46 protein-coding genes and 1 tRNA gene (1 of these 47 running past the window's edge) are annotated in these 57671 nt (G+C 66.1%); 21 read left to right on the forward strand and 26 right to left on the reverse strand.

All coding sequences use genetic code 11. From position 1 onward, the window contains the following. Nucleotides 1-41: 41 nt before the first annotated feature. Complete coding sequence (locus tag C9424_RS06725) at nt 42-221, reverse strand: hypothetical protein (protein ID WP_116766134.1); 180 nt, start codon at nt 219-221, stop codon at nt 42-44. Nucleotides 222-417: 196 nt separating this feature from the next. On the opposite strand from C9424_RS06725, the gene C9424_RS06730 reads away from it, so the two are divergent. Next, nucleotides 418-1134 (forward strand): SOS response-associated peptidase, encoded by a 717-nt coding sequence (locus C9424_RS06730; protein WP_116766135.1) that lies wholly within the window; start codon nt 418-420, stop codon nt 1132-1134. Between the two features lie 253 nt (nt 1135-1387). Here C9424_RS06730 and C9424_RS06735 read toward each other — a convergent pair whose 3' ends face one another. Then, a complete protein-coding gene (locus tag C9424_RS06735) occupies nt 1388-3037 on the reverse strand; it encodes a hypothetical protein (RefSeq protein WP_116766136.1) in 1650 nt (549 codons plus the stop codon). Between the two features lie 695 nt (nt 3038-3732). Then, on the reverse strand, nt 3733-5175 hold the full coding sequence (locus tag C9424_RS06740; RefSeq protein WP_133247486.1) for a DUF559 domain-containing protein: 1443 nt from the start codon (nt 5173-5175) through the stop codon (nt 3733-3735). 191 nt (nt 5176-5366) lie between these two features. Between C9424_RS06740 and C9424_RS06745 the strand changes: the two genes are divergently transcribed. Both C9424_RS06745 and C9424_RS06750 read left to right on the forward strand, forming a co-directional pair. Next, nucleotides 5367-5975 carry a hypothetical protein gene (locus C9424_RS06745; RefSeq protein WP_237563334.1) on the forward strand — a complete coding sequence of 203 codons (609 nt, stop codon included), beginning with the start codon at nt 5367-5369 and terminating at the stop codon, nt 5973-5975. 159 nt (nt 5976-6134) lie between these two features. Beyond that, the gene (locus tag C9424_RS06750) at nt 6135-6971 is read left to right on the forward strand and encodes a hypothetical protein (RefSeq protein WP_116766139.1); all 837 of its coding nucleotides are present in this window, start codon (nt 6135-6137) and stop codon (nt 6969-6971) included. 447 nt (nt 6972-7418) lie between these two features. On the opposite strand, the gene C9424_RS06755 is transcribed toward C9424_RS06750, so the two are convergent. The 3 genes from C9424_RS06755 to C9424_RS06765 all read right to left on the reverse strand — a co-directional run bounded on the left by C9424_RS06755 (nt 7419) and on the right by C9424_RS06765 (nt 14798). After that, entirely contained in the window at nt 7419-7829 is a 411-nt protein-coding gene (locus C9424_RS06755; RefSeq protein ID WP_116766140.1) for a hypothetical protein, read from the reverse strand. A gap of 286 nt (nt 7830-8115) precedes the next feature. Next, nucleotides 8116-14217, reverse strand: coding sequence for a hypothetical protein (locus C9424_RS06760; RefSeq protein ID WP_133247487.1), 6102 nt, complete (start codon nt 14215-14217; stop codon nt 8116-8118). Nucleotides 14218-14372: 155 nt separating this feature from the next. Beyond that, nucleotides 14373-14798, reverse strand: coding sequence for a DUF1016 N-terminal domain-containing protein (locus tag C9424_RS06765; protein ID WP_161958202.1), 426 nt, complete (start codon nt 14796-14798; stop codon nt 14373-14375). Between the two features lie 304 nt (nt 14799-15102). On the opposite strand from C9424_RS06765, the gene C9424_RS06770 reads away from it, so the two are divergent. Continuing rightward, nucleotides 15103-15357 carry a hypothetical protein gene (locus C9424_RS06770; protein ID WP_116766143.1) on the forward strand — a complete coding sequence of 85 codons (255 nt, stop codon included), beginning with the start codon at nt 15103-15105 and terminating at the stop codon, nt 15355-15357. A gap of 646 nt (nt 15358-16003) precedes the next feature. Here the strand turns inward: C9424_RS06770 and C9424_RS21635 are convergent. The 5 genes from C9424_RS21635 to ssd form a co-directional block, all read right to left on the reverse strand. After that, a complete protein-coding gene (locus C9424_RS21635) occupies nt 16004-17710 on the reverse strand; it encodes a hypothetical protein (protein ID WP_202615797.1) in 1707 nt (568 codons plus the stop codon). 355 nt (nt 17711-18065) lie between these two features. Further along, nucleotides 18066-18668: a type II secretion system F family protein gene (locus C9424_RS06785; protein WP_237563335.1), complete on the reverse strand. Its 603-nt coding sequence runs from the start codon at nt 18666-18668 to the stop codon at nt 18066-18068. A gap of 13 nt (nt 18669-18681) precedes the next feature. Next, on the reverse strand, nt 18682-19395 hold the full coding sequence (locus C9424_RS06790) for a type II secretion system F family protein (RefSeq protein WP_116766291.1): 714 nt from the start codon (nt 19393-19395) through the stop codon (nt 18682-18684). Between the two features lie 245 nt (nt 19396-19640). Then, on the reverse strand, nt 19641-20978 hold the full coding sequence (locus tag C9424_RS06795) for a TadA family conjugal transfer-associated ATPase (protein ID WP_116766144.1): 1338 nt from the start codon (nt 20976-20978) through the stop codon (nt 19641-19643). Further along, nucleotides 20978-22084, reverse strand: coding sequence for a septum site-determining protein Ssd (gene ssd, locus C9424_RS06800; RefSeq protein ID WP_116766145.1), 1107 nt, complete (start codon nt 22082-22084; stop codon nt 20978-20980). The genes C9424_RS06795 and ssd overlap by 1 nt, the downstream gene beginning before the upstream one ends. Nucleotides 22085-22218: 134 nt before the next feature. Between ssd and C9424_RS06805 the strand changes: the two genes are divergently transcribed. Continuing rightward, entirely contained in the window at nt 22219-23973 is a 1755-nt protein-coding gene (locus C9424_RS06805) for a bifunctional 3'-5' exonuclease/DNA polymerase (RefSeq protein WP_116766146.1), read from the forward strand. A 150-nt stretch (nt 23974-24123) separates the two neighbouring features. After that, the gene (locus C9424_RS06810; protein ID WP_116766147.1) at nt 24124-24372 is read left to right on the forward strand and encodes a YegP family protein; all 249 of its coding nucleotides are present in this window, start codon (nt 24124-24126) and stop codon (nt 24370-24372) included. A 69-nt stretch (nt 24373-24441) separates the two neighbouring features. Here C9424_RS06810 and C9424_RS06815 read toward each other — a convergent pair whose 3' ends face one another. From C9424_RS06815 to C9424_RS06825, 3 genes are all read right to left on the reverse strand, one after another. After that, nucleotides 24442-25122 (reverse strand): NUDIX hydrolase, encoded by a 681-nt coding sequence (locus C9424_RS06815; RefSeq protein ID WP_116766148.1) that lies wholly within the window; start codon nt 25120-25122, stop codon nt 24442-24444. Then, nucleotides 25119-25886, reverse strand: coding sequence for an endonuclease III (gene nth / locus C9424_RS06820; protein ID WP_116766292.1), 768 nt, complete (start codon nt 25884-25886; stop codon nt 25119-25121). The genes C9424_RS06815 and nth overlap by 4 nt, the downstream gene beginning before the upstream one ends. 108 nt (nt 25887-25994) lie before the next feature. Further along, nucleotides 25995-27428 carry a hypothetical protein gene (locus C9424_RS06825; protein WP_116766149.1) on the reverse strand — a complete coding sequence of 478 codons (1434 nt, stop codon included), beginning with the start codon at nt 27426-27428 and terminating at the stop codon, nt 25995-25997. A 445-nt stretch (nt 27429-27873) separates the two neighbouring features. Between C9424_RS06825 and acs the strand changes: the two genes are divergently transcribed. The 3 genes from acs to C9424_RS06840 all read left to right on the forward strand — a co-directional run bounded on the left by acs (nt 27874) and on the right by C9424_RS06840 (nt 30901). Beyond that, a complete protein-coding gene (acs, locus tag C9424_RS06830; RefSeq protein WP_116766293.1) occupies nt 27874-29880 on the forward strand; it encodes an acetate--CoA ligase in 2007 nt (668 codons plus the stop codon). A 196-nt stretch (nt 29881-30076) separates the two neighbouring features. Then, nucleotides 30077-30553, forward strand: coding sequence for a type II 3-dehydroquinate dehydratase (gene aroQ, locus C9424_RS06835; RefSeq protein WP_091256046.1), 477 nt, complete (start codon nt 30077-30079; stop codon nt 30551-30553). A 72-nt stretch (nt 30554-30625) separates the two neighbouring features. Next, nucleotides 30626-30901, forward strand: a complete 276-nt coding sequence (locus C9424_RS06840) for a DUF2332 family protein (RefSeq protein WP_237563336.1) — start codon at nt 30626-30628, stop codon at nt 30899-30901. A gap of 8 nt (nt 30902-30909) precedes the next feature. Here C9424_RS06840 and C9424_RS06845 read toward each other — a convergent pair whose 3' ends face one another. After that, on the reverse strand, nt 30910-32094 hold the full coding sequence (locus tag C9424_RS06845) for a MarP family serine protease (RefSeq protein WP_116766151.1): 1185 nt from the start codon (nt 32092-32094) through the stop codon (nt 30910-30912). Between the two features lie 220 nt (nt 32095-32314). On the opposite strand from C9424_RS06845, the gene C9424_RS06850 reads away from it, so the two are divergent. Next, complete coding sequence (locus C9424_RS06850) at nt 32315-32992, forward strand: Crp/Fnr family transcriptional regulator (RefSeq protein WP_011693220.1); 678 nt, start codon at nt 32315-32317, stop codon at nt 32990-32992. 272 nt (nt 32993-33264) lie between these two features. Here C9424_RS06850 and C9424_RS06855 read toward each other — a convergent pair whose 3' ends face one another. Genes C9424_RS06855 through C9424_RS06865 form a run of 3 tightly spaced genes read right to left on the reverse strand, consistent with a single transcriptional unit; the run spans nt 33265 to nt 34953 of the window. Continuing rightward, the gene (locus C9424_RS06855) at nt 33265-34176 is read right to left on the reverse strand and encodes an NUDIX hydrolase (protein WP_116766152.1); all 912 of its coding nucleotides are present in this window, start codon (nt 34174-34176) and stop codon (nt 33265-33267) included. Between the two features lie 16 nt (nt 34177-34192). Continuing rightward, on the reverse strand, nt 34193-34795 hold the full coding sequence (locus tag C9424_RS06860; protein WP_116766153.1) for a RidA family protein: 603 nt from the start codon (nt 34793-34795) through the stop codon (nt 34193-34195). 2 nt (nt 34796-34797) lie between these two features. Next, nucleotides 34798-34953, reverse strand: coding sequence for a DUF4177 domain-containing protein (locus C9424_RS06865; RefSeq protein WP_009359196.1), 156 nt, complete (start codon nt 34951-34953; stop codon nt 34798-34800). 37 nt (nt 34954-34990) lie between these two features. On the opposite strand from C9424_RS06865, the gene C9424_RS06870 reads away from it, so the two are divergent. The 5 genes from C9424_RS06870 (at nt 34991) to C9424_RS06890 (ending at nt 42840) form a co-directional block, all read left to right on the forward strand. Further along, on the forward strand, nt 34991-37285 hold the full coding sequence (locus C9424_RS06870) for a transglycosylase domain-containing protein (RefSeq protein WP_116766154.1): 2295 nt from the start codon (nt 34991-34993) through the stop codon (nt 37283-37285). 3 nt (nt 37286-37288) lie between these two features. Further along, nucleotides 37289-38236: a metallophosphoesterase gene (locus C9424_RS06875; RefSeq protein WP_116766155.1), complete on the forward strand. Its 948-nt coding sequence runs from the start codon at nt 37289-37291 to the stop codon at nt 38234-38236. 666 nt (nt 38237-38902) lie between these two features. Continuing rightward, nucleotides 38903-40726: an ABC transporter ATP-binding protein gene (locus tag C9424_RS06880; protein WP_116766156.1), complete on the forward strand. Its 1824-nt coding sequence runs from the start codon at nt 38903-38905 to the stop codon at nt 40724-40726. Next, nucleotides 40723-42588: an ABC transporter ATP-binding protein gene (locus C9424_RS06885; RefSeq protein ID WP_116766157.1), complete on the forward strand. Its 1866-nt coding sequence runs from the start codon at nt 40723-40725 to the stop codon at nt 42586-42588. Before C9424_RS06880 ends, C9424_RS06885 begins: the two co-directional genes overlap by 4 nt. Nucleotides 42589-42763: 175 nt before the next feature. Continuing rightward, nucleotides 42764-42840, forward strand: a tRNA-Pro gene (locus tag C9424_RS06890). Between the two features lie 213 nt (nt 42841-43053). Here C9424_RS06890 and C9424_RS06895 read toward each other — a convergent pair. Next, the gene (locus C9424_RS06895) at nt 43054-43272 is read right to left on the reverse strand and encodes a hypothetical protein (protein WP_116766158.1); all 219 of its coding nucleotides are present in this window, start codon (nt 43270-43272) and stop codon (nt 43054-43056) included. 130 nt (nt 43273-43402) lie between these two features. Here C9424_RS06895 and C9424_RS06900 point away from each other — a divergent pair, with 130 nt between their 5' ends. After that, nucleotides 43403-44668 (forward strand): helix-turn-helix domain-containing protein, encoded by a 1266-nt coding sequence (locus C9424_RS06900; RefSeq protein ID WP_116766294.1) that lies wholly within the window; start codon nt 43403-43405, stop codon nt 44666-44668. Between the two features lie 70 nt (nt 44669-44738). Here the strand turns inward: C9424_RS06900 and C9424_RS06905 are convergent, their stop codons facing one another. Together C9424_RS06905 and purD are read right to left on the reverse strand one after the other, a co-directional pair. Next, entirely contained in the window at nt 44739-45749 is a 1011-nt protein-coding gene (locus C9424_RS06905; RefSeq protein ID WP_116766159.1) for a phosphoribosylaminoimidazolesuccinocarboxamide synthase, read from the reverse strand. Next, on the reverse strand, nt 45746-47056 hold the full coding sequence (gene purD / locus C9424_RS06910) for a phosphoribosylamine--glycine ligase (protein WP_116766160.1): 1311 nt from the start codon (nt 47054-47056) through the stop codon (nt 45746-45748). Before purD ends, C9424_RS06905 begins: the two co-directional genes overlap by 4 nt. Nucleotides 47057-47814: 758 nt before the next feature. Between purD and C9424_RS06915 the strand changes: the two genes are divergently transcribed. From C9424_RS06915 to C9424_RS06925, 3 genes are all read left to right on the forward strand, one after another. After that, nucleotides 47815-49404: a molybdopterin-dependent oxidoreductase gene (locus C9424_RS06915; protein ID WP_116766161.1), complete on the forward strand. Its 1590-nt coding sequence runs from the start codon at nt 47815-47817 to the stop codon at nt 49402-49404. Nucleotides 49405-49440: 36 nt separating this feature from the next. Beyond that, complete coding sequence (locus C9424_RS06920; protein ID WP_116766162.1) at nt 49441-50457, forward strand: asparaginase; 1017 nt, start codon at nt 49441-49443, stop codon at nt 50455-50457. Between the two features lie 199 nt (nt 50458-50656). After that, nucleotides 50657-51076, forward strand: a complete 420-nt coding sequence (locus C9424_RS06925) for a sterol carrier family protein (protein WP_116766163.1) — start codon at nt 50657-50659, stop codon at nt 51074-51076. 17 nt (nt 51077-51093) lie between these two features. Here C9424_RS06925 and C9424_RS06930 read toward each other — a convergent pair whose 3' ends face one another. The 3 genes from C9424_RS06930 to C9424_RS06940 form a co-directional block, all read right to left on the reverse strand. Then, nucleotides 51094-51717: a dihydrofolate reductase family protein gene (locus C9424_RS06930; protein ID WP_116766164.1), complete on the reverse strand. Its 624-nt coding sequence runs from the start codon at nt 51715-51717 to the stop codon at nt 51094-51096. A 127-nt stretch (nt 51718-51844) separates the two neighbouring features. Then, complete coding sequence (locus C9424_RS06935) at nt 51845-52606, reverse strand: SDR family oxidoreductase (RefSeq protein ID WP_116766165.1); 762 nt, start codon at nt 52604-52606, stop codon at nt 51845-51847. A gap of 132 nt (nt 52607-52738) precedes the next feature. Then, on the reverse strand, nt 52739-53086 hold the full coding sequence (locus tag C9424_RS06940; RefSeq protein WP_116766166.1) for a hypothetical protein: 348 nt from the start codon (nt 53084-53086) through the stop codon (nt 52739-52741). A gap of 63 nt (nt 53087-53149) precedes the next feature. Here C9424_RS06940 and C9424_RS06945 point away from each other — a divergent pair, with 63 nt between their 5' ends. Further along, nucleotides 53150-54067, forward strand: a complete 918-nt coding sequence (locus C9424_RS06945; protein WP_116766167.1) for a CHAD domain-containing protein — start codon at nt 53150-53152, stop codon at nt 54065-54067. Between the two features lie 82 nt (nt 54068-54149). Here the strand turns inward: C9424_RS06945 and C9424_RS06950 are convergent, their stop codons facing one another. Further along, nucleotides 54150-54458 carry a hypothetical protein gene (locus C9424_RS06950; protein ID WP_116766168.1) on the reverse strand — a complete coding sequence of 103 codons (309 nt, stop codon included), beginning with the start codon at nt 54456-54458 and terminating at the stop codon, nt 54150-54152. 257 nt (nt 54459-54715) lie between these two features. Beyond that, complete coding sequence (locus tag C9424_RS06955) at nt 54716-56587, reverse strand: glycoside hydrolase family 15 protein (protein WP_237563337.1); 1872 nt, start codon at nt 56585-56587, stop codon at nt 54716-54718. A 220-nt stretch (nt 56588-56807) separates the two neighbouring features. On the opposite strand from C9424_RS06955, the gene C9424_RS06960 reads away from it, so the two are divergent. Continuing rightward, nucleotides 56808-57671, forward strand: partial view of an aldo/keto reductase gene (locus C9424_RS06960; protein ID WP_116766169.1) — the 5' portion only. 18 nt of this gene lie beyond the right edge of the window; only the first 864 of its 882 coding nucleotides appear in the window; the start codon lies at nt 56808-56810; its stop codon lies off the right edge, out of view.

A 57671-nucleotide genomic window follows, 5' to 3' on the forward strand; every position in this document is an offset into this window, starting at 1 on the left:
GCGCCTGCGGGAAGCAGGCGCCGCCGCGGTTTCTAGCCCGGCTAGAGAGCGTTCAGCAGGGCGACCAGACCGCCCACCAAGAGCGCTCCGGCGGTACCCGCAGAGGCGCAGGCGATCAGCCCACCCGGCGAGGTGATGCTCAGACCGAAGCGGTGAATCAGAGGAACGATGACCCACCAGAGTCCGAGCGCAGCGAGGATGAGGACCCCAGCAATTACCATGGCATTCCGCCTTTCTAACCTGCGGGCGGGACACCCATAGGTTGAATCGAGTAGACGTCCCGGACGGGGCATCCGCCCTCCTGTGTGCGGCCGACGTCCAGGTCGAGCAGAATGCCTGCCCGGTAGCGGTCGAACCGAGCCCAGAATGTCAAGGGCGGGTCCCATGCCGCGCTGGCTTGTCAGGCAGAATGAGGCCATGTGCGGTAGATATGTCATGTCCAAAGCAACAGGCGATCTCTTGAGTTACTTTGACGCCAAGGAGGTGGAGGGAAATCCGCCGCCGCCCAGCTGGAACGTGGCGCCCACTCAAGATGTCCCCATCATCGCTGAGCGCTTGGATGAAGGCGTCGTCGAACGTAACCTGCTCATTGCTCGCTGGGGCCTGGTGCCGTCCTGGGCGAAAGACATCAAGATCGGCTCCAAGCTGATCAACGCCCGCAGCGAGACCATCCTGGAGAAGCCGTCTTTCCGAAAAGCTGCGGTCAAACGGCGGGCGATCCTTCCCGCGGAAGGCTACTACGAGTGGCAGAAGACCGAAGACGGAAAGAAGATCCCCTATCACCTGTACTCGGAGAGCGAGCCCGTACTGGGATTCGCCGGGCTGTACGAATGGTGGGCGGATCCGTCTGTACCCGAAGATGACACCGCACGGTGGATGCTCAGCTGCACTGTGCTGACCACGACCGCCCAGGACGCGCTGGGGCATGCCCATGACAGGTCACCGGTCATCATCCCCACGGACAGATTCGCTGAATGGCTCGACCCGGACCTGACCGATAAGAACGACATCCAGCACCTGCTGGATTCCCTGCCCGAGCCGATCCTGACACCACGGATCGTCAGCACGAGGGTAAACAGTGTCCGGAACAACGGTCCTGAACTCATAGAGCCCCCCGCTTCAGTGGCCGAATAACCTCGGCCACTGCCGGAGACAACAAACCGTTACTGATCTGTGCGGATCACCAGAAGCTTGTGTCCCTCCGCCAGCAGCCTGTTTGCCTGCTCCGGTCCCATACCACCACTTTAGAACATAGGTTCGAATAGACGCGGCAAAGGAAAGCAGAAACCCGTCGGATTGCACCGCCCAACGCGCTTCAGTCTGGGGAAGGGGTCGGACAATGAGCGAGCCTAGCGGTCGCCTTCTTCCAGGTTCGGGGCCGGCGGAACTACTGTTCTTGGGTGGCCTGCACATAGTTGGGGAGCTTGAGTGCGAGATACGAGCCGATCGAAGCTGGAGTCACCACTGACTGACTCGTGAACTCCATGGCGTTCGCCTTTCGCTGGATGGCATCCGTAAGAGCCCGGGTCGAATCGCTGGTGGTAGATGTAAGTGCAGCCGCAACGAAGTCCTCAACTACGAAATCTGGGCGGGCATTCAGGTAACCCTTCGTGGAACGGTTATAGGTGCCGAGGATCGACGTGAGTTGCTTTTCATAGATCCCCGACCTGCCTTGGCCTCGGCCCCAGAAGTCGTTAAGCATTGGCCGTGCCGGCGCGACATCCACGAGCCAGCGGTCGACGAGCGTTTTGATGTCTTCGGCGTACTTTCTTCTTGTCGTGGCCCGAGACGTTTGTCCGAGTGGGTTCTGAATTACGTTGAGCATGGCACTGGTAAGGGCAAAGGCGTTAACCGACCAGTTGGTGGAATTTGCATCCAGGGGATCAGCCGCGAGGAGAGCAGCAACAAAGGGTTCACCAAGAGCAACGACACGAAGTTGCCATTCGGATTCCAGTAGTCCAGCTGCTCGTTTAGAGAGGCCGCACTTAGAACCCCAGTCGGAGTCGAATGAATAGCTTGCGGCCCACTCATGCTGGGCCTCTACCCTGCACGTAGAAGTCAACTCGTAGTTAGCAGGGTCAATCGACGCCGCCTGAGAAAAGCACACAAGGGTGAGGAGATTTTTCCTACCGGGACGGCCCGGCCGGGCTGTCTCAGTACCAAATTTGAGGGCCTGATCTACAGCGTCGAAAGTGTCAGGGAACGTCGTGGCGTCCACGAGCCGTGAGCGGACAATTTTGCGTTGTTTGTCCCCACCCTTGTCCAGGCAGTACCAGTAGCTGACATCGTTGAGTCGATTCACGTTGACCCGGACCGCTCGCTCCTTCTGATCCGCGGTAGGAAGGGGGAGGTCCATAATCTCCATCATGCCTTTGTGCTGAGCGTCGACTTTCTTCTTAAAGTTCTCTAGAAAGGTTCGATCATTACTGAGCATGATCAGAAGCATCCCCGTAAGTCCTTGCACGTCAGCGGTGTCCTCACGGCGCGCGTGCTTGACAAGGTTGCCCGCCGCCGCTTCCAGGTAGGCGTCGTTCGTCCGAGTGGCGTCGGGGTATCTGTCACCAACCAAACCTCGGAGGAAATACTCGGTCTCAGAGTTGTCAGCTACGGCTATAAGTGACGTCCCCGACTGCGCCCCGCGCCACTTTTTGATTGCGTAAACCCAATTCACATCGTCCGGGACCTTTCGGCTGACAGTTCCCTGCGTTGCCTCCCTGATGGCTTCGGCTGTCGACCCTGCACCTGCTGCGATGCGTTGCCACAGGTTCTCGGAGGATGGGGTGTCTGCCGAAGTTTTCTTAAGCGACTCATGATCCTCAAGCAATTGGGTGCTGAAGAGCGTCTTGCCGGAGCCTTGCTCACCGTAGATGGCGAGAATCTTGGTCTGCCCTCGAAGCCGAAGGACTCGAAACTGCTCAGCCAGATGGTCAGTCAGCGGCTGCCAAAAATCGACGAAGACCTTGTAGTCCGCGTACCTACCGACCCCCTCGGCCCTATCCGGATAAACGATTCCAACGCCCGAGCCCCCAGTAGTCATGGGTTAAATGTATCGGTTCGCGCGATCGCTTTGTGACGCGACATACCTCCTTGATGAGCTCACGACCAAAGGGGAAATTCAGCATCGTCGGAACCATCCACCACCCAAAAGATCCGTTCGAACGACTGTGGGCCCGTCGACTTTGGTGCCCGCTGGGAGGGCCAGAACTGAAGACCGCATCCACGGAATCCAAGGACAGAACTGAACGCTCGAAGCTCCGCAGCGAACTGCAAACGGCCGAGTCGAGCTTTGAGACGCTCCTGGCAGTGCCTCCGCTGAGCGTGGACGATATGTGCTCCGAATGCGCACGGCCGGCATCACACCACGGCTGGGTCTCACCACCCTACGACGGTCCCTGCCCTGCACGGCCAGGTTGGGCGGAACGGATGCGACAAGCTCCTGAGCTTCTTTTCGCCGCAACCGAACGCACAAAGGCGAAGGAGCCACCGGATCAGCCGAAGCCGCGTCCCCTCGCTGTCCTGCGGGGCTTCCGATCACCGAAGTATTCACCAAGCTCAGCGAGCTGCGTAACGAGCATCCGGACGCGATCGTTAAGCGGGGCCGAGCGAACAAGTGGGAGATTTGGCCCGCCGACGCCTGACCTCCTCGGCGCCTTATGGCGGTTGTCGACCGACCGCATGCCACCGGTCCACGACGGTTCCTGGGCTTTCTGTCCAGTTAGTCTTCGAGCGCAGTCACTCTGTCTCTACCGGAGGCCGGCGCAAGAGCTGTATCTCCTGGTAGGGGCCATACCGTCCGGTTCTCAGCTGGACATTGGCGATCCGCCAGCCCCGATCAACCGCTTCAGGGTGCAACTCGGTCAGAACTTCGCTTCCGGCACACAGGGCCACCTCCGTAAATGCATCTGCACCATCGACGTTGGCGGTCAGGCCCCATGAAGTGGCGCCCAGGTTGAACTTTGGAGAGATTCCGACCGCTTCAGCTTGCAGCCCGATGAACAGTTCGTCTCCCCAAGGAAACGTCGAAGCCGGGACAAAATCCGAATCTGACATGTCTTGCAAAATACCTTCTACAGCGCCGCGCCACTGTTGACGGGGAACCTTGTCCAAGCCGAGCACACAGATGAATCGTGGGGCTTCCGACCGCTCGGCGATGGCCAGGTAGCGGCCGGAGTCCATCGCCACCATCCGCTGCACGGCGCCGGAATTCAACGTCCAGGAGATGTAGAAGGCGTTTTCGTAGTACTTATGCTCGGCAATCGGTCCCAACCGTGGTTTCTTCCTGACTATCGATGTTTCCTTCTTCTTAATCGTTCGGATGGTTCCGGGACGGCCAGCTACTGCGTCGGACACGGCCAAGACCAGTGCGTCCATCACTTCCCTAGTGACGCTCTCAGATTCTGCCAGGACGTCGTATTCACCGATGGGTCCCAGGCCGCCGAGCCGCAACCGCACGACCTGCCATCCGACGCCGGCGAGGAGGCCGTTGCGCGTTTTGTCTTTTTCTTCGTCGCCAGTGTGGGTATAGGCCGGGTCGACTTCGATGCATACCTTTGTCTTGGAGATAAGGATGTCCGGGGTCAGAATCGGAAAGTTGTTGCGATGTGGTTCATGACCACACTGAATTGCGCTGCGGCCCTTGTGGACAGCAAACCCTGCAGCGACAAGCTTGTCTCTCACCTCCTGCTCCGTCTGTGAGGTAGAGAGATTACGAGATTGGATGACCGTGCCTGCGGGATATTTCGAAACCGAAGTCTTCGTTGTTCGCACAAAACTGCTCGGTTGCCAGCATGCGCGGCACTTCGCGAGGCTCTCGACGCCGGGCCGGGCAATCACGTCGTGGCCACAGTCGAGGGTCACCCGGCCGTACAACCGTTCTCCCACACAGCTCAGGCAGGCCAGCGATCCGCCGGCCGCCTGACGCCACCCCGATGCAGCACCGCACTGAACGACAGCGGACTCAAGGAACCTGTGCCCCGCGGAACAAATCCACCGGACCTTTACCGGGGACGTGGCTGCAATGTCTTGGGGCCCGAACGGATTTTCTTCATCCCACATGTCCAGCACTTCTTTGTGCCTCGCCGCCACAGTGACTTCGGGTTTGGGCGCACGCCGGGCAAGACCTAACCGGGAACGATCGTCCGGCGTAAGTATCGGCCAGTCTTCAAGTGCTTTCACAGTCCCCCATCTCAGGATTCGAACGCGCAAACCTCTCTTTCAGACCGATGCTAGACCAGGGCACCGACGGAATGACCGCGACGCCCGGAGACCTCACAGTGAGTGCCGAGCGAGACTATGTGAGGTCCGGCCATAGACGACACTGTTCGGGAACCGGCCGGCGATGGGCGAAGCTATGGCATCCTCAAAACATGAACGCACCGGACCAAACAGCCCAAGTCCTCGGTCTGCAGGCGTGGGAGACACTTCGAGGATCCCACGCCGCCTACATGTCAGGCACATCGCCGACATACGACGAGGTCCTCACAGAGGTCGCCGACCGAATCCGCGCGACGGCCAGCATCGGAAAGGCCGACATCGGGGCTTTACTGTTCTGGAAGCGCCTCCGTGCGGATACACCCTGGGTCCGCGAACTGATGGTCAAGCCCGAAACGGAAGTCAGGGAGATAACGGAGAAGGCCGTGTCTGCCGTCACCGATATGTCACTACCCGTGCCCAAGGCCGCTTCTGCTGGCCGGGCGGCGCTCTCACCGCTTCCTGGCTTCAAAACGGGAGACGCACTCGCTTCAGCCCTTCTGCTGGCCGCCGCTCCCGAACGAATGGCGGTATACGACGAGCGCGCCCAAACCGGACTGGAGGCCCTAGGTCTCTCACTCTCCCCTGCGCGCGGGAGGTACGGACGCTACATGGAGCTGGTCGAAGAAATGCGGTCAACGGCAGGCCGATACGGGCACACTTGGTCCGCGAGGGATGTCGATACCGCACTCTTCTGGCTCGGCGGTCCGAAATCACAGCCATAAAGCGTGCCGGGGGCACTCCAGTCCAGCACCGCAGCGCGCCAGTTCCATGGGTCAAAAATTAGACCGATATGCTGGCTTGACACAGCGTGGCACAGATAGTCGGCAGCGTTTTCCCATAAAGAGTCGCCCTGGGCTCGCGAGTCAAGGAGAGTCGGAGACGTGGCCGAAAAGTCTTGGGTTGATTTTGCCCAGTTCACCCTTAACCTTTTCCTTGCAATAGTCACTGTCTCCTTGTTCATCCAAGGAACGAGAGACAGGCGACGGATAGCTGAGGACCGCAGACGCGAACAAGCGTCCAAGATCAGCGTCCACCGGTTTGACCGAACGGAGCAGACGAGGCCTGATTCCTGGCGCGTGCTCGGCACGCGTGTCGAGATCCGCAATGACTCGGATGCTTCCATTTCGAGAGTCCACGCCGTCCACCTGACCTTGCCTTGGTGGCACGACTACGTGAACGCTCGCGGTAAGGTTGGCGTCGACCCCCACCAAAGGCAAGCCATACGCTTCGCCGGCCATGCCGAGCCCGGAGTCAACGACATTTCGATCCCTCCGGGGCAGAACGTTCACTATGACGATGCCCCTCTTTCCGGCCAAACCATCTTGCTGTACTTCACTGACGGGGCAGGTATTCAGTGGGTCAAGCGAGACGGCCAACTTTGGAGATTCACCACTGACACACACTGGCTAAGTCGCCTGTACCAGTGGATGTATTACAAACGGGGAACGCAATGGCTTGTTGGCTGGCTACTTCCCTACGCGCGCCGGCGGTTCAACAATTTGGCACCGACTGTCCCGTTGTCGGCCCGGGTGGCCACGTTTCTTCTGGGCACGACGCCTGTCCCAGGCGGCGCGAGTGAGCCATGGCTGATGCCGCTCAGGGCTCCGAAGAAGGACTGGCCGTACCAGGAGTGGATCAACGGAATTTACCTCGACCGGGCAGGCAACACAGATGCCGCTGCCGAACACGCCAACGCTGGCGAAACGCCTCAACCCTGAGGCGGTGCAATCGCTGTAGTCGGCGAATGGTTCTCCGAGCTGGACCGCCAGCGAACCGGGCTCCTGCCGAACAACGCTCAGCATCTGGCGCGGACGGCAGAACGGCTTATAGAGGATCTGATGAAGGCTGCGCCAAGGGATTTCAGCGGCGACGAGATCGAGCGCTTCGTGAAGTCCGTGGCCTCCCTACGCCGAATCGACGACATCTCAATTTCGAAGCTGCGCCATCCCGGGAACGCCCTTCGTTGGGCAAGGCCCGACGGCGCGGGAGCCGCTCCCGAATAGCCAAGCCTAGCCCCTAGTCGGCCACCGGCGACGGCCCCGAGATGGAGTGCGTGCATGACCACCACGGGCAGCCAGGCCCGATAATTCACCCACCCCATCACACAAACCAGCACCCAGACCGGCAACCAGCCACACACCCTCAACCCATCGGTGGATCGAGGCTTAGGGCTCCCGACCCTCGTCATCGCCATCTATCGATGCCTCTTCGGGGAAGCTCCTTGCGATTCTCTCAAAGTGCGCCATCCCTTTCGGCTGAAGGATCTCTCCCGCTGCCTGGCAATCCTTGGCCGCTCTCTTGGCGACTTCGACCGCTGAGGTGAGACGATCCTCTTGAGATAGCGACTCGTCTTTTCGTTGTTCGTCGGGCTCCAGGCCGTACTGCTCCAGCAAGGACCTCAGGAACTGACTCTCATCATCCGTGATGTGACTGGCCGCAGTGAACCACCCCGCTTCGTTTTCGGTTGTCAGGGAGACAGCTTTCTGGATCAGGATTCGTGTTGTACGGGCAGCCTCGCGTTCAAGCTCCAAGGCTGCTGTGAGGAGGGCCTTGACGTCGCCCGTCGCGGCGTCCATCGTTGGCTCCGCATCGCCGAAGTTTCGGAAAAATGACCATTCTGGTTGCTCGGGATCGAGTCTTTCCAGGGCCCGACGAATAGGTTCGAATCCTTCGAATGGACGCTTGCTACCCGGGTACTCGCGGCGGTGAGCCCAGAGGTTTAGGATCTCTCGGGCACAGCGCTCTTGCGCCTCTCGTTTACATGAACTTTCGGCTGCCTCAGCCCCCGCTATCAGTTCCGCCACATAGTAAGCCATCCATCGGCCGAGAGTGTCGGTACTTTCGAGTTCCGCGGCAAGCTTCTTACCAAGCGCGACTGTTTGGACATAATTCGGTCCATCCGAAGCGGGGTCGGTAGACAAATATCTTGAAGTACTCATCCAGATAGCCCAATCCTCGGTCGACGACATCGGTTCGTCTCCCAGAATAATCGAATGCTTTTCGATCAATGGTGACTTCGGCGACGAGATCCATCTTAAGCTCGTCGAGCAAGGCATCGAGGGACTCCGAATTTATTTGAACACGAATTCCTTGACTCCCTATGCTGCGTCCGCGCCCCTGCGGGAGCAGATCGTCCCAAGCCGACACAGCGAACACGGGCTCGCTCAGTGCGGCTGACGGGAGCCAAAACCTCATATCAGGATCGGGTGTCAGATTGAGTACTGCCTGGACCTTCGCCGATGGTCGCGGTGGTGGATACCGCATTCCCGAGCCAAAAGGATCCCCCTCATCCATTCCATTCCTTCCTGAGTCGGCTACGATCCACCCCCGGAGCATGTAGCCCGCCACGTCAATCTCGAGCTCATCCCCAGCATCCGGAATTCTGAAGTCAGTGGGGCTGCTTGCTGTCTGAAGAGCAGCCATAAGAGCAAACGAGCGACTAGGGTCGACCAGTGCGGTCCTGACCGTAGCTTCCTGCCGCCGGCGACTGTCATCCCGGGATGAGTCCTCCCAGACCGTGAAGAATCCGCTCTCGTCCGGAGTGACAATGCGGAAGAAATCGCTAGGAGCCACCTTCCACCGCCAAATCGGATCGTCGGTTTCTGGCAAATCGAGGTGAGCTATCTTGGGCTCCGGATCGCGGCGGTCCGAAAGCCACCGACCGTCAGTTCTGGTCAGCGTGCTTGGTTCAAGCCACAAGGAAAATTCGTCGCGGTCATTTGACGGATCCTGGTACGACGGCCTGCTCGTAGCAAGCACGCCCGCTACCTCAAATAGCGAGTGAAAGGAGAGGTATGCATTGAGGTCCTTAATCTTGGGACGCTGCCCTCTGTAGGTGTGAGTCTCGTCTGGCTTGAAAATTTTCCGCGTCCAACGTTCGTCTTCCTCATGGGTTCCATGGAACTGTCCCTCCCACTGCTCCCGGATTATTGCAGCGGCCTCTTTTTCGACGTCGAGTGCGTCAAGACCAAAGCAGTCTGCAAGTGGCGCCATCCAGTTGTCTCGGAAGTCAAAGTCAAAATCGTAGCCGACATCATTCTGCTCGTACCGCGATCTCTTGAAGCGGGTCCGCTCGTGGTATTCGAGGACTAGTGGATCCGGTCTGAGGGTCCCTATCCGTGCGAAGCGTTGCGCGTCCTGCTCGCCAAAAGCCGACAGCTGCTCTGCGTGCAGCTTCTTGACGATGGAGTCGACTCGGTCTCGTATCAGGATGTGTCGTGTCGCGCTTTCGATGAGGTTGGACAGTAACGGCACGAAGTCCATCACTCGGCTAGCATCCGCAGTCGCCGCACGGTCGAGAGCGATCAGGAGCCAGAGAAGTGCGTCGTTGGCGTAGAAGACGAGACCATTGTCTACGAACGCACCGGCTTTCTCTGATGTCGCAAATTTTGCAAGGGCATTGAGTTCGCTATGCGCTTGCACCTCACAGAGCATTCGGACAACGTGCGCGGCCCGCCAGCGCATATCTTCGTCGGGATCGCCTAGCGCCGCCCAGACATAGCCCGCTATACATTCACTGAGTGAAGTTGGAGGGGTCAGGCCTGCAGTCCATGGACCGTCAGCTGTCTGGGGCTCCACCAGATACTGGATGTGATCAATCGCGTCGTCCAGAACTAGGGTTGAATCCTCCTTCGATAATTGGCGAACAAGCTTGGCCAGCAGCGCGAAACAGGCGGACGAATCGAGAAAGTCCCCTCTGGAGCCCAGCTCCTTGAAGGCCAAATTCAGCAGGTCAGATTGCGCCACTCCAGCGACACTTTCAATCGACTCCCAGGGGAGCTCCTGCCATCCTCGTGTGGCTATTTCTTCACTAAACCGGACGACAGAATGCCTTGCAAGATCGCCGCAAGCGTTGAGGAAGCCGGCGGGTGGCGACGCCAGCCTTGCCGCGAATTCAAAGAAGGACACGTAGTCAGAGATGCCAAAGCCGACACACTCACCAAACGCTTTGGCGATCCTGGACCAATCTCGACGAGGCTGTTTGAAGGCCACGCGAAGCAGGGCACCTCGCTGGTCGTAGGGTCCGGACCGCTCTTTCTGCCGGCCGATCTCCATGTGTTCGACCAAGGTGAAGTCTAGGTTAGCCAAAGAGACTTCAATAGACTCGGAACTTGCAGGGTCTATGCGAGGTCCACCAAACCAGTCCCCGGAGCGGCGCTCGGATTGCGACTGGAACTTTGGGGGTTCATATATTCCACAAGGAAACCCGTTCCTCTTCGCCACAGCAACGAGTTGCTCGCTTTGTTCAGGGCGATTTCCTTGCATTCTGCAGAGGTCAAACGCAACGCGAAGAATCGTTTCGGTCGACTCCTTTTGAGAGAGGACTGCGCGCTCGACCAGAGGCTCGATTGTAATTCGATCGTGAAAGGGACCGAACGCGAGAGATGGCAGGGGCGCTTGCCTAAGCCCACCGACTTCTGGATCAAGAAGCCCCCTAATAACTTCCGAGAACACGCCAAAATGTCGGTCTCGCCACCGCGACGCAATGGCGATCGACGAGCGGGCGCTGAGTGCAGCCACGGCTTTGATTGTTTCTTGATAGCCGAAACCATCACCCATGTAGGGCTCGACTGCTTCAGCGAGCTGCGCGACTTTGTACGCCCGTTCGTCATCGTCTCCCCCTGGACCTGCTTGATGAGCTACGGCCAACATCGCGTCCCAGCGGTCTCTAATTTCATCCCCTACCTTGTCGGCAAGTGCCAACGCTGCATCAAAGTAGTGCTGCGACTCTTCTGGGCTTATGGAATGAAGTGCCCGGGTTAGCTGGATCAATGAGTCAGTTCGGTCTTGAGTATCCTCCCGAGTCGCCACAATTTGCTCATAGGCTGAGTGCCCCAGCGAGAACGCAACTTGATCCATCTCGGGGATCGAAGCCATTAGACGGATCAAGGCATTAGTGGTCGACCACCAAAGCTCCGTGGCAACGGTCTCGTACCAGGCACGGAGCGTCTCATGGCTGTCATCTGAATTCGTTGTCAGGCCGAGAAGCCAGGCACATAACTTGGCTGCCTCATTCAGGAAAACCTTGGGCTCTTCGTCATCCCTCCTTTGTGGTTTGGGCAGCATTCCTAGGAGCTGCTGAAGTTCGGCATCGGCGTTGGCTGCAGGGTCGCAGGATACTCGCGCCCAGGCCAGCATCCAAGGGACCAAAGGAGCTATATTCTGTCGATATCCGCGCCCTTCCTGTGTGGAGGCGTGGGTCTTTCCTTTCAGTTCCTCAAGGAGTTCGGGACCCGCAAGCTGGGCATCTGTCAGATCTCCTCCAGTCAGGTACGTCCTGATTGCCCACGCCTTGAGTACGGTAGCTGAGGTGTGATGATGAAACCGCGAACCGAGCGCCTTGGGTGGACCGGCTGGCAGGTATTTGGACAAAATTGCAGATGCTCTGTCCTTTGAAATCAGGCCGTGCCTGAGGCAGGTAGCAATGGCTCCACAGATGGCAGCGAGCCCGTCGTCTTCCTGATCCAACCGCGATGTCTGGCTGAGCTCGATCTTGTTCCGGTGGTGGCGGAGAGTTTTCATAACCACCAGGGACGCATCCCTATCGAGTTGTGCATTCTGGCGAGTGGCCTGGGCTGTGATCGCCAACTGCAGATACTTGCTGGAACCCGAAGCTTTAAGTAAATCGTTGAGTCGTACGATTTCACCTCGGGCGATGAGTCGGCTCGCGATCAATGTGCCCACGTCAAAGGCCGTAGTGGGTGGACGCCATCGGCTCAGGAATTCGGCGCAGGCCTCAGGACCATCGACGTTTAATCGCCCCATAGCCAGTTCGGCGATGTCTTCATGGCCAACCCTATGGTCTCGCTGTCTGTCAGATGGGAGCCGGATCCATCCATACATCCATTCGAAAGCACTTCTTAGCCTGTTGCGGGCGTCGAGACGGCTGGACTCAGATACCGACATGAGAGCGCCCTCATATGCCAGATTGGATCCCGGCCAGTCTGAGCCGAGCGATCGGCTGGCCACCAGGTCCTCGATGGTTTGCGGATCTAGGAACTCTCCTGCGAGATCTGTGTTCTCCCTGATCAGCTTGAGACGGCGGGAATGGCCTGCTGCCAGGGTCCCGGCTTTGAGTGCGAGTCTGGATGCCTCTAGAGTCCGTTCCGTTCGAAGGGCGGCCTTCAGGGCAAACTGCACGCGTTGCTGCTGGATCTCTTGGCGTTCTACGTCATTCGACTTCGGCAGGGCCTCCTCCGAGAGAGCTAGATGGACGAGTTCGTCGAAGCTTCCCGCCTCCCATAGCAGTTGGGGAAGGGAAGTCGCGGCGTAAGCGTTCTGTTCAGCCAGCAAGCGGAGCCCTGCGACTAGTGAGGTGAGTGCTTCGCCTGTCGCCCTGAAGTTGTTGCGGAACCACGTTTCAGTTGGTTCATCTCTGAATTGCACAGCATCGCCCAGTAGCAATAGCGGCCGACCTATGTCGCTGACAAAGCTCGAGACGAGCGATGAGGAGGCCCCGCTGAGAGCAGCAATTACCGGCGTCGGTATGCGCGGGCGCAGAGTCGCAAGGACCCGGGACATCAGGTCTAAGGTTCCCGCGTCCTGCCCGGCGTCGTCACGAATGTGGGCGAACCACTTGTCGAGCAGGCTTTCGAAAGCGGACTCGGGTGATAGGTAACGCTCGCCAAGGATCGACAGTGAGTCTGTGACGGTTTGCGCGTCGCTCAGGACTTGGGCCTGCACTCTGGGGTTTCCCGACGTCCGTTTGTGGAATTCCCGGGCGTCGGCCTCCGGTACAGGGCCAAACTTCAATTCGACGTGGTTTTTGGACTCCTCTTCATTCAGGCCAGATATGGGCAGCTGGATTGTGGTGGACGGAGAATTCAGCAGATGGATCCGTTCCGTCCTGCACAGCATGACCAGCCGCACGTTTGGCGGCAGGTCTTCCCGCAGGAGATCGACTGGAAACGGGTGTCCTGAGTTGAAATCCTCCGCGGCCATCACTGCGTTATCGGCGGCGTCGACAACCAGTACGAGTAGACCGGATGGGGTTGTCTTAGCTAAAAGGGTTGCGGCTGTGCCGACGCGCGCCAGAAACGCACGAGAGTAATCGCTCGCGGTTGCTCTGGCACTTTGGAACAGAGGCTGGCAGAGGCCGAGAGTTGCCAGTTCGTTAGCCATCTGGACTAGCCCCTGGCGATGCTCGTGACGTGGCTCACTGGACTTGCGGTAGGCTCCCAGTCCGTAGCAGTCGTAGGTGATTTTGACTGAGCCGCTGGGAAGATAATTACCGAGCTGTTGCGCAAAGACAGACTTCCCGACCCCGCCGGAAGCATGGACTATGACGGGTTGCGGAGCCTCGCTGATCCTTTCGGCCAACTCGGAGTACTGCGCCCTGCTGAAGATCGTCGCGGGAGTTACCAGCCGCGAAGGTGCTGGAAGAAAGCCATCCTCGGTCGTTCCTAGAGCGACGAGTACGTCGGCCCTGGTGATGGTGGACTTATCCAAGGTTGTGGCGCGCTTGGTGATGGCTTCTTTTAGTTTGAGGACGGCCTCGGGGTCGCTTCCGGGCAAATATGACGCAACATCATGTTCGAACTCTGCAACCAGCGGTAGTAGGGAAGGGGCGGTGGTGTCGACCACGAATGCGCTACAGAACTGTGCCTCTAGGTCGGCGTCTTCCAAGGCCAGGTATCTACGAAGGAGTGCGACTTCGTCGCGGTCATCAGGATGTACAGTTCTTGACGCGACGTCGCTGAGCGCCTGCAATACTCGCGTATGTACGCTCCGGTTAGAGACGAATTCAAATCTTGCCGACGTGGCCTGCGACGGTTGAAGCTCGTGGAGTTTCTTAAAGCGAGCCGCGAAGCCTTTGAGGGTTTTGCTGAGACCGTACATGGTCCAAGGCTCGTCCTGCTGAGCGGTCGAATGTTTCAGTTGTCGATAGACAACACGTCCGCCTGCCATTAGATCTTCCGAAATCAAGTACTCCGCGACGTCCACGACGTGCTCTCCGGCGGTCAACGTGCTCTGACCTTCAAGCTCATGTCTGGAAGGGCCCTCTATCGCTATTGACACGATGTTGGTGCCGGGACTCAGGAGCTCCAAACAGCGCCGTGCGGCCCAGTAGTAGTGGAATTGGTCCCCGTCCCTGCTAGTTCGAACGACGTCTGGGGTTGTCATGCTTGCTCCACCCAGTCCAGTACGTTGGTGAGTCGCTCGGCATTTGGAGGGTCGCTGCGGACGTCGGCTTGCAAGGCGTCGTAGGTGTAGCAAGCGACAAGTTGCGAAACAACCCTTTGCGCAGATGGGTTTCCCACCCAAGCCCGGGCGAACGTGGCCATGTAATGGACGTTGCGCGCGGAGAATCCGCGCACTTTCGGGAACTCGTTTCGCGGGCCATCAGCCAGTCTCCTGATGACGCCGCTCCACCATCCTGGGCGTTCCTGCCGGGTAGCGACGTCGTGCCCGGCGGACCAGAACAGGTCGACGGGCTGCGTGTCAACTGTCCGACGTGTCGTGCGGGCGGCAAGGACGCGGTTCTTGGACTCGCCGGTGAGGGTGGTGTGGTGCGTGCGGAAGGCGAGCTCGCGAACAGCTGTCATGCGTTCGATCCTATCCATCGGAGCCGGGCCCGTACGGTATGACGCCGCGCCCCTGACCACCGCGATCCTGCAGTCCTAGTCCCAGCGGGTGGAAATGTTGGCGGGAAGCGAACATGCGCTAGCTGAGGGTCGGCCGCGAACAATAGGTCTTCGGCTACGGCATCGCAGAAGCCGGCTTCCTCCCTGCCCCACCTCGACTGAGGCATGTGGAGGCGTGGGCGGCTGACACCTCATTCGAACCCCCATCTCCCGTGGACGTCCGGGCTGGCTGCGCCGAGGCCCGGAGCGCCGCACACAGGGGTGTATGACCAATTCTCGTGGCGGCACCCGGCTCCGCATTCTCGCATCCTCGTTCCAGAGCTTCCTCATCAAGACTCTGCTCTACGGCTTCGCCAAGGTGAACCCCCAAGCAGCCGATTCCAACGAACGGAACCCCCCTCGCCTAGTCCAATTCCTGGGCGTCCTTCGGTCCAGCGTCACATCCTACGTCTCGTCGGATCAGATGGCGCGTGACGTCATCCACGTCGCCATTGACCTCATAATTGCCCTGATTCATTGATTCTGTCGTGTGCGCCAGACCGGGGCCGAGGGTGCCTCGGCCAACACGCGTCCCTTACGTTTTGATTCTGCACACTTGGGCTCCGCCCGCATTCCGTCGCAGGTTTTGAGACACCAAGGGTGCAGACACGCCGTTTGCAAGAACAATCATCGTTGCCATTCCTGCCTGCGCCGAGAGCGGCCTCCTGCGTCCGTTCGGCTGAACGGGAACAACCAAACTGGCGCCGGGATAGATTTCGTACACCTCGGCAACCCCATCTTCCCCGCTGTCTATGCGTTTCGCAGCGGGAGTGTCCTGATTGACTGACATCTGCTTTCCTTCCACGGGACACCGGCAGGATCGCCGGCTGATTCGACTCTCCCGGCTTGGGCACGGCGCGGTAAGCCACGAAGTCCGCTAAGTGGAAAACATGCCCGCAACCGGCGCCACGGCGGCCTGTGGAGGAGAACTCACGGGCTGTTCCACGCCGGCGGACGGACGGCACGACAGCGCCCCGCTCATGCCTTGGCCCGACGAAGTACCCGCCTGACCCGACTAACGGCCACTCCTGACCGGGCGCAGAACTGAACCCGAGGTGCTGCGGTCCATACTGCGACTACAGCTTCTCGGGTTCAGTTCGGTGCGCTGGAACCTCAATAACGCGCTTCTAGGGGAGGAAGTACCCCGCGAGGTCGGCTATGAGCTGGGCGGATCCGGAGGACCGGTTGAACAGCGCCACCTTTCCATCCGAGCCGAGCGCCACCGAGACCAGGTTCGGTACCGTCTGTCCGGCGGAGAAGTTCAGGTTGGACGCGTTGGGCCGTGCTGAACCGTTCGGGTAGGCGGTGATGAAGCCGAAGGACTTGGGCGAGGTGACGGTGAGGTTGAAGACGGCTGCCAGGGCACCGGTGGGGACCCCGTTGGCGCCGGCGACCTGGACCGACACCGCGGAATCCGCGGCCACCGGCTTGGTATTGCGGGTGTCCAGGATCCGGGTCGGGCCGACGGCCTTGAAGGCGCCGGTCGCGGTCGGTGTGCCGGGCAGATAGTAGCCGGCGACGTCGGCGATCAGCTGGGACGTGCCCGAGGAACTGTTGAACAGCGTCACCTTGCCGTCGGACCCGACCGGGACCGTGACGAGGTTCGGGACCGTCTGACCGGCGGAAAAGTTCAGGTTGGACGCGTTGGGCCGGGCCGCACCGGACGCGTACGCGGTCACGAAGCCCAGGGACTTCGCCTGGGTCACCGTCAGGTTGAACACCACGGCCGCGACCGAGGCGGGGATTCCGTTGGCTCCCGCGACCTGGAAGGAGACTGCGGAATTCGCGCCGACTGCCGAGGAGTTCCGGGTGTCCAGGAGCCGGGCCGGCGAGAGGCTCTTGAAGGAACCGGCCGTCGCCGGCGTTCCGGTGACGTAATAGCCCGTCACGTCAGCGATCAGCTGGGAGGACCCGGAGGAACTGTTGAACAGGGCGACCTTGCCGTCGGCTCCCACCGGGACGGTGACCAGGTTCGGTACCGTCTGGCCGGCAGAGAAGTTCAGGTTGGACGCATTGGGCCGCGCGGCGCCGGAGGCGTAGGCCGTGATGAAGCCGACGGACCGGGGCTGGGTCACCGTCAGGTTGAACACCACCGCCGAGACCTTCGCCGGGATCCCGTTGACCCCCGCGACCTGGAACGACACCGCGGAATTCGCCCGGACCGGTGAGCTGTTCCGCGTATCAAGGACACGCGTGGGAGCGGTGGGGTTGAAGGTTCCGGGAAGCTGGCCACCGGCCTTGCCGGCTTTGATCACGACGTCGTCAATGTAGCTGTCGCCCGCCTGCCGTCGGTGCTCTGCGCCGAGCTGCATCTGGGTGACCGCGGTGAAGGCCGTGGCGACCTGCTTGCTGGAATAGAGGAGCTGGCCGTCAAACCACACCTCGATGGTGGAGGAGGCGCCGTTGGGGATTACGTGCATGACCAGGTGGTGCCACGTACCGAGCGGGACGTTCACTTTCATCGCGGTGTAGCCGAGCGTGCCGTCGGGCGCCGCTACGCGCAGCCACAGGGGGCCGGCGCCGCCGTTGGAGCGGTAGACGTCCACGAACCGGGTGGTTCCGTTGAAGAACCGGAACATGGGGACGTTGTTGCCCGCGACGCCTTCCTTGGTGACGTTGAACCATCCGTCGGCGTAGACCTCATTGGTGCCCGCAGGAAGCGGTGCGGAAAAATTGGCCAAGGAACCAGCATCCGTGGTCACGTGAACATGGGCTGAGCAGCGGCCCGAGTGTTGTTCAGCCGAGGAGACGTCGGCCGTGCCGGTCCCGGCCGTGACGGGGGCGTTGAAGCCCGAAGCCGTGATGCTCCCCGATTCGAAGTTGGTCGCAATCACCGTTGTGCCCGGGTATTGGTTGGTAGGTTGAGGCGCCCCCGGCTGACAAGTCGGCGTTGCGGCGGACGCCGGACCGGCCCCCACCGCCGAACCCGCCATCACCAATAGGCTCAGCGCTGCAATCACGCCCGCCCTCTGCAATCGAATCATTGATCTGCCCCCCTGCGTGGCTTCCACTCGATACGAAATCCCAGAAACCCTGAGGATTCGAGGCGCCACAGAAGCGCTGTGAGTAGCCGACGCACGAGACCGCTCATACTCCGACGGTGCCTGCCCCCAAGGTATCCCCCAGCAACTTGAATAAACCTTGGACCAGCGGCGATGCGGCGTCGGGGGCGCCGCCCGCCCGCGGGCATCAGGCCGGGACCAGCCCCAGGAGCACAGGCACGACGCCGAGGCAGACAAATGCCGGCAGGGAGCACAAGCCCAGAGGCACGACCAGCTTCACGCCCAGCGCCGCGGCACGCTGCTCGGCAGCCCGGTTCCGTTCGCGGCGAAGCCGGGCCGCTTGGGCATAGAGGAGGGCCGAGGACGGAGCGCCCGTGAGGGCGGCGAACGTGAGGGTGTCGCGCAGGGCAAGGAGTTCGCACGCCTGGCCACCTGAACTGTGCCATGCCGTGTCCCAGTCCGCGCCAATGGCAAGGGCTGACACCACCGGCCGAAGCTGCCGTCCGAGTTCCTGCGGCACCAGGGCGGCGATGAGTTCCAGGGACCGGCCCAGTCCGGCTCCCGCATCCAGCATGGCGCCGATGAGTTCCAGCATCATGGCGGTGTCCCGCAGACCCGGATAGCCGGGCTGGCGGCCGGCCTGGGTCCCCCGACGCAGTCCGGACCCGTCCGCCGGGGCCAGGATTTGGCGGTGGAGTCTTCGGCGGACGCGGCCAGAGTCTCCGCGGACCATAATGGCTGCACCGGCAAGGCCGGCGGCCACCACAACTCCGGCGAGTCCGGGACTCACGGCGGCGGTGGAGTCACGAGTGCGCTCCCGCCGCGGCCCGCACGAGCTTCGAAGACCACACCCGGCCGGCGGCGGTCAGGACCACCCCTGCGGCCAACGCCAAGAGGCCCCACGGATTTCCAAGGAGCGTAGCCATCGGGTCCACTCCCAGCAGCAAGCCGAGCCCCAAACCCGATACCGGCAGCCAGGTCAGCAAGCGGATGGTTGCCCGGGGCCCCGCCAAAGCCGTCTGCCGGGCACCTTCGGCGTCGTCCTCCGCCTCAAGGTGCGCGGCAAAGCGCGCCAGGACGTCTGCCAGCGGGCACCCGCTGGCCTCCGCGGTGTCGAAGCATGCGGCGAGCTCGCCCCACACCCGGGCGTCGCGCCCGGCACGGACGCTCACGGCGCCGCCAAAGGCGGCTCCAGCGCCGCTGACCCCGCCGGCCGGCCCGCCGGATACCCTGCGGCGGATCGCCCGGGCCACGGAGGACCCGCCCAGGGCGGCCGCACGTGCGGCCGCGAGGACTCTGAGCGACTCCGGGTCAAGCACCGGCCCGGACGTGACTTGGGCACCGTCGCGGCCCGCGCCGCGGACTGAAGCACGGACCGAAGCGTCGACAGTTCTGTTGACCGCGGCCCCTTGCTCCGCAGCCTCCGCGCCGTACAGCACCCACAGTTCATCCCACAGGCGGGCGGGGGTGCGTCCGCCTTTCAGCAGCGCGGCCAGCTGCTGAACCACAACTGTCATGGGCACGGCCCCCACCCCCGCGGAGCCTCCAGCCAACACGCGGCGGAGACCTGGGACGGCCCTCCGGCCACGACTGCGCAGACCTGTTGACCGACCCGGGCTCCGAGTGCTGGATGGCTGCTCGCGGGGCAGGAAACTCCGCGGGCCGGCGCCGTGCAGGGCATTGCGAGTGCGGCGGCCCGCCACACGCGGGGAGGGAAAGGCCAGCCGCAGGGCCAAGAGCAGGACGATGATCAGGAGCGCCGTCATCGCGGGGTCCATGACTGCGGGTGTTCGGCTCCTGAACCCGGCGGGCGTGCTTCGGGCGCCGGGCGGGCCCCGGTGTTGGTTCCATCGGCTACCGCTGGATCCAGGCCGAGCCGGTCCGCCAGCCGCGGCCAGGCCGGGCCGAACCGGGCCCGGTCCCTCAGTACTTCCAGTGCAGCGGTGACAGCCAGCCCGGATTCCTGTGCTTCCATGATTCCGATGCTCGCGACCTGGCGCCCGGTCCCGCTCCGCTCGACATGCACGACGGCGTCGATGGCACTCGCCACCTGCAAGCGCACGGCATCCTGGCCCATGCCGGCGAGCGCGCCGAGCGCCGCCAGCCGGGCAGGCACGGCCGCCGCAGCGTTCGCGTGAATCGTCCCGCCGCCTCCCGTATGACCGGTATTCATGGCCGACAGCAACTCCCGGACCTCCGCACCGCGGCATTCACCCACCACCAGCCGGTCCGGCCGCATCCTCAGGGCCTGACGAACTAGTTCGCCCAGGTCCACGGCACCCCCGCCTTCCAGGTTTCCGTGCCGGGATTCCAGCGTGACGACGTGCGGGTGCACCGGATTAAGTTCCGCGGCGTCCTCAATGAGGACGAGACGTTCTCCGGGGCCGCACAACCCCAGCAGCGTCGCCAGCAGCGTGGTTTTCCCCGAGCCGGTGGCGCCGCTAATGAGGAAGCTCAGCCTGCACCCCACCATGCGTTCGAGTACGGACTGGACCAGCCCGCCGCATGCCCCGCTCCCGAACATGCCCTTGCGACCCAGCTCGGCCATCGTAAAGACCGAAGTCCGGCGGATTCGCACGCTCAAGAGGGTCCCGGCCGGGGAAATCGGCGGCAACACCGCATGCACCCGGTAGCCGCCGTCGAGCCTGACATCGACGCACGGCGAACCGTCGTCCAGGCGGCGGCCGCCGGCTGCCACCAGCCTCGCCGCGAGCGCCCGGACCTGCGGTTCCCCGGAAAAGAGGACGGGCGCCTTTTCCAGGCCGTTGCCGCGGTCCAGCCAGACCGAGTCCGGTCCGTTCACGAAGATGTCCGTCACAGCAGGATCCCGGGTCAGCGGATGCAGGGGACCCAATCCGCTCAGTTCCGCGCTGATACTTTCCACAGCTGCAAGGGCGCCGGCCGTGCCAAGCAGCCGTCCGCTCGCCTGGAGGGCCGCTGCGACCCGGGAGGGGGTTACCGGGGCGGAATCGGTCATGACTGACTCGCGCACGGATTCCAGCAACGCCGGGTCCAGAAATCCCTGCGAGCGGCGGCGGCCCGGCGCCCGCCGGGTAAGCCGTTCCGGTTCGGCGGGGTCCGCGGCCGAATGGGCGCTCATCAGACGTCACCCCGGTCCAGGTCAAGGAGCCCTGCGGTGAGACGGCGGACAGAGCGCTGACGGCCGGCGTCGAGGAGGCGGCCGAGTTCCGTGGCCGCCGCCAGACCCTTGATTTCCGGCATGACCCCGTGGAGGGGAAGCCCCACGGACTCCGCAATCAGTGGCGCATCCAAGGCAGCGCCCGGACTGGCCCGGACCACTAGCGTCGTATCTACCGGTGGAAGCTCCTGCGCCAACCGGGCCGTGGCGACGGCCGCCCGCAGCCGGGCCGGCGCCACGACCACGATCCGGTCGCATTCCCAGGCGAAGGATCGCACAGCCTCCCGTCCCCGGCCGATGTCCAGCACGACCAGCTCGCTGCCCCGCCGGGCGGCGTCGAGAACCACGGCCACCGAGGTCGCGTCCACGCCGGCTGCACCGTCCCGGGTGCCCGGCCACGACAGGAAGGAGAATCCCCCGGCCTTCGGGAGCGCATCGTCGAGCTGGGCGGGATCGATACTGCCGCTCGCCCCGGCCAGGTCCGGCCAGCGGAGCCCGGGAGCGTCCTCGGCGGCCAACGCCAGTTCCAGTCCGCCGCCCCAGGGGTCGCCGTCGATCAGCACCACGCGCGCCCCGAGCCCGGCGGCCGCCTGCGCGACCCAGATGGCGGCGGTCGTGGCCCCTGCACCGCCGCAGCCGCCCGTCACGCCTACAACGAGTCCGCCGGCTTCCGGCGCGCGGGACCGGCTCAGGTATTCCGCCAGCCAGGCGGCGGCATCCGGCAGCACGGCGACGCGTTCGGCCCCGATGGCGGCGGCCAGTTGCCACAGTCCGTCGCCGTCATCCTTGACTCCGACGAGCACCGCCGGCGCCCTCCTTCGAAGTGGCAACTCCCGGATGTCGCTGCCAACCAGTACGGCGCCCGCGGCGTCCCAGAAGGGCGCGGCATTGGCCGCGTCCCGGACTGTCCGCAGGTGGCCCCCGGCAGCGGCGACGATGCGCTCCACCTCGCCGCGCAGAACATCGGCGCCGGTGACGAGCAGAGTCTCCGCGGACTCCCCGGGAATCCACGGCCCCCCGTCCTGCGGGGGTGGCGAGTCCGGGCCGGGTGGCTGGTGCCTGTTCATGCTGCCACTGTGCCTGTCCGGGAAGCGCAGCGTAACCGCCGTCGTCGGCTATGTGGACAAACCGGGCCCGGCCTCTGCAGCCTCGCCAGGCAGTGCGCACCGAGCACGCTCCGGAGCAGGGCAGAATTGACCCTATGTACCTCCTGCTTGCCGCCCACGCCGACGGCGCGGCTCTCCAGGAACTCACGGCGGATGGCCTCCCCGCACCGTCCAATCCACAGCCACGGGTGGTGAGCGCCGGTGACCTCGCCGGCGTCGTCCGCGGGCTTGAAAAGCGGCGCCCGCGCTGGATCTGGCACCGCACGCAGGACTGGTATCCGTCGCTGCTGCGGGCCGGCGTGGAGCTCGAGCGCTGCTACGACCTGACTTTGTGCGGTTCGATTCTGGCCCACTCGGAGTTCACCGCCCACACCGGCTATGCCCGGTCGGCGGAGAAACTCACGCAGGACGACGAGCTGCACCAGCCGCCGCGGGCCCTGCAGCCCCCTCCCCCGCCGCCGGAGCAGGGCGCACTCTTCGATGCCCCGGCCCGGGACCAGCGCCCCGGCCAGTCCCTTGAGGAACTCCGCGCCGAGTATGCCGCCCAGCAGGACGCGCTCCGCCAGGCGGGAGCCGCGCCGGCAACGGCCCCCGGCACGACCGGCGGTTCGGCCGACGCCCCAGACGCCAACCGGCGCCAACGGCTCCAGCTGCTGCTCGCGGCCGAATCCGCGGGCGCCATGATCGCCGCCGAAATGCAACACACCGGCGTGCCCTGGCGTGAGGAACTGCACGAACAGATCCTCGCGGACTGCCTCGGACCCCGCCCGGCTCCGGGCCAGCGCCCAGCCAAACTCGAAGCGCTCACCGCCGAACTCAGGCAACTGCTGCGCTCACCCGCGCTGAACCCGGACTCACCGCAGGAGCTCATGCGCGCCCTGCACCGGAACGGCATCGAGGTCAAGACCACCCGCCAATGGGAGCTGAAGGAATCCAGCCACCCCGCGATCGAGCCGCTGCTGGTCTACAAGAAGCTGGCCCGTCTCCACGCGGCCAACGGCTGGGTGTGGCTTGACGCGTGGGTCAAGAACGGCAGGTTCCAGCCCGAGTACGTGGTGGGCGGCGTGGTGTCGGGGAGGTGGGCGTCGCGCGGCGGAGGGGCGCTGCAAATTCCGCGCCAGATTCGCGGCGCCGTCCACGCCGATCCCGGCCACAAGCTGATCGTTGCCGACGCCTCGCAGCTGGAACCGCGGGTCCTCGTCGCGCTCGCGCAGGATTCCAAAATGGCCGAGGCCGCCCGGGACAAGGACCTCTACGCCGGCATCGCGGCACAAGGCTTCGGGGGCGACCGAGCAAAAGCCAAGGTAGCCCTCCTCGGGGCCATCTACGGCGCAACCACGGGCGAGTCCGGGCGCCTGATGCCCCAACTTGCCCGCACCTATCCCCGCGCCGTGGGCTTCGTCGAGCAAGCTGCCCGCGACGGCGAAGCCGGGAGGACCGTCACCTCCCGCCTGGGCCGCAGCAGCCCTCCGCCGTCGGATCGCTGGCTGCGCAGCCAGCACTCGACTACCGCGGAAGAACAGCGCCGGGCGGACTCGATCGCCCGCTCGCGCGGACGTTTCACCCGGAACTTCGTGGTGCAGGGCTCGGCCGCCGACTGGGCGGCCTGCTGGCTGGCGGAACTGCGACGGCGGCTGCGCGACCTGCGGTCGGACGGCACCGCCGCGGCTGAACTGGTCTTCTTCCTGCACGATGAAGTGATGGTGCACTGCCCCGATGGCGCCGTCGAGGACTGCATCCAGGCGATCGAGGACTCAGCGGCTGCCGCCAAAGAGCTCCTGTTCGGCCGGATTCCGGTGGAATTTCCGGTCAGCGTGGCGGTCGTGGACTCGTACGACAACGCAAAATGAGTGACCTCGGACACCATCCGTAACGTACCCGTCGGTAGCGTTGTGTGGGCTCCATCACCCGACTAGGCTCGAAAAGGCCGGCGGATTCCCGTTCTTTCCGCTGGCTATTGCAATGACGCAAGGAATTGGGGAGGCACAAATTTGGCTGGCATGTTTGAGATCGCACAAGCTGGAGACAAGGCGTATTTTTTTCGGCTGACGGCACCGGATGGAACGGTCGTCGCCGTTTCGCCGCTGTTCAGCTCCATTAAGAGCGCGGCGGCGGGCATTACCGCTGTGCGTGAGAACGCCGCGACCGGTCTGATTGTGGATCGTTCCGGCACTCAGCGGCGAGCCGCCAGCCGGCCGGCGGCAGTGGCACCTGCTGCCCTGGTGGGCAGCGGCGTGGGGGCCAGCTAGCGGATCAGCCGGCAGGCCGGCGTAGAACAGGCCGGCGTAGAATCGGCCGCACGCATCGCCGGGCGTGGCTCACACATCGATCCCGTAGAGCCGCGCACGGTCCCAGGGAACCGCCCAGCCCAGCTGTTCGAACAGCTGGTTCAGAATCATCCCGGTAAACCCCCACACCACCACGCCGTTGACGGTGAACGCGGGGCTCTGGAACGTCTGGCCGGCCCGGCTGACCGTGGCCATCACCCGGTTGTCCGGATCCAGCAGATCCCGGACCGGAACCCGGAACACCTGTGCGGATTCGCCGTAATCCACCACCCGGACGGGCGACTGGGCGGCCCACCAGGCCAAGACCGGGGTGACGAGGAAATTCCCCCGCGGCAGGGCCAGCTCGGGCATCGCCCCGAGGACGTCCACACCCGCTGGGTTCAGCCCCGTCTCCTCTTCGGCCTCTCGAAGGGCCGCGGCGATCACCGACTCGCCCGGGTCGATGCCCCCGCCCGGAAAGGCCACTTGTCCGGGATGGTCATCCAGGGTCTGCGCCCGCTGCAGCAGCAGAACGTCCAGATCGGCCGGAGCCAGCAGCTTCTCGGACACCGCCGGGACGTTGTCCAGCGCCCCGAAGAGCATCAGCACGGCGGCCTTGCGGACCCGTTCGCCGGGCTCGACGGCGAGTTCCCGCCAGCGTGGATCCGGCGCGGGCGCCGTGCCCGCCACGACAGCGGCAACGAGGTCGACGAGGTCCTGGCGCGCGGTCACGGCTGCTTCCTCTGCGATTCCATCCGGATTTCGGCAGCGCGGTGCGTCTCGGCCAGAAGCCGGGCCAGCAGTGCCTCCTGCCCCGGGGCGAGCTCGTACTTCAACAGCTTCCTGGCCTTCTCCGGGTCGGTCTCGCCGGCGCCGTAGCTGGGGCACCAGTTCGCTACCGCGCAGGCACCGCACGCCGGCTTGCGGGCGTGACAGACGCGGCGGCCGTGGAAGACGACGCGGTGCGAGAGCATGGTCCAGTCCTTCGGCTCGAACAGTTCGGCGACATCGGACTCGATCCGGACCGGATCATCGGAGTCTGTCCAGCCAAAGCGCCGGGCCAGGCGGCCGAAGTGGGTGTCCACGGTGATGCCCGGAATGCCGAAGGCATTGCCCAGCACCACGTTCGCGGTTTTCCGCCCGACGCCGGGCAGCGTCACCAGGTCCTCCAGCCGGCCGGGCACCTCGCCGTCGTACTCGTCCACGAGCCGGTTGCACAGCGCCAGGAGGTTCCTGGTCTTGGCGCGAAAGAAGCCGGTGGGCTTGATGATGGCCTCGAGCTCGGCCGGTTCCGCCTCCGCCATCCGGCGCGCGTCAGGGTAGCGCGCGAACAAAAGGGGCGTGATCTGGTTGACCAGCACATCCGTGGTCTGGGCGGACAGCACAGTGGCCACCACGAGCTCAAACGGGCTGCGGAAATCCAGTTCCGCGTGGGCATAGGGGTACTGTTCCGCGAGGGCCCGGTTGATCCGGCGGGCCCGGCGCTTGAGCGCCAGGAGGGACTCCGACGCCCGCGGGGCACCGGGCTTGGTGCTGCGGGGGGCCTTGCCGCCGGATTCCTTGGTACCGGATTCCCTTCTGCCGGATTCCGTGGTCACGGACGGCTAACCGCGTTCGATGTTGCTGAGGTCCCGCAGGACGCCGAGCCGCCCGTCCGTGTGCTGGACCAGGAATTCGTTGCCGCGGTCTTCAAGGGCCAGGACCCAGCCGCCGGGCTCGACGACGAATGCCGGCGCCCCGGTGCGCTCGTCGACGGCGGTGCGGGGCTGTGCGACGGCGAACCAGAAGGCCTCGTGCACGGGGTGGACGTCGTCCTCGGCGGCACGGCTGGCGGGATCGACGGTGGCTCCGATGGGTTCCTGCGGCCGGACCTGTTCCTGTGGCCGGACCTGAGGGTGGACCGTGGTGGGTGCGCTGCCGCCGGAGGCAGCCGGAACGCTGGCGGCCTGGGTCTGTTCCGCGGCGGTGCCGGTGGAAGCGGCCGGGGCAACGGAAGAAGTCGATGCAGCAGCCCCGGCCACGGCACCGGAAGCCGCGACGCCGGCGGCCTGGGTTTGTTCCGCGGCGGACGCCGGCTCAGCGGAGGGAACCGGCCCCGGGGACGGAGCCGACGTCGACGGCGTTGACGGAGCCGACGCTGATGGGGCGGAAGCAGCGGACGGCGCAGCACCAGCCGTACCACCCGCGCCAGCGGGTGGCACAACGCCGGAAATCTGGGTTGCCGGCGCGCTGGAAGCCGCAGCGCTCGTCGCTGCAACGGACGCTGCACCCGCCGAAGCTACCCCGGGCGACGGTACAACCGGTGAAGGTGCTGCCGGCACGGCGGTCTGGCCGGCGGTGGCCGGTCGATTGTCCCGGCCTGCGGCCGCCCCGAAGGCGGCCGCCTTGGATTCGCCGGTTCCTGTGGCGGCCTTGGCCGGTTTGGGTGCCTTCGGCGTCTTGGGTGCACGGGGCTTTTGCACCGGCACAACGGCTTCACGGGCCACCACGTGGGCAGGCGCTTCCTCCCGGCCCAGGAAGTCGCCGGCAAAGAACGGGATCCACCGAGCCAGGACCGTGGCCGCGAAGAGACCCGCGGCGCCCAGGAGGGCTATCAGCATGCTCGGCACGAAGGCCCCGGCCGCGGCGAGAAAGAAGAAAGCGAGCGTAAAGGACGCCACGACGGACGCGAACTGATCAATCGACAGCGATCCGACCCGGATTTTCGTCCCCGGGCTGAGCCGGCGCGCCACGAACAAGACGGTGACAATGAGCGGCAGCACGATGCCCAGGCCCAGGAAGAAGAGGCTGCCCAGGTTCCACAGATTGTAGGAGAAGGCAAACATCGGAATGAGGGAGGCGATGAAGAGAAGCAGCGTGGAGCCGAACACGGTCAGATCCCGGATGGTGAAGGGACCCAGAATGGCTTCGTTCTTCTTCGCGGTCTTCTTGTCCACGGTGAAGCGCGGCGCGTCCCCGAACCCGGCTGGCCCCGGCTGCGCCGCGCCGCCCTGGTTCTGGGCGGGCGCCCGGAGTTGCCCGTTGTCTTGCTCGTTCATTCCGTATCTCCTTAGCATGGCGGCGCCCTGGACAGCGCCGTCTAACGGCAGGCAAGGACGGGCCCGCTAACGGGTCCCGCCGCCTCCATCGGATGTCACAACTTCATCTCAGCCTAGCCAAGTGCATGGCCGATCACTAGCTGACAAGCCGAGGGCGCCCACAGCAGAATTCTCTGTATTTTCGGTTCCCCGGCGCCTCCGCCGGGCGCGGCGGGAACGGGCACGTCCGACCGCCGAAGAGACCACTCGGCGCTTAACAAACACCGCTCACGGCGCTCTTTGTGACGGGGCGCACGTTTGGTCGGACCCGCGTATTAGTGTTTATTGCAGAACAGCTCTTGCGGCACTGCCGTGATCTGCCGCCGCCCGACGTCGCGCATGCGGCCCGGCGCGGAGGCGGCACGAACGTCCGCTCAGCACGGATCGATGAATGATGAGGTTCACCATGTCCCAGCAGACACCCGGCACCACTGCCACGCAGGCGCCCCAGGGCGATGCCTTCGAAAATCTGTCCCAGGAGAACCGCCGTTTCGCGCCGTCGGCCGGGTTCGCGGCGAATGCCGTGGTCACCTCCGCTGACTACGCCGAGGCCGACGCCGACCGTCCCGCCTTCTGGGCGAAGCAGGCCCGCGAGCTGCTGAGCTGGTCCAAGGACTTCACCCAGGCGCTGGACTGGTCCAACCCGCCGTTCGCGAAGTGGTTCGTCGGCGGCGAGGTCAATGCGGCCTATAACGCCCTGGACCGGCACGTCGAGGCCGGCAACGGGGACCGGGTGGCCATCTACTTCGAGGGCGAGCCCGGCGACACCCGCACCTACACCTACGCGCAGCTGACCGAGGAAGTGAAGAAGGCCGCGAACGCCTTCGAGTCACTGGGCGTGGCCAAGGGCGACCGTGTGGCCGTCTACCTGCCGATGATTCCCGAGGCCGTCATCACCCTGCTGGCCTGCGCCCGGATCGGCGCGATCCACTCCGTGGTCTTCGGCGGCTTCTCCGCCGAGGCCCTGCGGTCCCGGATCGACGACGCCGAGGCCAAGCTCGTGGTCACGGCCGACGGCACCTACCGCCGCGGCAAGCCCAGCGCCCTGAAGCCGGCGGTCGATGAGGCCCTGGCCCACGACGGCCACACCGTCCAGAACGTCGTGGTGGTCAAGCGCAACGGCCAGGACGTGGACTGGCACGAGGGCCGGGACCACTGGTGGGCCGACACCGTCGGCGCCGCGTCCGCCGAGCACACCGCCGTCGGGCACGACTCCGAACACCCGCTCTTCATCCTCTACACCTCCGGCACCACGGGCAAGCCCAAGGGCATCCTGCACACCACCGGCGGCTACCTCACCCAGGGCGCCTACACGCACAAGGCCGTCTTCGACCTCCACCCGGAGACCGATGTCTACTGGTGCACCGCCGACGTCGGCTGGATCACCGGGCACTCCTACGTCGCCTACGCCCCGCTCATCAACGGCGCCACCCAGGTCATGTACGAAGGAACCCCGGACTCCCCGCACCAGGGCCGCTGGTGGGAGATCGTGGAGAAATACAAGGTCTCCATCCTCTACACCGCCCCCACCGCCATCCGCACCTTCATGAAGTGGGGCAAGGAGATACCGGCCAAGTCCGACCTCTCCTCGATCCGGGTCCTGGGCTCGGTGGGCGAACCCATCAACCCCGAGGCCTGGATGTGGTACCGCGAGGTCATCGGTGCCGACAGCGGCCGGAAGTCGATCCCCGCACCGATCGTGGACACCTGGTGGCAGACCGAGACCGGGGCGCAGATGATCGCCCCGCTGCCCGGCGTCACGGCCACCAAGCCCGGCTCGGCCCAGGTCCCGCTGCCCGGCATCGCGGTGGACGTCGTGGACGAACTCGGCGAATCCGTGCCCAACGGCTCCGGCGGCTACCTCGTCATCCGCGAACCCTGGCCGGCCATGCTCCGCGGCATCTGGGGCGACCCGGAACGGTTCAAGGAAACGTACTGGTCCCGTTTCGAGACCATGTACTTCGCCGGCGACGGTGCCAAGAAGGACGAGGACGGCGACATCTGGCTCCTGGGCCGCGTGGATGACGTCATGAACGTCTCCGGCCATCGCCTGTCCACCGCGGAGATCGAATCCGCCCTCGTCTCCCACCCGGCCGTGGCCGAAGCCGCCGTCGTGGGCGCCGCGGACGAGACCACCGGCCAGGCCGTCGTGGCCTTCGTGATCCTGCGCGGGGACGCCGTGGACTCCGGTGACGCGATCGTCGCCGAACTCCGCAACCACGTCGGCAAGGAGATCGGACCGATCGCCAAGCCCAAGACCATCCTCGTAGTGCCGGAATTGCCCAAGACCCGCTCCGGCAAGATCATGCGCCGGCTCCTCAAAGATGTCGCGGAAGGCCGCGAGGTCGGCGACGCCACCACCCTCGCTGACAACACCGTCATGGCCCAGATCGCGCATTCGCTGAAGAAGTAGCCGGCAGAAACAGGCCGGGGCGCCGGAGTGTTTCGACACCGGCGCATGACGACGGCGGCGCCTCCCCCCCGGTGGGAGGCGCCGCCGCCGTTAATGTTGTCCGCGGATTTTGGCGCGGCGCGCAAAGTCCGCAGTAACGAAGGGTGTGGCAGTAACGAACAGCGCACACGGGCCGGGGCGCGATAGATTTGCTGACATGACTGAAGCCTCCCCCGCCAGCGCTGCCGGCCGCGGCACCATCCTTGTTCTCAACGGACCCAATTTGAACCTGCTCGGCACCCGCGAGCCCGAGAAGTACGGGACGGCGACCCTGGCCGACGTCGAACAGCTCGCCAAAGATGCCGGTGCGGCGCACGGGCTGGACGTCGAATGCTTCCAGTCCAACCATGAAGGGGCCCTCGTGGACGCCATCCACGCCGCACGCGGGAAAGCGGTGGGAATCGTGCTCAACGCCGGCGCCTACACGCACACGTCCGTCGCCATCCGGGACGCCATTTCGGCCGTTGCGCTGCCCACGGTCGAGGTGCACATCACGAATGTGCACGCCCGCGAACAGTTCCGGCACCATTCCTACCTGTCGGACATCAGCAAGGCCGTGATTGCCGGCGCCGGGATCCTGGGCTACCGGTTCGCGGTGGAATACCTCGCCGGACTGCACGCGGCCAAAGACTGAGCATGTCCCCTGTGGGGGCCGCGCAGGATCTGTGTCCGTGTCCGGGGTAGGGTCCGTGTCCGGGATGGGTCCGTGTTCGGGCACCCTCCCCCGGTCCTGCGCTGCGTCGCCTCCGGCCCGGTGCCGCTGCCCGCGCCCGCGGAACTTCCCCGCGTGGTGTGGCGGGCCTGCATCGACCTCAATCCCGTGGATGTGCGCAGCCCTGACGACGTCCCCTGGCTTGAAGCCTTCGGCCGGCCGGAGCAGGAGTTCCACTTCGAACGGTTACTCCCGGGGGATCGTGATCGCCCGGGAGCGGCCCCGCGAGTGCTCGTGGCCGGCAACCGCAAGGAACAGCGCGTGGCGTAAATGCCGGGCTATTTCTTGACGCAGTGTCCGGACGAGACGGCGCCGCCCAGACCCGGTGCCTGGGCCGCGACGGGGCCGAGGTCGGTCATGGTGATAGCGAATCCGAGCGAGGACTCGGCGGTGGCCTTGGCAAAGACCACCCCTGCCACCTGCCCGTCCATGGTCAGGAGCGGGCCTCCGGAGTTACCCGGCTGCACGTCGGCGGCGAGCCGGTACACGTTCTCGGGCGCGGCATTGTTGCCGTAGATGTCGGGGACCAGCACGGTGGTGATGTCCTGGACCGTGGCCGGCTTGGACTGGAAGGGACCGCCGTGTGGATAGCCGGCGAAGGCCGCGGCGCTGCCGGACGGCAGGTCAGAGGTCAGGGGAAGGGGTGCCGACTGCAGGCCGTCCACCGCCACGACGGCGAGGTCGTGCTGGGTGTCAAAGTACACAACGCGCCCGGGCAGGGCGCCGCCACCGGGCGTTTCCACCACCGGCTGATCGACGCCTGCGACCACGTGGGCGTTGGTCACCACGCGTCCGGGGGCGACGACAAAGCCGGTGCCGGTCTGGTTCTGGCCGCACTGGTAGGCGGTTCCGGCGATCTTGAGGACCGACGCGGCTGCTTTGTTCAGTGCCGGGGTATCCGTGCTCGTGTCCGGGACGGCGACCGGCTGGCCCTGGCCGATGCCGTCCAGCAGGGTGGGGATGCCCTCGCCGATCACTGCGGAGCGCAACTGGGCCATTGACGCCTTGACCGGGGTGGGCGTCACGCCGTCGATGAAGCCGATGACTTTGGATTCGGCGATCTGCTGAGACACGAAGGGCACGCCCAGGGCCCCGATGCTGAATGCCAGCATCGACATCACCAGGGCGGACACGACGACGTTCACGCCTCCGCCCACGAGACGGTCCGCCGCCCGCAGGGGGCTGAACGGCATGACGCTGCGGATTCGCCGGCCGATCATGGTGCCTAGCCCGTTCCCCACGATCATCAGCAGGATGGCCGTGGCCACGATGGCGGTCAGACGCCAGCCGCTGTCTTCCACGAGCCCGCTGACGATGGGAACGGACACGAATGCGGCGACCGCGCCCGCAGCGAATCCCGCGATGCCTCCGAGCGTCACAAGGAAGCCGTTGCGAAGGCCGTGGATCAGGTAGGACAAAAGCGCCACAACCAACACCAAGTCCAAAATGGTCAAGCCAAACACCGGGGCTCCTCACAGACAGTTCAGCCACGATTCTAGCGGTGTAAGCTGAACGTTTGCCGATCGGCCGCCGGCCTGCCGGGTCTTCCGGGATCGGCGGGGACTTCCGGGACCCCGCTTTCGAGCCCTTCGGGCGTTTCAGTGCCAACTACGTCACAGACGCGCCAAAATTCTGAAAGAATGGCTGAAGCGCCCCAGCCGACACAGCTAGTCAGGAGATTTCATGGATATCGAGGTATTGCGCCGCGCACCCCTTTTCGCCACGCTCGACGACGAGGCGTTCCGTCTGCTGACGGACGAACTCACCGAGGTGGACCTTTCACGCGGTGCCTCGGTATTCCGGGAAGGCGATCAGGGTGACCAGCTCTACTTCATCGTCTCCGGCAAGGTGAAACTCGGCCGCACGTCGCCGGACGGCCGAGAATCGCTGCTTGCCATCCTCGGCCCGGGCGAACTCTTCGGCGAAATGGCGCTCTTTGACCCCAGCCCGCGAACGGCGACGGCTACGGCAGTTTCCGAGACCCGCCTGGCCGGTCTCAAGAACGAAAGCCTCAATGCGCTGCTGCGCACCCGTCCCGAGGTTTCGGCCCAGCTGCTGCAGGCCTTGGCACGCCGCCTGCGCCGTACCAACGATTCCCTCTCCGACCTCGTCTTCTCCGACGTTCCGGGCCGCGTGGCCAAGGCGCTCTTGGATCTGGCCGACCGCTTCGGCCGCCCCGCTACCGACGGCGTCCTGGTCGCCCACGAACTGACGCAGGAAGAGCTCGCCCAGCTGGTCGGTGCCTCCCGCGAAACGGTCAACAAGGCCCTCGCTGAATTCGTCCAGCGCGGCTGGCTTCGCCTGGAAGCCCGCGCGGTCGTCATCCTCGACATGCAGCGACTGCGCCAACGTTCCCGCTAGGAAACCTGAGCAGCAACCACGAAGGCCGGCCCCGGAATGAACGGGACCGGCCTTCGGTCGTTGGTACCCACTTGTCCGTGGGACATGCCCATTCTTCACAGACCCATGGCCGGGACATGCCCAGCCCCGGAAGCCAGGAATGGACATACCGCCAGCATGTCCAACGGCCAGCGCCAACGGAGGGCATGTCCTAGGACGGGCCAGCCCCGTCAGGCCGCCACACCCCTCAGGCAGTCACAAACCCTAGCCAGGCGGGGCCACGCGGTGTGGGCTTAACGCTCCCGCTGGGGTTCGCCGGCAACCGTCTTGGCGGCCTCGACTTCGAGCATGAGCCGGCCTTCTTCCTCGACGAGCTTGGGCTGGTAGACGTGGGCCTTGCGCTTGTAGCTGAGGTAGGCGATGCAGCCGTTGGCCTTGGCCATCTTCTCGAGCATGATCTCCGAGCCAGGAACCAGGAGTTCACCCAGGGTGCGGCCCACGGTGTTCTCCTGCCCCACCTCGTCGCCGAGCACCGTGGTGTCCCGTTCGCTGACAACCTTGCGGACGCAGACCCAGCGGCCCCAGACGCCCTTGCTGGCGAGCAGGGAGGGCTGCTGGTTCACGGGCAGGGTGGCAGCGAAGTAGCGGGTGTTGAACCGGCGGTGCGCGAAGTCGGGGCTGAGCCAGTTGACCAGGGGCTTGAGTAGATCCGTCCGCAGGGAGAGCCCGCGCTTGGCCAGCACGTCGGTGAAGGATTTCTCCTGGTCCGCCACGGCTTCCCGGGCGCGCATCCATTCCGCGCTGGAGGTCGACTCCACCGTGGTGGACAGGTCCGGGCCGGCCAGCAGGATGCCGGTCTCCTCGAACAGCTCACGGATGGCGCCAACCACATGGCGGCGCGCTAAGCCGACGTCGGAGGTCCCCATCTGCTCGGCCCAGTGCTGGGGCGAGGGACCAAGCCAGCCGACGGCGTCGTCGTCGGACGTTTCGAGCGATCCGCCGGGGAAGGCCAGGACACCGAGCGGGGAGGACCCCGTCCGGTACCCGAGCCAGGTCTCCAGACCCGTGGGCGAGTCCCGCAGGAGGATCACCGAGGAGGCGAAGCGCGGGGCGCGGGGCGTGCGTTCACCGTGTTCAAGCCAGCTGCGTGCTGCTCCTTCAAGATCGGGGGGCAGAACGAACAGGCGACGTGCTAACTGAGGCAAAGAACTAACCGGCCTTCTAAGCGAATTCGGCGATCAGTTCGACTTCAACAGGAGAGTCGAGCGGCAGGACGGATACCCCGACGGCGGAACGGGCGTGCTGGCCGGCATCGCCGAGGACCTGGCCCAGCAGCTCCGAGGCGCCGTTGATGACACCGGGCTGGCCGGTGAACGAAGGATCGGAGGAAACAAATCCGACCACCTTGACGATCCGCGTAATGCGGTCGAGGTCCCCGATCACACTCTTGACCGCCGCCAGGGCGTTGACGGCGCAGACGGCGGCGTATGCCTTCGCGGCTTCCGGGGACACCGTGGACTCGTCGGAGGCGCCTTCCGAGCCCGTGGACACCTTGCCGGTGGCTTCGAGTTTGCCGTTGATGAACGGCAGCTGCCCGGAGGTGTAGACATGATTGCCGGAAATGACGGCCGGAACGTAGGCCGCCACCGGGGCCGCGACGTCGGGCAGGGTCAGGCCCAGCTCCGCGAGGCGCTGTTCGACGGCGGACGACGCGCCCGTGCCGCCGGTCTGGCCTGCTGCGCCGGCCGTCGAGGCAGCGGTGCCTTCGGCGACGTTTTCCGGGTTTGCCGGCGTGGCCGGGGTGGCTTCAGAGGGGGTGCTCATGGCTACTGCTTCTCCCGCTTCAGGTAGGCAACAAGGCCGTTTCCGTCAGGGCCCGGAACAACTTGGACGAGCTCCCAGCCGTCCTCGCCCCACTGGTCCAGGATCTGCTTTGTGGCATGGATGATGAGCGGAATCGTGGCGTACTCCCATTTGGTCATGACATAAAGCCTAGTCGTTGCCGGTAAAGTGGAAAACATGGCGACTGGTAAGAACCCTTTATTCGACACGGCCACCACCCTCGGAAAGATCCTTCTTTTCCTGGGCGTGAGCGCCATTTGTGGCGTCCTGGTGGCGGGGCTCCTGGTCCCCGCGGCGGCCGTTTCGGGCAGCGCGGCGAGCGGTTCGATCCAGTTCTTTGACACCCTTCCGGCAGAGCTGAAGGTCGATCCGCCGAGCCAGTCGACGACGATTCTGGCCTCCGACGGCAGCGTGATCGCCAATCTCTACGCGGAGAACCGCACCCGCGTCTCGCTGGACCAGATGTCCCCGTACATCAAGGACGCGATCATCGCCATCGAGGACAACCGGTTCTACGAGCACGGCGGCGTGGACACCACCGGCATCCTGCGCGCCCTCGTCAGCACCGCCCGCGGCCAGAAGCAGGGCGCGTCCACGATTACGCAGCAGTACGTGAACAACGTCATCAACTCCTCGCTGGAGGCCGAAGGCAAGGGTGACGAGGTCCTCCTCAACGGCGTCAACAAGGGCGTCGGGGACAAGCTCCGGGAAATGAAGCTGGCCATCGCCTTGGAGAAGAAGTTCACCAAGGAGCAGATCCTTGAGGGCTACCTGAACATCGTCTTCTTCAACCGGGACGCCTACGGCATCGAAGCCGCATCCAAGTTCTTCTTCAGCACCACCGCCAAGGACCTGACCCTGCCGCAGGCGGCACTGCTCGCCGGCGTCGTGAACAGCCCCTCCTTCTACGACCCCATCGCGAACCCGGACAACGCCAAGGTTCGGCGCGACCTCGTCCTTAAGGCGATGCTGACCCAGGGCAAAATCAAGCAGGCCGACTACGACGCCGCCGTCGCGACGCCGGTGGAAACCAAAGTCACCCAACCCCGCCAGGGCTGCGCCTATTCACAGACCGCACCGTACTTCTGCGACTACGTCTTGCACCTGCTCCTGAACAACCCGGCCTACGGGGCCGACGCCGCCGAGCGCGAGCGGAAGATCTTCCGCGGCGGCCTGACCATCAAGACCACGCTGGACCCGCACGCCCAGGCTGTGGCCCAGTCCCAGGTTGATGCTTCGGCCGGCGCCAACCCGGACAAGTGGGGCGCCTCGTTGGTGTCCGTGCAGCCGGGCTCCGGCAAGATTATTTCCATGGCCCAGAACACCGTCTGGTTCCCGGCCGACGGCAAGTTCGACCAGACCCAGAATTTCAACGTGGACAGCCAGGACGCCAAGGGCAACGACCTCAACGGTCTGGGCGGCTTCCAGCCCGGCTCCACCATGAAGCCCTTCACGTTCGCGGAATGGCTCAATGAGGGCAAGTCCATGAGCACGCTGCTCAATGGCGCCGTGCGCCGATATCCGCAGAATTTCCCCTGGAAGAACACCTGCCCCGCCCCGACCGTCGGCTGGTATGACGCGACCAACGGCACCCATGACCTGCAAAACGCGGAAGAGGGCTACTACAAGTACATGTCCGTCCTCGACGGGCTTGCCAACTCCATCAACACGATCACCTTCGCTACGGCGGCCCAGGTGGATCTCTGCGGGATCCAGAAGATCGTCGACGCCGTCGGCATCCACGGCGGCCTGCCGAGCACGGACAACCCCAATCCCCAGGTGCCGATGACCACCCTCGGCAACCTCATCGGCTCCACCCAGACGGCGCCGCTGACCATGGCCAGCGCGTTCGCCACGTTCGCCAACGACGGCAAGTACTGCGAACCGATCGCCATCGATTCGGTGACGGACGCCACCGGCGCCCAACTGCCGGCCCAGACGCCCAACTGCCGGGACGCGATCAATCCGGATGTGGCCCACGGCGTCGCGTATGCCATGCAGGAGGTGCTCAACCGCGGTTCTGGTGCGCTGATTGTGCCCCGGATTTCGACCAAGACCACCTTCCCGATCGCGGCCAAGACGGGAACCAACGACTCCAACAGCTCCACTTGGGTGGCCGGTTACACCAGCGGCCTGGCGACGGCCACGTGGTTTGGCGATCCCCTGGGCAACCAGCAGCGGGCTGGCCAGAACGTCACCATCAATGGCAAGTTCTACAGGGGCATCGACGGCTACATGATCGCCGGGCCGCAGTTCTCGAACTACATGGCCCAGGTGGCGCCGGCCTACGGCACCAATCCGTTCCCGGCACCGCCGTCGAACCTGCTGAACGCGCCGGCCCCGGTCGCGCCGCCGCGGGCGACCATCCCGACAACCCAGAGCACGGATCCGGCCACGGCCCCCGCCGCCGACCCTACAACGGCCCCGACGCTGGCTCCGGCTCCGGCCCCGACGAAGTCCAGTAAGAAGTAGCCGATGAGCCGGGGGAATGATCTGGCAAGCCGCGTTCGAAGCATCGGACGCGGCTTTGCCGTGACAGCCGCGGTCGGCACCGCAGCAGGGGCGGCCGCCACCGGTTACGGAATCTGGGAGAAGAACCAGTTCGTGCTCCGGGAGGAAACTCTCCCCATCCTGCCGGCCGGCTTCGGCCCGTTCCGGGTGCTGCACCTCTCCGACATCCACTTCGTGCCGGGCCAGCACCGGAAGGCCCAGTGGCTGTCCTCCCTGGCCGAGCTGAGGCCGGACCTCGTGGTGAACACCGGCGACAACCTCAGCCACCCCAAAGGCGTGGCTCCCCTCGTGGAGGCCCTACGTCCCCTCCTGGAATTCCCCGGCGTGTTCGTTCCCGGCTCGAACGACTACTTCGGCCCGCGCCTGAAGAACCCCGCCTCGTATCTATTCGGGCCCTCCGGCCAGAGCAAAGACCCACAGAAGCTCGACTGGCCGCTGCTGCGGTCCGAGTTTGGCATGTCCGGCTGGTTGGACCTGACCAACCGCTGCCAGTCCCTGGTGCTCCAGGGCATGCGCTTCGACTTCTCCGGCGTCGACGATCCCCACCTGCGCCTCGAACGGTACGCCGGCTGGCCCCGCGGTACCAAGGGCCGGGACTCCGATCCGCACGTGCGCGTCGCCGTCGCCCACGCGCCCTACCAGCGCGTCCTCGACCACTTCACCGACGACGGCGCCGACCTCATCCTGGCCGGCCACACCCACGGCGGGCAGATCTGCATCCCGGGCTACGGGGCGCTGGTCACCAACTGCGACCTTCCCACCTGGCGGGCCCGCGGCCTGCACACGTGGGAAAGCAACGGCAGGGCGACGCCGGTCAACGTCTCCGGCGGCATCGGTACCTCCCGGTTCGCCCCGGTCCGCATCGCCTGCCGCCCCGAAGCCGTCCTGCTCACGCTGACCTCCCGCGCCTGAACCTGACCTCCCGCGGGCCCGAGGAATGGACATGCCCTCCCCCGACGCTGCCGTCCGCGGGACATGCCCTCCGGTGGCTCTCCTTCCCGTGGGACATGCCCTCCCCTGATCGCGAGCAATGAGCATGGTGCCATCAGGTCCACTCCAGGGAGCCAGGACTGGACATGTCCCGTGGGGCCGGGGCCAAGACTGGACATGCTCCCCGACGCTGCCGTCCGCGGGACATGCCCTCCGGTGGCTCTCCTTCCCGTGGGACATGCCCTCCCCTGATCGCGAGCAATGAGCATGGTGGCATCATCTCCATTCCACGGAGCCAAGGCTGGACATGCCCTCCCCCGGCGCTGCCGTCCGCGGGACATGCCCTCCGGTGGCTCTCCTTCCCGTGGGACATGCCCTCCCCTGATCGCGAGCAATGAGCATGGTGGCATCATGTCCACTCCACGGAGCCAGGGCTGGACATGTCCCGTGGGGTCCGGGCCATGACTGGACATGTCCCGTGGGGCCCGGGGAGCGGTACCCTGACTTCATTGCGGATCGTAATGACTGTCCGAGACCACGGGCCCGCCCACTGCCGGGTGAATACGGTCACATGATGGCCTAGGGTAGTTGCTACAGGAAACTACATTCAACGGTGCTCTCTACGCACGGGCGTCTTAAGAAGCAGGCATGGCCAAGCAGACTTCATTCTTCACCTCCATCAGCCGTCTCTACCCGCACGTCAGGCCGATACTGCCCCGGCTGGTCATGGGTCTGCTCTCGGCGCTGCTGGCGAGCCTGATGGCACTGGCCATCCCCCAGGTGCTGCGCGTGCTGGTCAACGAATCCCTCAAGCCCGGCGGCAGCGCGGAAGCCGTGTGGACCGCCTCGCTCGTGATCCTGCTCCTGGGCATCGCCGAGGCCGGTCTCGTAGCCCTGCGCCGCCAGTTCGTCATCAACCCTGCCACCACCGTGGAGACCCGGATGCGGGTCTCCCTGTACGGGCATCTGCAGGACCTCACGGTGTCCTTCCACGACCGCTGGGGCTCCGGGCAGCTGCTCTCCCGCGCCATGACGGACCTGAATTTCCTGCGCCGCTGGATGGCCTTCGGGGCCATCATGCTGGTGGTCACCACGCTCACCGTGGTGATCGGCGTCGCGGTGATGTTCTCAATGAGCTGGCAGCTGGCCCTGATCTTCCTGGCCGCCGCCGTGCCGATCATGATCTACGGATTCCGTTTCCGCACCCGGTTCAGCAAGGTGGCCCGCCGCAGCCAGGACCAGGCCGGGGACCTTGCCACGACGGTCGAAGAATCCGTGCACGGCATCCGAGTGCTGAAGGCCTTCGGCCGCAGCCAAGAGGCGCTGGAGAACTTCAACGAGCAGGCCCAGGAGCTCCGGCAGACCGAGATTGCCAAGGCCAAACACCTGGCGACCTTCAGCCTTGTCGTGACGCTGCTGCCCGAGCTCGCCCTCGGCGCCGGGCTGGTCGTCGGCATCATGCTCGCCTCCACGGACCAGCTCTCCATCGGGTCCCTCGTGGCCTTCTTCGCCACCGCCGCTGTCGTGGCCGCGCCGGTCGAGTTCTGCGGCATGCTGCTGGCCATGGCCCTCACCGCGAAGTCGGCGGTGGACCGGCACTTCGAGGTCATGGACGCGCGGAACACGATCACCAGCCCGGACAAGCCGCGCCGGCCGGCTGAGCTGAAGGGTGCCCTAAGCTTCCACGATGCCTCGTTCGCGTTCGAGGACGCCCCGGACAAGCCGATCCTCAAGAACATCAGCCTGGACATCCGGCCCGGGGAGACCATGGCCTTGGTCGGCATCACAGGCAGCGGGAAGAGCGCCCTGCTCCAACTGGTCCCCCGCCTCTACGAGGTCACCGGCGGCGCCATCACGATCGACGGCGTGGATCTGCGCGAGTTCAGCGTGGAGGATCTGCGCACCGTCGTTGCCGTGGCGTTCGAAGACACCACGTTGTTCTCCAGTTCCGTCCGCGACAACGTCCTGCTCGGAGCGCCCGACGCCGGCCCGGCGGACAGCCGCGACGCCGCCCTGGAGGAAGCCCTCGACGTCGCCCAGGCCCACTTCGCCTATTCGCTGCCGGACGGGGTGGACACCCTGATCGGCGAGGAAGGCCTGAGCCTCTCCGGCGGCCAGCGCCAGCGCATCGCCCTGGCCCGTGCCATCGCAGCGAAACCGGCCGTGCTGGTCCTGGACGACCCGCTCTCGGCACTCGATGTGAACACCGAGGTCCTCGTTGAGGCCAGGCTCCGCGAAGTCCTCGCGGACACCACCACGCTGATCGTGGCCCACCGGCCCTCCACGGTGGCGCTGGCCGACCGCGTGGCTCTGCTCGAGGACGGCCGGATCACCGCCGTCGGAACCCACACGGAGCTGCTCGCCACCAACAGTCACTACCGCTACGTGATCGCCAGCCTGGACACGGAACCGCGGGACCTGGATTCAGAACTGTCCGCCTTCGAGGACCGGTCCGAGGAGATTTCCCGATGAGCAGCGCAACATTCGGCACCGCCAACGAGGACAACGCGCACCTCACCAGGACCGAGAGCAAGGCCGTCCGGCGGCGCTCCCTGGCCCTGCTGGGTTCCCTGATCCGCCCCGTCCGGGCGCGTTTCTGGCTGACAATCGGCGCCGTCGTCCTGTCCCAGGCAGCCCGCGTGGCCGGGCCGGCGCTGATAGCCTTCGGAATCGACCACGCGCTCCCGGCCCTGCGGGCCGGCAACAGCCTGCCCCTCGCGTTTGCCGGCGTCGCGTACCTGGCCGCTGCCGCCGCTACGGCGGGCCTGACCGCCCTCTACGTCACGTCGACAGCCAGGCTCAGCCAGGCGATGCTGCTGGATCTTCGCGTCCGGGTCTTCCGCCACACGCAGCGGCTGAGCCTGGAATTCCACGAGAAATACACCTCCGGCCGGATCATCGCCCGGCAGACCTCGGACCTGGAAGCCCTGCGCGAACTGCTGGACTCCGGCGTGAGCTCGCTGGCCTCGGGACTGCTGTTCATGGCGTTCACGGCCATCACGGTGTTCGCCCTGGACTGGCGCACCGGCGTCCTGGTGCTGGCCGCGGGCGTACCCATGTACTTCCTGGCCCGCTGGTACCAGAAGCATTCCCAGATCGCCTTCCGCGAATCCCGGGTGGTCTCGGCCCGGCTGATCGTGCACTTCGTGGAAACCATGACCGGCATCCGCGCGGTGAAGGCATTCCGCAAGGAACGCGAGAATGCCGCGCGCTACGCCGAACTCTCCGAGGACTACCGGCGCGCAACCGTCCGCTCCATCAACCTCAACGGCATCTTCCAGCCCGGGCTGGTGCTGATCGGCAATGTCTGCGTCGCCGTCGTACTGCTCACGGGCGGGTTCCGGGTCCTCAGCGGCGAGCTCGCGGTGGGCGTGCTCCTGGCCCTGATCCTGTCCACCAAGCGCTTCTTCCAGCCGGTGGACCAGATGGCCATGTTCTACAACTCCTTCCAAAGCGCCCAGGCGGCCCTGGAAAAGGTCTCGGGCCTGCTTGAGGAAATCCCCACCGTCCGGCCGCCGCAGACGCCCGTGGCCCTGCCCTACGCGCGCGGCAGTATCGACTTCAACGGCGTCGAATTCCGCTACGGCGACGGCCCGGTGATCATCCCGAGGCTGGACCTGCACATCCCCGCCGGCCAGACGGTCGCGCTCGTCGGGCAGACCGGCGCCGGCAAGTCCACCTTGGCGAAGCTGATCGCCCGCTTCTACGACGTCTCCGCCGGATCCGTCACGCTCGACGGCGTGGACCTGCGCCAGCTCACCACCGAAGACCTGCGCCGCAACGTCGTCATGGTCACCCAGGAGGCCTTCCTGTTCAGCGGCTCCGTCGCGGACAACATCGCCCTGGGCCGGCCCGAGGCGTCCCGTGAGGAGATCGAGGACGCCGCCCGGGCCGTGGGGGCACACGCCTTCATCACGGAACTTCCGGACGGCTACGACACGGACGTCAACAAGCGAGGCGGCCGCGTCTCCGCCGGACAGCGCCAGCTGATCAGCTTCGCCCGGGCGTTCCTGGCCCGCCCGGCGGTCCTGATCCTGGACGAGGCAACCTCGTCGCTGGACATCCCGTCGGAACGCATGGTCCAGCAGGGCCTCGCCGGCCTGCTGCGCGGCACGAGGGAGGCCGGCACGCGGGATACCAACCCGGCCGGGACGCACGGCGCCGGGCGGACCGCGCTCATCATCGCCCACCGGCTCTCCACAGTGGAGACGGCGGACCGGGTCCTGGTGGTGCACGACGGGCGCGTCGTCGAAGACGGCACGCCCGGGCAGCTGATCGGCGACGGCGGCGCCTTCGCCCGGCTCCACGGCGCCTGGAAAGACTCCCTGGTCTGACCCGCTCCCCCGCGGTTCGCACGACGGCGTCCGGCGTCCGGTCCCGGCGTCGTACGCCGTCTTCACGTCCTCGAACCCGTCCCCACGCACCGGTGTTCCACCCTATTTCACGCCCGATTTCACATCCGGGGCCATGATCGGATACTCTTGTGAAGTTGCTTTTGAAGCAACGGATCGGGATGTGGCGCAGCTTGGTAGCGCGCGTCGTTCGGGACGACGAGGTCGCAGGTTCAAATCCTGTCATCCCGACCACAGATAAAAGAGGGCCCTCCACGCGGAGGGTCCTCTTTTTCTTTGCCCGCACTTTTGGTCCCCCGCGAAAATAGGAAAATCCTTCCGCCGGGGATTTGCGCCGCATGCGGCACAGCCCCGGGAAACAGTCCCCGGGGCTGCGCTGGATAGCCGTGGTCGATTTTTGTGACGCGGGCCGGCAGGCGCCGCGCCGGATCTGTCACATCGAATCTGTTACATCGGGTCGGGCCAGTTGCCGACGTTGAGCGAGTGGGTCATGGGATCGGGCCAGTTGCCGACCGCCTGGGCCGTGCGCATGGGATCCGGCCAGTTGCCGACCGCGGCAACGTGTGAGACATCGGTAAGTGAAGCAGCGGACAGCACGGCCGGAGCCGCGGCGGAGAATGCCAGTGCGCCCGCCAGAACGGCGCCGGCTGCAATCTTCTTCAACATAGAGTTCCTCAATAAGAGTCGGGGTCCTTAACCAAGTCAGCACTACCCTTGTTGACACACATTGTAAAATGGTTTCCACAGAGACTGTCAAGCATTTAGTACAAAGAATGTCCGGAATTAGGAGGTGTCCGTGGGGAACGGATTTGGGGAGAAGCTCCGCGCGGAACGGCTCGAACGGGGCCTGACGCAAGCGGAACTGGGCCGTGACCTGTACTCCCCCAGCTATATCTCACTACTGGAAACCGGACGCCGCGAGCCCACTGCCGATGTCATCGAAGAGCTTGCGCGCCGGCTCGAACTTGCCCCCAAAGCGCTCGAAGCCTGGAGCCAGCCGGTGTCCGTCAGCGACGCCGAATATGTGCTCGCGGGACTCTACGCCCGGCAGGCCTGGGACCTCCGCGACTACCCCGTGGCCGCCACCCACGCCGCCGCCGCCGCCAAGATCGCCCTGGAAGCCAAGAACACCAGCGCCTGGTGGAACATGACCTACATGCAGGCCGAGTGCCTGATCAAGCAGGGCCTCTGGCAGGAGTGCAAGGACGTCGTCCGGAATCTCCTGGAGCACCCGATGGCCGCGGAATCGGCCGGGCTCGGCGTCCGCGCCCAACAGATGCTCGCCGCCGCCTCGCAGGGGCAGGGCCAATTGACGGCCGCCGTCGAACATGCGCAGGAAGCGGTGCGCCTCTGCGCCCAGCTGCCCAAGGGCTCCACGATGATTATCGGCGCGCTGCGGGCGCTCATCGGCGCCCTGGCCGAGAGCGGCCGGCTGGATGAGGCCTGGGAGTACTGCCAGGCCATGAACGACCAGATGGATGACCACTCCATGTCCCAGCTCGCCGGCGAGGTGGCCTGGGTGATCGGCAACGTGGCATTCATGCGCCACGACTACGCCGAGGGCATCAAATACCACGAGCGTGCCGGCCGGCTGCTCTCCCCGGCGAACGATATCGACTTGTGGGCCCGGTTCAACAAGGCCTCGGCGGCGGTCCGGCTCTCCTCGGGGATCGTCGAACCCGAAACCCTGTCCTCGATCGAACGCGCCGAACTGGCCCTCTCGATTGTGGGCGGCAACAAGACCGACCAGCTGGAAGTCGCTTTTATCCGGGCCCGCTGGCTCTACCTCACCGGGGACATCGTGGCGGCCGTCCAGAAGCTGCGCGAGATCCACGCGGAGCGCGAGTCGCTGGCCCGACACACGGCCGGCGAAGTTTCACTGCTGCTGGGGAAGGCCCTCAAGGCCGCCGGGGAATCCGCCGAGGCCCTGGTCTACCTCGAGGAAGCCCAGAAGGAATTCAGCGCGGCGGGAGCCTCGGACCGGGTCCAGCAGGCGTTGGATGCCGTGCTCGAGATCCGGCTCGCCCAGCGGCGCGCGGAGGCAGCGTCGGCCGAAGCCTAGCCCCGCCCCACAGGCCGTACGGCCGGGTCCCGTGATGGGCCCGGCGAACGGTGGCGGCGGGACCGCCGGATTAGGCGAACGTCCGGCCGGTGAGCTTCTCGTAGGCCTCCACGTAGCGGCTGCGCGTGCGGGCCACGACGTCGGCCGGAAGGGCCGGCGGGGGCGTGTCGGAGGCCTTGTGCCAGCCGGAGGCCGGCGAGGTCAGCCAGTCGCGCACGTACTGCTTGTCGTAGGACGGCTGGGCCTGCCCGGGCCGGTACGTGGCCGCATCCCAGAAACGTGAGGAATCCGGGGTCAGCACCTCGTCGCCCAGGGTGATCACGCCGGTCGCCGCGTCGACGCCGAACTCCACTTTGGTGTCGGCCAGGATGATGCCGCGGCCGCGCGCGATGTCCTCGGCCTTGGTGTAGATCTCCAGGGTGAGCTCACGGAGCTTGGCCGCGACCTCCGCACCGACGAGGCCAACGACGGCGTCGTAGGTGATGTTCTCGTCGTGCTCGCCTACCTCGGCCTTCGCCGACGGCGTGAAGAGGGCTTCATCCAGCCGCGATCCGTCCACGAGGCCGGCGGGCAGCGGGATGCTGCACACGGTGCCGGACTCGCGGTACTCCAGGAGCCCGGAGCCGGTGAGGTAGCCGCGGGCGATGCACTCGACCGGGAACATGTCCAGTTTTTTGCAGATCATCGCCCGGCCCTCGACGGCGGCGGGAACACCGCCGTCGACCGTGGAGGCGAGGACATGGTGCGCGACGCCGAGCTGTTCGAACCACCACAGGCTCAGCTGGGTCAGGATGCGTCCCTTGTCCGGGATCTCGCTGGCCAGCACGTGGTCGTAGGCGCTGATGCGGTCGCTGGCCACCACCAGGACGCAGTCCTGGCCGATGCGCTCCGTGATGGCCGCGTCCGCGGGGACATACAGGTCACGGACCTTGCCGGAGTAGACGTGCTGCCAGCCCGGCAGGTCCTGCGTGGCGGTGTCCAGACCGCCCTTGGGAGGGGTGCCGGACGGTGCGGGGCCGGACTGTGCGGGACCGGACTGTGCGGGGCCGGGGGTCGAGGCTGCGGGATCCGTCACGGTCATGCCTTCGCTTTCGACGCGGCCGGGTTGCCCGGCGTCGTCACCTGGATTTGACCGCGGGCAGCCTTGCGGCCGATGTCGGTGCGGAACTGGCTGCCGTCCAGCTGGACGAGTTCGACGCCGTCGTACGCCCGTTCCCGGGCCTCCACGAGGTCGGTGCCCAGCGCCACAACGGCCAGGACGCGGCCGCCGGCGGAGACCACGCGGCCTTCCTCGTCCAGCTTCGTGCCGGCGTGGATGACGTGGACGCCGTCCAGCGCGTCAACCTTCTTCAGGCCCCGGATGCGGTCGCCCGTCCGCGGGGTGCCGGGGTAGTTCTCCGCGGCCACGACGACGGCGACGGCGGTGTCCTTGGACCAGCGCAGCGGCTGCACCTTGTCCAGTTCGCCCTTCGCGGCGGCCATGAGCAGCCCGCCGAGGGGTGTCTTGAGCCGGGCCAGGACGGCCTGGGTTTCGGGATCACCGAAGCGGACGTTGAATTCGATGACCCGCGTGCCGCGCGAGGTCAGTGCCAGGCCGACGAACAGGACGCCGACGAACGGCGTGCCGCGGTGGGCCATCTGGTTGACCGTGGGCTGGGCGACGCGGTCGATGACTTCCTGGACCAGGCCGTCGGGGGCCCATTCCAGAGGGGTGTACGCTCCCATGCCGCCGGTGTTGGGGCCTTCGTCGTTGTCGAAGATGCGCTTGAAATCCTGTGCCGGGGACAGGGCGACGGTGTTCCGGCCGTCGCAGAGGACGAACACGGAGACCTCGGGGCCGTCCAGGAACTCCTCGATGACCACGGTGCCGCCGGCGTCGAAGCAGCTCTGGGCGTGCGCCAGGGCCTCGTCGCGGTTGGAGGTGACCACAACACCCTTACCGGCGGCGAGCCCGTCATCCTTGACGACGTAGGGGGCGCCGAAGGTGTCGAGGGCGTCGGCGGCTTCCTCGGCATTGGAGGCCACACGGGCCATCGCCGTGGGGACGCCGGCCTCGGCCATGACCTCCTTGGCGAAGGCTTTCGACGCTTCCAGCTGGGCAGCGGCCTTGCTGGGCCCGAAGACCGGGATGCCGGCGGCTCGGACGGCGTCGGACACTCCGGCGGCGAGCGGCGCCTCCGGACCGACCACCACCAGGTCCACGGTGAGCTTGACCGCGAGCGCGGCGACGGCGTCGGGATCGTTCGCGTCGATCGCATAGGTGGGGACGAGCGCGCTGATGCCGGCGTTGCCCGGGGCCGCGTGGACCTCGGACACGTTGGGGTCTGCAAGCAAGGATCGGACAATGGCGTGTTCGCGGCCGCCGGGGCCGATGACAAGTACCTTCACAGTCTCCAAGGGTACGTGGTGGACCCCGCAGGCTCCTAAGCTGTGTCGGCCGCTGGACATGCTCAATCTTCCGCCCGGGAGATGCCCGGACATGCCCCGGCACCGCGTAATCCGTGGGACATGCCCAGTCCCGGCCGCAGCCACTGGACACAATGCCACCATGTCCGCTCCCGGATACCAGGGCTGGACATGTCCCCCGGGCCAAGGAGCATGTCCAGTCCCCGGGACGCGGCCACGGAGCATGTCCATTCGCTGCCGAGGGGCGGCGGAGCGTGCCCTTCCGCCAGGCATGACATCACTCCTCGGCCCGCGATCTTGCCCGGAAACTCCCCCGGACATGCCCACTCCCAGGGACGCGGCCAATGAGCATATCCATTCGCTGCCGAAGGGCCGCGGAAGATGCCCTTCCGCTAGCCAAGTGGCCGCGGTACATGCCCTTCCGCCAGGCACGACATCACTCCTCGGCCCGCGATCTTGCCCAGAAACTCCCCCGGACGTGCCCGGTCCTGGCCGCGGCCACTGGACATAATGCCGCCATGTCCGCTGCTGGATCCCGTGGCTGGACATGTCCTCCGGGCCAAGGAGCATGTCCATTCCCCGGCACGCGGCCCAGGAGCAGGTCCATTCCCCGGGACACGGCCACGGAGCATGTCCATTCGCTGCCGGGTGGCCGCGGAGCATGTCCTTTCGTCGGGTCGCCGGGGAGCATGTCCACTCGCTAGACAAATCCGGCGGCCCTGCGGCTACGAATGGCCTGTATGACAACGCCCAGTATGAAGCCCAGCAAGCGGTCCCGCGGCGCCACAGCCCTGGCCGCGGTGGCCGGGGTGGCCGCCGCCGCCGTCGTCCTGTCCGTCGCGGAACTGATTGGTGCCTTCTTCACCACGCGGGCAACGCCCCTGATTGCCTTGGGCTCGACGTTCATCGACTTTACGCCGCTATGGATGAAGAACTTTGCCGTTGAAACGTTCGGCACCAACGACAAGGCGGCGCTGTTCGTCGGCATGGGTGTCACGATCCTGCTCCTGGCGTGCGTGCTCGGCATTGTGGCCTACCGGAAGTGGGCCTTGGGCGTGGCCGGGGTGCTGCTGATGGGCGCCGTGATCGTCGGGAGCGTGGTGACGCGGGCCAGTGTCAAACCGGTCGACGCCGTCCCGTCCCTGATCGGCACCGCGGCCGGGCTGGTGGTACTCCGGTTCCTGATCACGCGGCTGTGGCGGATGCAGAAATGGCCGGACCAGGCGGCCGACCTCGCAGCGAAGGAACCCGAGCGCCCGGCGACCACCCGGCGCGGATTCTTCGCCGCCGCCGGCATCACCGCGGCCGCCTCGGCCATTGCCGCCACCGGCGGCCGGATGCTCAGCGCCGCCCGCAGTAACGTGGCGGCGGCGCGTGAGTCGCTGCAACTGCCCGCACCTGCCAAGGCCGCCGCCGCGGTCCCGGCCGGTGTGCAGTCCAAAGCCCCCGGCGTCACTCCGTGGCTGACCCCGAACAAGGATTTCTACCGAATCGACACGGCCCTCAGTGTGCCGGAAATCAACGCCCAGGACTGGGAGCTGCGCATCCACGGCCTCGTGGAACAGGAGGTCAGGCTCACCTTCCAGGACCTCCTCGACGCCCGGCTCATCGAATCCCATGTTTCCTTGACCTGCGTGTCCAACCCGGTCGGCGGCAACCTCGCCGGCAACGCCAAATGGCTGGGCATGCCCATCCGCGACGTCCTGAAGATGGCACGGCCCACGCAGGGCGCGGACATGGTGCTGTCCACGTCGGTTGACGGCTTCAGCGCCTCCACCCCTTTGGAGGTCCTCCAGGACGACCGCGACGCGATGCTGGCGATCGGCATGAACGGCGAACCCCTCCCGCTCGAACACGGCTACCCGGTCCGGATGGTGGTCCCCGGGCTCTACGGCTTCGTCTCGGCCACCAAGTGGGTGGTCGACCTGGAAGTGACCCGGTTCGCCGACAACAAGGCGTACTGGACCCAGCGGGGCTGGTCCGAACGGGGCCCGATCAAAACCATGGCCCGGGTGGAAGTGCCCAAGTCCTTCGCCAAGGTCCCGGCCGGGAAAGTCGCGCTCGGGGGCACCGCATGGGCCCAGACCCGCGGCATCACCAAGGTCGAGGTGCAGATCGACAACGGTCCGTGGACCGAGGCTGTGCTCTCCGATGAGGCCTCGCTCATCACGTGGCGGCAGTGGTCCTTGGACTGGGATGCCACGCCCGGCCCGCACTACATCAAGGTCCGCGCCACGGACGGCACCGGCCAGGTGCAAACGGACAAGCGGGCGGATCCGGTGCCGGACGGCGCCTCCGGCTGGCAGTCGGTCATGGTGACCGTGGAATAACCGGGGTATCCGCACCCGGCACCATACACTTGCTGCATGGCTTTGAACCCGCATGCAACTTTCACAGTCGACTCCGCCGTCGAACTGGCAGTCATCGAACGCAGCGGCTTCGTGGAGTCCCGCCACATCGGTTCGGCTGTGGTGATGGCCGCGGACGGAACCGTGGTGATCGAGCTCGGCGATGTCACCGCCCCCATCTTTGCCCGGTCCACGCTCAAGCCGCTGCAGGCCCTGGCCTCGATGCAGTCCGGCGTGCCTCTGCGGGGTGCCCAGGTGGCCATTGCGTGCGGCAGCCACATCGGATCCCTTGACCACATGGATGTGGTGGAAGGCATGCTCAAGGCGGCCGGAGCCAAGGAAGACCAACTGCAGTGCCCGGCCGACTGGCCGCAGGACGAGACGGCCCGGAACTGGCTCGTCCAGACCGAGCGCGGCAAGTCCAGGCTAGCCTTCAACTGCTCGGGCAAGCACGCGGCGTTCCTGTGGGCGTGCACGGAGAACGGGTGGGACAAAAACAGCTACCTCGAACCCAACCACCCGCTGCAGCAGCGCATCCGCTCCGTGATCGAGGAGTACTGCGGCGAACGCATTGCGCATCTCGGGATCGACGGCTGCGGCGCGCCGGTGGCCGCCGTCTCCCTGACCGGTCTGGCCCGGGCCTACTCGAAGCTGGCCAAGGCTCCGGGCGACAAGAACTCCAACGCGCGCGCCGCCACGATCGCCACCTCCATGCTGGACTACCCCTGGGCCGTCCAGGGCCGTGGACAGACCAACACAATCGTCATGGACGAACTCGGCATCCTGGCCAAGATCGGTGCCGAAGGGGTGCTGGTCATGGCCACCCGGCAGGGCGTCTCCGTCGCCATCAAGATGCTCGACGGCAACGTCCGGGCCACGACCCTCGTCGGGCTGACCCTGCTGGCCGCCTCGGGTGCCGTCGAAATCCCCGAAGTTTCCAGCGTGCTGGACAAAGTAGTGGACCCCGTCCTGGGCGGCGGACGCCCCGTCGGCAAGATCCGGCTCGGCCGGGCCGTCGCGGCACTGCTGGACTGACACTGCTGGACTGACACTGCTGGACTGACACTGCTGGACTGGGACGTCCGCTCCGGTCCGAGGCAGCCCGGCTGCCCGGCGGCCGGTCACGGCCGATCACGGCCGATCACGGACCTTCCGGACCGGCTCTGTCGGTGGCATAGGCTGGTGGGAGGCCGCCGGGCGGCGGCCGTGACATCGCCAGGCTGGAGGCAGGAACGTGGCCGTATCGCGCCGACGCATCGCCGTGGACGAGGGCCGCGCGGCGCTCGCCGCATGGCAGGACGCCACCCCGGCACTGCCGGGAGCCACACTGCCGGGAGCCACAGTGCCGGGAAGCGGGGCCGCCGGCACCGTCCCGCGCAGCACAATCGCGACGGCGGTGCGCTACTCGCTGGAGGAGGTCACCGCCCGGGCACCCGGCAACTCCGTGGAAGTGCGCGTCCCGCCGTTCGGCGTCACGCAATGCGTGGAGGGCCCGCGGCACACGCGCGGCACTCCCCCGAACGTCATCGAGTGCGACGCCGCCACCTGGCTGGCGATGGTCAGCGGGCAGCTGAGCTGGGCGGATGCCGTCGCGGCCGGCAAGGTTGCCGCCTCGGGACTGCGCGCGGACCTCTCGGCGCTCCTGCCCCTCTAGGGCATGGACAACACGCCCTAGCCTTCCTGGTTGCGGGCCGCCATATCGCCGACGCCAGGCGTGCCACCGGCGAGCGCGTAGCGCTGCAGCACCGCACCCTTCGGTGAGGCGACGACCGGCTCGATGAGTGTGAGGTTCGTCGGAACGACCCCGTCGGCGAAGACCTTCTTTCCACGGCCGAGGAGGATCGGATACACCCAGAGCGTGAGCCGATCGAAGAGCCGCTCGGCGAACAGGGTCTGCACGAAGTCAAGACTGCCGATGACGTGGATGTTGGCGTGCCGGTCGCGCAGTTCGCGTACGGCGGCGACGACATCAGGACCGAGCAGGGCGGAGTCGGCCCACTCGAGAGTCGGCGTCTGGCGCGAGGCCACGTACTTCGGAAGGCGGTTGAACAGCCGCGCGATGCTCCCGTCCGCGTGCGGCCAGTACGCGGCGAAAATGTCGTAGGTTCTGCGCCCCAGCAGCAGCGCGTCCATCCCCGCCATCCCGGATTCGACCTGCTCGCCGACGACCTCGTCCAAGAGAGGCGCTTGCCAGCCGCCAAACGCGAAACCGCCGTCGGCGTCCTCGTCCGGGCCGCCGGGTGCCTGCGCGACGCCGTCGAGTGTGGTGAAAAGGTCGATATGGATGAGTCCCATGCCGGGCTCCTTCTCTGTCGCCCGTCGTCGCCCCGGCGACGGGATCACTTCGAGGCTGTCACAGGATCCCACTGCGAAGCAACAGGTATCGACGGCTCGACACGAGTCCCGCTGTGCATCCGGCCCCTCAGCCCCGGCCGATGAACGGCATGCCGGCGGCCGTGACCACGAGGGACCCCACATTGGCCGACGCCGGCATCCCGGCCATGAGCAGCACGGCCCGGGCGGCGTCCTGCACCGGAAATGTCGGCTCGGCCCTGCGGCTGCCGTCGGCTTGCACGGCCCCGGAGCCCACTCCGATCTCGTCCATGAGATCCGTGGCCGCATTGCCGATATCGATTTGTCCGCAGGTGATGCCGAACCCGCGCCCGTCGAGCTCAATGCTCTTGGTGAGCCCGGTAATCGCGTGCTTGGTCACCGTGTAGGCCACGGTCTTGGGCCGGGGCGAATGGGCCGCGATGGAGCCGTTATTGATGATCCGGCCGCCCTGGGGCGACTGGGCCTTCATGGCACGGACGGCGGCGGCGGCGCAGAGGAGGGATCCCGTGAGGTTTACCGCTACGGTCGCGTTCCAGTCCGCCACCGTAATCTCGTCCACCGAGGCGGCGGGGCCGAACACGCCGGCGTTGTTGAACAGCACGTCCACCCGCTCCCACTGCTCCAGTGCCGCGGCGAAGAGCCGTTCGACGTCGGCGGGGACGGTGACATCGCACGGTACCGCGAGCGCCTGGCGGTGGCCGGCCGCGGTCTCCAGCAGTGGCTCTTCCCGCCGGCCTGCGAGGACCACCCGGTAGCCCTCGGCCAGCATGAGCCGGGCCACCGCCCGGCCGATGCCGGATCCTGCTCCGGTGACGACGGCAACCCGTCCGGGGGTGTGGTGCTGGCTCATGGGGGTCCTCCTCGACTGGTGCGCGCGTGCGCCGTTGCCCGGCCAGCCTACCGCCGAGAGGGCCGGTCACGGCAGTGTTGCGCGCCCCGGCTGCCGCGAACTGCCCCCTCATGAGGTCGGGCGGACGCGGCCCTAACGGGAGTCGTCGTCGCGGTCCCTGATCTGCCCGTTGCCGATCCGCCCGTCCCGGATCTGTCGCCCCGCGCGGTAGCCGGACCAGAACGCCAGGACCAGCAGGCCGGCGCCGATCAGGGCAACGCCGGTCCAGGTCTCGGCGCCCATGAAGACCAGCCCCTGCGGCACGACGGGCCGGGCGGCCAGCGGGGCATAGGCGAACCAGCCGAAGTCTTCCTGCGGCACCGGCCGGGCCAGCAGGACCAGGCCCGCGAGCAGCATCGCCAGGGCAACGAGCGGCACCGCCAGACGGCCCAGCAGACGCGTTCCGGCAGGGCCGGCGTCCCGATTCCCCCGCGGATCCATGGCCCTACTGTAACCGGTACGAAGGGCTCTGTCCGGGCACCGGGGAAGTCAGTACAGTAAAGCATGGCGACCACCACGGGGGATGTTCTGCAGGCCTATCTGGGACAACAACTGGGCGAGCTGCGCCGACACGGCCCCGGCGCCAGGGCCGGACAGGCGGAAGCCATCCACCAGATGCGCGTCGCGGCCCGGCGGCTCCGTTCGCTGCTGGCCACGGGACGAACCCTCTTTGCCGCCGGCGCCGCTGATGACATCCGCACCGAGCTCCAGTGGATCTCCGGGGTGCTCGGCGCCGCCCGGGACCCGACGGTGGTCCAGGACCGGCTCAGGGAACTGCTCGCCGAAGAGCCTCCGGGGCTGGTTATTGGTCCGGCGGCCGAACGGATCGACGAAACTTTGGATGCCTCCGCCGCCGCGGGCATGGAAAATGTGATCGTGGCCCTCGACGGCGAACGCTACGCCCTCCTGCTCGGCCGGCTGGCGGAGTTTGTCACCGCCGTCCCGCTGACCGCCAAGGCCTCCCGGCCTCCGCATAAGACTGTGCGGAAGCTCGTGGCCAAGGATGAGGCACGGCTCAGGCGCTCGGTGGACGGGTTGGCTCCGCGGGCCGGCGGCGGACCGGGTACCCCTTCCGACGCTGAAGCCGCGTCCCGGGATGAAGGTCTGCACGAGGTCCGCAAATCGGCCAAACGTCTGCGCTATGCCGCCGAGTTCGCCGCTACCGTGGCCGGGAAAGGGGACGCGAAATGGCTTTCCCGGACGGCCCTGGCGGCGCGGCACATTCAAACCGCGTTGGGCCTGCACCAGGACAGCGTGGTGGCACAGACCCTGCTGAGTGAACTCGGACGGCGTGCCGCGGGCAGCGGCGAACCCGGGTTCACCTTCGGGCGGCTGCACGCCCGCGAGGGCCAGTTGGCCGCCCAAGCCGAGGCGGACTTCGCTAGGGCCTGGAAGAAGTTCCCCGGGCCACGGGACCGGTAGCCGGGCTGCGCGGCAATCGGATCAGCGCGGCCCCATCCGTTCAGCGCCTCATCCGTTCAGCGCCCCATCCGTTCAGCGCCGATCAGTGGCGGGCACGCGTCCTCTTCCCGGCCGCCAGCGAGCCACCGGTCGCGGGCGCTGAGCGCCCTGCCGTGCCGAGGGCCCGCCGGATCACCCGCGGCGTCGAGCCGTGCCGGGCGGCCGGGGCATCGGAACTGCGGTCCCGGATCAGGCCGGTTCCTGCGATCTCCCGCGCCTGGGCGACGCCGGCCACCGCCGCCCTCTTGCTGGGAAAGGTGATGGAGACCGCCATCAGTTCGCCCGCACCGTCCAACATCCGAATGCGGTAGCCGCCCTCGGGCGCGTCCACGAGCTCGAAATATCCCGCCATTGCACACTCCTCGTTCCATGTATCCCCCGCCATATCCCGTGCCGGGATATTAGTAAGTATACTTACTTGACGGCCGGGCGAAAGCCCCGAAGGCTTCGCCGGCTGCACGCCCGGACGGGCGCCGGAACGCCGCCGGGCCGGCGCTTGGCATGCTCAGGCGCCCGCCGTGGGCACAATTCCCTTGAGGCACAATTAACGTCGGGCACAGTTCAGGGGCGCGGTTGACGGACGCCGATTAAGCGCGTGTCAGCGGCGGATCAAGGGCGCGGGGTCCCGCCGTGAGCCGGGTGTCCCGCCAGCCCGGCGTGTTCGGCTGGTCCGGGGTGGCGCGCGGCGCCGCCCGCGTCCAGCGGGGTGTCGCTGCGGCGGACACCGTCATCATGGAGCTCCAGTGCACTCATGATGAGGGCGAAGTGGCTGAAGGCCTGCGGCGTGTTGCCCAGCTGCCGGCCGGCCTCGACGCCCCACTCCTCACTGAGGAGTCCGACGTCGTTGCGCAGCGCCAGCAGGCGTTCGAACAGTTCCCGGGCCTCATGGCGCCGGCCCGCCCCGATCAGGGCCTCCACCAGCCAGAAGGAGCACGCCAAGAACACCCCTTCCTCGCCGGGGAGCCCGTCGCCGCTCTCCGTTGGCAAGTAGCGGCGCAGGAAGCCGTCGTGCGTCAGCTCGCGCTGGACGGCGTCGATGGTTCCGATGATGCGCGGATCATCCGGCGGAAGGAAGCCGACCCGGGGCAGCAGCAGCAGGCTCGCGTCCAGTTCCGGCCGCCCGTAGGACTGCACGAACGTGTTGCGTTCGGCGTCGAACCCGTTGGCCATGACCTCGGCGTGGATGGTGTCACGCAGCTCCTCCCAGCGGTCCGCCGGGCCGGTCAGGCCGAAGTCCCGGACGCCCTTGACCATGCGGTCCGCCGCCACCCATGCCATGACCTTGGAGTGCGTGAAGTGGCGCTGCGGACCGCGCATTTCCCACAACCCATTGTCCGGTTGGCGCCATGCCGTCTCAAGGTGTTCCATGAGGGCCACCTGGACGTCCCAGGCGTCGTCGGTGTGCTTCAGCAGGGAGTTCCGTGTCAGGGACAGGCAATCGAGCACCTCGCCCCAGACGTCCAGCTGCAGCTGCCCTGCCGCGCCGTTCCCGGTGCGCACGGGAGCGGAATTTTCGTACCCCTTGAGCCAGGGAAGTTCGGTCTCCGGCAAGCGGCGCTCCCCGTGGAGTCCGTACATGATCTGCAGATCGGCGGGATCCCCGGCGACGGCACGGAGCAGCCAGTCACGCCATGCACCGGCCTCCTGCGTGTAACCTGCGGCCAGCAGCGCCTGCAGCGTCAGCGTGGCGTCGCGGAGCCAGCAGAAGCGGTAATCCCAGTTCCGGATGCCGCCGATCTCCTCCGGCAGGGACGTCGTGACGGCGGCGACGATGCCGCCGGTGGGGGCAAAGGTCAAGGCCTTGAGCGTGATCAGCGAGCGCTGGACCGCGTCGCGGTACGGCCCGGTGATCGTGCACTTGGCAGACCAGCTGTGCCAGAACTCCTCAGTGGACACCAGGACCGCTTCCGGGTCCACGGTGCGCGGCCGGGCGAGGTGGCTGGGGCTCCAGGTCAGCACGAAGGGAACGCGCTCCCCGGCCGTGACGGTGAAGTCGCTGACCGTGTGCATCCGCTCGCCGCGCAGCGGCGCCTCAGTCACGAGGTAGACGGCGTCAGGCCCTGCAACGGCGTGGATGCCGTGCTCGTCGTGGCGGACCCATGGCACAATGTGGCCGTAGTCGAACCTCAGCGCCAGCTCGCCGCGCATCCGCACGGTGCCGCGGACGCCCACTACGATCCGCACGATGTCCGCCACCTCGTCACGTGGCGGCATGAAGTCAATGATCCTGACCGCCCCCTCGGGCGTCTCCCATTCGGTCTCCAGGATCAGGGTGTCTGCGCGGTAGCGGCGCCGGGTGCATTCACCGCCGCCTGCCGGCGCCAGCAGCCACCGTCCGGCCGCGGGCGTGTCGAGCAGCGCGTTGAAACAGGCAGGCGAGTCGAAGCGCGGCAGGCAGAGCCAGTCGATGGAACCTTCTGTACTGATCAGGGCGGCGGTGTGCAGATCGCCGACCATTGCGTAATCCTCGATGCGTGCCATGACACTTACAGTGCCACACCGGCTCTCCGGGTTCGAGGAGGCGGCACGATGAGGGCGCCCGACGACAGCGTCCGCAGGCAGCGCACGCCTCGGGGCACGACGGCGGCGCTGCGTGCGGTGCTGACGGGGCACGACGGCGGTGCTCACCGGTGCTGCGCGGGCGCGGCGCAGGGCCTTCCCTGTTTGCGGGAGGCCGGGCCCGCGGGGCTAGGATCCATCCATGCTGAAACGGAACTTCGGATCATCGTCACTGCAGGTCTCCGCCCTGGGCTTCGGCGCCGGGCACATCGGCTACGACGACGTGACAGAACGCCAGGCCCATGCGCTCCTGGACCGGGCACTGGAGCTGGGCATCAACTTCATCGATACGGCCCGGGGCTACGGGTTGTCCGAGGAACGCATCGGATCCTGGCTCCCGGCGCACCGCAACGACGTCGTCCTGTCCACAAAGGTGGGCTACGGCGTCGAGGGCGCCACGGACTGGAGCGCCACCGCGGTGACCCGCGGCGTCGACGAGGCGCTGGCCACGCTCGGCACTGACACGATCGACGTCGTCTTCCTGCATTCCTGCCCCCTCGAGGTGCTGGAGCGGGGCGATGCCGTGCAGGCGCTGCTTGCCTGCGTGGACGCGGGCAAGGTCCGGGTGCCGGGGTACAGCGGCGAGAATGAGGCCCTCGCCTGGGCCGCCTCGGCCGGCGTCTTCGGCGCCGTACAGTCGTCCGTGAACCTGGCAGACCAACGTTCCCTCCGCGAGGTGCTGCCCGGCGCGGCGCGGAGCGGACTGGGAGCGGTTGCCAAACGCCCCCTGGCCAACGCGCCGTGGCGGCACACGGACCGCCCCACCGGCGTGTACGGCGAGACGTACTGGCACCGGCTTCGTGAGATGGACCTGAAGCCGGAGGCCGATGACTGGCAGGGCACGGCACTGCGGTTCTCGGCGTTCAGCCCCGGCGTCTCCACGGCGATCGTCGGAACCTCGCAGCCGGCCAATCTGGACGCGGCGGCAGCCGCCGTGGTGCGCGGGCCGCTGCCCGACGCCGAGCGGCAGCGCTGGGAGGCGGCGTTCGCCACGCATGCCGGCGAC

It is taken from the genome of Arthrobacter sp. H-02-3 (assembly GCF_003097355.1).
GTDB classification, from domain to species: domain Bacteria; phylum Actinomycetota; class Actinomycetes; order Actinomycetales; family Micrococcaceae; genus Arthrobacter; species Arthrobacter humicola.

What these genes read in the sequence shown, in the direction of transcription:
- C9424_RS06725 (WP_116766134.1), bottom strand. Translation starts at nt 221, where the DNA reads ATGGTAATTGCTGGGGTCCTCATCCTCGCTGCGCTCGGACTCTGGTGG.
- C9424_RS06730 (WP_116766135.1), top strand. Translation starts at nt 418, where the DNA reads ATGTGCGGTAGATATGTCATGTCCAAAGCAACAGGCGATCTCTTGAGT.
- C9424_RS06735 (WP_116766136.1), bottom strand. Translation starts at nt 3,037, where the DNA reads ATGACTACTGGGGGCTCGGGCGTTGGAATCGTTTATCCGGATAGGGCC.
- C9424_RS06745 (WP_237563334.1), top strand. Translation starts at nt 5,367, where the DNA reads ATGAACGCACCGGACCAAACAGCCCAAGTCCTCGGTCTGCAGGCGTGG.
- C9424_RS06755 (WP_116766140.1), bottom strand. Translation starts at nt 7,829, where the DNA reads ATGGACGCCGCGACGGGCGACGTCAAGGCCCTCCTCACAGCAGCCTTG.
- C9424_RS06765 (WP_161958202.1), bottom strand. Translation starts at nt 14,798, where the DNA reads ATGACAGCTGTTCGCGAGCTCGCCTTCCGCACGCACCACACCACCCTC.
- C9424_RS06770 (WP_116766143.1), top strand. Translation starts at nt 15,103, where the DNA reads ATGACCAATTCTCGTGGCGGCACCCGGCTCCGCATTCTCGCATCCTCG.
- C9424_RS06790 (WP_116766291.1), bottom strand. Translation starts at nt 19,395, where the DNA reads ATGACAGTTGTGGTTCAGCAGCTGGCCGCGCTGCTGAAAGGCGGACGC.
- C9424_RS06795 (WP_116766144.1), bottom strand. Translation starts at nt 20,978, where the DNA reads ATGAGCGCCCATTCGGCCGCGGACCCCGCCGAACCGGAACGGCTTACC.
- ssd (WP_116766145.1), bottom strand. Translation starts at nt 22,084, where the DNA reads ATGAACAGGCACCAGCCACCCGGCCCGGACTCGCCACCCCCGCAGGAC.
- C9424_RS06805 (WP_116766146.1), top strand. Translation starts at nt 22,219, where the DNA reads ATGTACCTCCTGCTTGCCGCCCACGCCGACGGCGCGGCTCTCCAGGAA.
- C9424_RS06810 (WP_116766147.1), top strand. Translation starts at nt 24,124, where the DNA reads ATGTTTGAGATCGCACAAGCTGGAGACAAGGCGTATTTTTTTCGGCTG.
- C9424_RS06825 (WP_116766149.1), bottom strand. Translation starts at nt 27,428, where the DNA reads ATGAACGAGCAAGACAACGGGCAACTCCGGGCGCCCGCCCAGAACCAG.
- acs (WP_116766293.1), top strand. Translation starts at nt 27,874, where the DNA reads ATGTCCCAGCAGACACCCGGCACCACTGCCACGCAGGCGCCCCAGGGC.
- aroQ (WP_091256046.1), top strand. Translation starts at nt 30,077, where the DNA reads ATGACTGAAGCCTCCCCCGCCAGCGCTGCCGGCCGCGGCACCATCCTT.
- C9424_RS06850 (WP_011693220.1), top strand. Translation starts at nt 32,315, where the DNA reads ATGGATATCGAGGTATTGCGCCGCGCACCCCTTTTCGCCACGCTCGAC.
- C9424_RS06860 (WP_116766153.1), bottom strand. Translation starts at nt 34,795, where the DNA reads ATGAGCACCCCCTCTGAAGCCACCCCGGCCACGCCGGCAAACCCGGAA.
- C9424_RS06865 (WP_009359196.1), bottom strand. Translation starts at nt 34,953, where the DNA reads ATGACCAAATGGGAGTACGCCACGATTCCGCTCATCATCCATGCCACA.
- C9424_RS06870 (WP_116766154.1), top strand. Translation starts at nt 34,991, where the DNA reads ATGGCGACTGGTAAGAACCCTTTATTCGACACGGCCACCACCCTCGGA.
- C9424_RS06875 (WP_116766155.1), top strand. Translation starts at nt 37,289, where the DNA reads ATGAGCCGGGGGAATGATCTGGCAAGCCGCGTTCGAAGCATCGGACGC.
- C9424_RS06880 (WP_116766156.1), top strand. Translation starts at nt 38,903, where the DNA reads ATGGCCAAGCAGACTTCATTCTTCACCTCCATCAGCCGTCTCTACCCG.
- C9424_RS06885 (WP_116766157.1), top strand. Translation starts at nt 40,723, where the DNA reads ATGAGCAGCGCAACATTCGGCACCGCCAACGAGGACAACGCGCACCTC.
- C9424_RS06895 (WP_116766158.1), bottom strand. Translation starts at nt 43,272, where the DNA reads ATGTTGAAGAAGATTGCAGCCGGCGCCGTTCTGGCGGGCGCACTGGCA.
- C9424_RS06905 (WP_116766159.1), bottom strand. Translation starts at nt 45,749, where the DNA reads ATGACCGTGACGGATCCCGCAGCCTCGACCCCCGGCCCCGCACAGTCC.
- C9424_RS06915 (WP_116766161.1), top strand. Translation starts at nt 47,815, where the DNA reads ATGACAACGCCCAGTATGAAGCCCAGCAAGCGGTCCCGCGGCGCCACA.
- C9424_RS06920 (WP_116766162.1), top strand. Translation starts at nt 49,441, where the DNA reads ATGGCTTTGAACCCGCATGCAACTTTCACAGTCGACTCCGCCGTCGAA.
- C9424_RS06930 (WP_116766164.1), bottom strand. Translation starts at nt 51,717, where the DNA reads ATGGGACTCATCCATATCGACCTTTTCACCACACTCGACGGCGTCGCG.
- C9424_RS06935 (WP_116766165.1), bottom strand. Translation starts at nt 52,606, where the DNA reads ATGAGCCAGCACCACACCCCCGGACGGGTTGCCGTCGTCACCGGAGCA.
- C9424_RS06940 (WP_116766166.1), bottom strand. Translation starts at nt 53,086, where the DNA reads ATGGATCCGCGGGGGAATCGGGACGCCGGCCCTGCCGGAACGCGTCTG.
- C9424_RS06945 (WP_116766167.1), top strand. Translation starts at nt 53,150, where the DNA reads ATGGCGACCACCACGGGGGATGTTCTGCAGGCCTATCTGGGACAACAA.
- C9424_RS06950 (WP_116766168.1), bottom strand. Translation starts at nt 54,458, where the DNA reads ATGGCGGGATATTTCGAGCTCGTGGACGCGCCCGAGGGCGGCTACCGC.
- C9424_RS06955 (WP_237563337.1), bottom strand. Translation starts at nt 56,587, where the DNA reads ATGGCACGCATCGAGGATTACGCAATGGTCGGCGATCTGCACACCGCC.